This window comes from uncultured Veillonella sp. (assembly GCF_963522475.1).
In the GTDB taxonomy this organism is placed as follows: Bacteria; Bacillota; Negativicutes; order Veillonellales; family Veillonellaceae; genus Veillonella.
On record NZ_CAUQYW010000005.1, the window covers coordinates 1 to 57,671 of the forward strand.

A 57,671-nucleotide genomic window follows, 5' to 3' on the forward strand; every position below is an offset into this window, starting at 1 on the left:
AGCAATAGCAATAGCAATAGCAATAGCAATAGATAATCTCTTACTAATTATTACTATGTAATTACTATATATAGTGGATTTTTAATTAAATAACATAATTGGTATACTAAATTTGGAATGAGTTATGTGAATTTATTAATGACAAATTGAGAACAATTTTGTATAATGTAAATACAATTTACAATCCACGGTGAAAGCGTAGTCTACGGGCTACGCTTTTACTGTATTTAAGAACTTTTGTATAAAAGGATAGACTATGGAACAAACACCTAAAGCAAATCGCGTGCATATCGGCTTTTTCGGTCGTTGTAACGCTGGTAAGTCTACATTGATTAATATGTTAACAGATCAGCCTGTATCTCTTGTATCTGAGGTGGCAGGGACAACGACAGACCCAGTGAGTAAATCTATGGAGATTTTGCCCCTAGGGCCTGTAGTGATAACTGATACGGCAGGTATAGACGATACAACTGAATTAGGTACATTGCGGATGGAGAAGACAGAAGAGGTAGTGAAAAAGATTAACCTCGCTGTTTATGTACTTCGTACTGATGAAGATCCAACAGCTGATGATATGCATTGGTTAGGGCTTTTAAAACAAAATAATGTGCCTATTGCATTATTCATCAATGAAATTAATGCAGAAAATGACATCGAAAATAATAAAGAGAACAGTATAGAAAATAAAAGAGATACATCTACTTATGTTGATATTCATAAGGGCTTGTCTGAGTTAGCCACAGTGATTGGCTTCGCTAATTTTACATCTAAAGCTAAACGCTTAGAATTACTTGATCTATTAGGCGGTTTAACACCTCTTGATGTAGAAGGAGACCAAACTCTTTTACAAGGATTGGTAGAAGAGGGGGATACCATAATCCTTGTATGTCCTATTGATAGTGCTGCTCCAAAAGGGCGCCTTATTTTGCCACAAGTACAAACGATTCGAGAAATTCTTGATTATAAAGGTTTAGCGCTAGTGTGCCAAACAGAAGAGTTACCTGCTATGATTAACTCTCTTAAGAAACCACCCAAAATGGTTATATGTGACTCTCAGGCTTTTGATCGCGTTGATGAGTTAACACCTGATACAATTCCGTTGACGTCTTTTTCTATTTTGATGGCACGTTTTAAGGGAAAACTACAAGACTTAGTGGCTGGTATAGAGGCGATTAAGAATTTAAAATCAGGCTCTAAGGTGCTTATCAGTGAAGGTTGTACACATCGTCGTCAATGTGATGATATTGGAACTGTAAAAATTCCTAATCTTCTTAAGAAACAAGGGCATACAGATTTACAGCTAGAATTCACTAGTGGGGGAGCCTTCCCAAAAGATGTATCTCAGTATGATTTAATTATTCATTGTGGTGCTTGTATGCTTACGCGCCGTGAGGTATTACGACGCATTGAATGCGCTGTTGTACAAGGCACACCAATCGTAAATTACGGTGTACTCATAGCGGCTCTACATGGTATACTAGAACGGGCAATAAGCCCATTTCTTAGCGAATTAAAGGGGTAGTTATTAAATTAAATTGCATACAGTCATTTAACTTTCACAATAAGAATGGTATAATTAAGTGTTGAAGTTTGAATGATTGTATAGAAAGGAATATACATGTTCGAATCGATTCAACCGTGGATTGGTATAGCCACCATCGTTCTTGTCATTGCGTTGTTAGTGTATTGTGTAATTTTGCACATTCGCTTAGGAAGCCTTAAAAAGAAATACGATTTCTTTATGCAAGGGGAGAATGGTGCGAGCCTAGAACGTAAATTATCTGTAGAGGTTAGCGAAATTCGCGATGCTGCGAAGGGTCTTGAAACTATGATGACCGAGCAAGCGGCAATCCGTAATATTCAAAGCAATACGATACAAAAAATTGGCTTTATTAAATATAATGCCTTTGAAAATATCGGTAATGATTTGTCCTTTGCCCTTACATTGCTTGATGGTAACAATAACGGTATCTGTATCTCTAGTATTTACGGTCGCAATGAATCCCGTATTTTTAGTAAACCCATTGTGAAAGGTAAAAGTCTCGTCAGTCTTTCACAAGAAGAATTAGAGAGTTTAAACGAAGCGTTGGGCGAGCGCACCAATGAGGAAGCGTTAACAAGCGCCATCGTTTCTAAATAAGGAAGGTTTGTATTGAAAGTACCGGCATTTATTTCAGACAAAGTTGAAAGAAATGGTGACAACTGCATATTGACATTAACAACTAAGCAGGCGAAGGTTGCGGCTATTGTAGGCTTAATCATAATTATCGCTGCATTGGTTCTCGGCATTTGGGGCATCGTGCGCCAAGCTGAGGTTGTGCAATTACGTCAACAGACACAATTACAATCTGAACAGCTGAAATTGTTACAACAAAAGACAGATGTTTTAGATAAGAAAATTCAAAACTTAAATCAAATTAGCGAAGAAAACAAGCAAATGCTGAAGGGCGCTGAATCTGGCACACCATCTCAAGGTGGCGGGGACGGTAGCGACCCAAAGCAGCCAGCCGCTGATGAAAGCGAAGTAAAGACGCTAACAGCGGCACAATTATCAGCTCGTCTGTCCAAAATGGACAAGGACGCACAAAAATTGCTAGTTAGTTTCTATACAATGCGTAATATCCTTCGTGATGGTGGGGCGCAAGACCTTATGGCTATGCAATCCATTAACTTCTCTGCTGGCTCTGGTGGTGTTACGAATAACACTACACCAAGTATCTGGCCAAGTAAGGGCGTTATTACATCTCCATTCGGTAGTCGTGTGGACCCTGTTACAGGCGCTATTGGTGCCTTCCATGAAGGGGTAGATATTGCGGATGATTATGGCACACCAATTGTGGCGACTGCTGCAGGTGTTGTAACCTTTGCTGGTTATACAGAGGGCGGTTATGGTAACCTTGTTGAAATCGACCACGGCAACGGCTTTGTAACGCGTTATGGCCATAATAGTGCTGTATTGGTGACTGTAGGGATGAGCGTAAAACAAGGCCAGACTATAGCCTTGATGGGGAGTACTGGTAAAAGTACTGGCGCCCATGTTCACTATGAGGTACGTCTCAATGGTTCTCCTACAGATCCTATGATCTTCTTACCAATTAGTAACTAAAAAGATAAAATCAATACGATTTATGTAAAATCAATTATGATATACGCAATATAAAATAGAATATATGTAACATAAAACATAATTCATAGGAAAAAGAACTTGTTATTCGTGCAAATGTACTCATAGCAAGTTCTTTTTCTTTTCTTTTGTATATATATATTGTAAAATAAAAGTATATGAATGGAGGTATATCTATGAAAGCCTATGTACAAGTTTATACCGGCGAAGGCAAGGGCAAAACGACCGCTGCTATTGGTCTAGCTATCCGTGCTATCGGTGCTGGCAAGAAAGTCCTCTTTTTGCAATTTATGAAATCTAAAGTATATAGTGAACATACTATTTTACCTACCTTACAGAATTTAACCTTAGAAACTGTGGGCAAGCCTTTCTTTATCATCAAAGAAGGGATGAAGAGCAAGGATGAACTCGCTAAATGGGGGGATGAAGTGGTTGTCTTTGAGTCTGGTAATCCGCCAAAGGACTATGTAGCGCTCATTGAAAAAGGTTACGAACGTGCACTGGCTGCTATTAGCAGTGGTGAGTACGATCTCGTTGTTCTTGATGAATACAACATGGCACTCTTCTTTGAACTCATTACATGGGATAAAACAAAAGCTTTGCTCGATGCTCGTAATCCGGAAACGGAACTTGTATTTACGGGCCGTGGGGCTCCTCAAGAATTAATCGATGAGGCAGACCTTGTAACGGAAATGAAAGAGGTTAAACATTACTACCTTCAAGGTGTAATGGCTCGAAAAGGTATTGAAAACTAATCATAGGTACACCTAAGGAGGTGATGTGGTTGAGTACAGTGGCTATTGTGGCCATCATTATTGTGGCCATCATTGCAGCACTCATCTTGATTATCCTACTGACACCAATCACATATAGCATCGAAATCAATGGACGTTCGCCTTATCGTGGTGAGGTGCGCGTTAAATGGCTGTGGCGTGTATTTTCATTGCATCTAGCGTATTTGCAGGACAAACCATTTTTTAAGGAATTATACATTTTGGGTATGCTTAAGATTGGACCTGTAAAAGACTATGAAGATTGGCTTGAAAATCGTGTAGACGAAGAATACCAAAAAGTTGTGGACGAAGACGATGATATGTCGCAAGCAGAAGCTTTTGCGAAGGCGATGCAAGGAGGAGGACAAGGCCCTTCTGCAAGCTCGAGCGGTACTAGCTTTGATGGTTTAAAGAGTTCAAAACATTCTGACGCTACCTTTAGTGATGAAGAAGCGCCAGGAGCAGGAACTTCTCAAAATCCAAATGAGCGTATTGAACGCCCTGAACAAGCTTCTAAGGATATGGATGCTCAGGCTCGTGCTGATCGGTATGATTCGATTCAGCAAGATCCAACATCCCATATTAAAAGCGATGACGAAACAGTGAGCCGCGTTACTTTCAACAGTGACGGTTCTATCAAGGAAAAGGTATTTACGAAGGTGAAAGACCTCAAAACGACGGTTAAACATCGTTTTGAAAAACCAGATCCAAACGATCCGGTGGCATCATTCAAGTCTAAAATTCCTACATTCTGGTTCATGAAACATGTACAAAATACAGAATTATGGCACCAGCTATTCCTTGTTTCGAAGCGATGCTATGACCACTCTAAACCACGCGATGTGGCCATAGAAGGTCGATTCGGGATCGGTGACCCATATCGTATGGGGATTATCGCATCTATGCTGTATAGCATTTGGCCTGAACAAGCTGAGAACATCGAGCTCGATTATGTAAATTGGGCTGGTGAAGGTAGTGCTCATATTAAAGGGCGCATCATTTTAGCTGTCATGGCGTGGCATGGTACAAGATTCTTGCTATCTAAACCAATGCGTTCCCTATTGGGTGAGAGCGCTCGCGTCTTCTGGGTTAAACGGAAGGAAGCTAAGCAGTTAGAAAAGCTGAAAGCCGAACAAGGTCAAACAGCGTAAGGATATATTAAGTCAACTAAGTAAATGAGCTGTATTAAGACAATATATAAGGTCTATAGATAATGTATATGTCATATAGAAGTAAATACATAGTATAAAAACCTAAGTATTGAACGTACAGCAATGATACTTTCATAAAAAGCGGAGGTACTGTGATGGAGAACAGTAATGTAAAAGAGAATTTGGAAGTCCTATTCGAGAAATTCAAAAATATGATTAAGGTAGAAACTGTAGTCGGCGAAGCTGTGCAAATCGGCGATACTACACTTGTTCCATTCGTAGACGTAACATTTGGTTTCGGCACTGGTACAAACCATAACACTGCTAACAAAAACCACGAATGTGGTGGCGGTGGCGGCGGTGCCAAAATGGAACCAAGTGCTATCCTCGTTATTAAAGGCGAACGCATCGAGTTGTTCAACATTAAAGGCAACCCTTACAGCAGTAGCTTCGATCGTCTTATCGGTTTGGTACCTGACCTCGTGTCTAAATTGAAATCCGATAAATACATTTATTTGAACGATGAACAATAATTCGGTAACGAATTATAAATAATAGGTGAAAGCCGTGATACCCACATGTGTGCTCTGAATGTGTCCGTAACGACTGCAATTTTAGCTTCAGGGCATGCCTGTGGGTATTATTTTAACTTCTATAGACTTTCATAAGCATTTCATAGGGCTTTATTATGCTATGTAACATAGTCTTGTGAAAGTTAGCGAGATTTGTTATAGTAAAAATAGTACACTATTGGATTGTATAGTGACACTTTTATTTCGAGGAGGATTTCAGATGAAATTATCTAAAAAATTAACTACCCTAGCTATCGTTGGTGCTATGTCTGCTACTGCTGCAGTAGCAAGTGCTGCTAACATTGGCTTAGTGAATATGAGCCAAGTAGTAAATAGCTACCCTGGCTATGGTGCATTAGATATGAAAATGCAACAAGTAGACGCTCAATATCGTCCACAAATTGAGAAAAAAGTACAAGAAATTGAAAAAATTCAAGATCAAACTCAAGCAGAAGCTGAATTCAATAAATCTGTAGCTCCATTGCTTCAAAAAGAAAACGAAGAAATCAATAAAATTGCTCAACCTATGATGCAAGCAATTCATAATGCAGTTGAAAACATTCGTGTTGAGAAAAAAATGGATGTAATATTGGATGATCCATACACAATCCGTGCTGCTGACGCTAACAGCAAAATCGAAAACATTACTAACGAAGTAATTAGCCGTCTTAAAAAATAATATATAAAAATGGCCCTCTAGTTGAACTATCAACTAGAGGGCTTTTTTATGTTTAGTATTGGTATTTATTCTGGTTTATGAATAAGGTTTACTACGAATTCGCTGTCTTCAACAAGAGTTGCTTGGATGTAGTTGTCGCCGTTGAATTCTAATACTTGGCCTGGTACAAGTACATGTTCTTCAGTTTCGTTAAGGAAGACTTGTACTTTACCTTTTACTACTGTAAAGATGACATTTGCTTCTGGGTGATTGTGTTTTTCAACTTGTTCACCAGCTTTGCCGCCTTTTTTTACGATTACATAGTTAGGACCTTGGAATAATAAACCTAATTCTTGATTAACTGTGCCTGCCATAATAGACCTCCTAATTCTAGCTTTTTATGTTTTGAAAGCTGACGCTATCACTTAATTAAATTAACTTGTGTAATTACCTTATATTTATATTATAAATGATATTGCTTATCAATGCTGTGCCTGTAGCTACAGTTTTACAAAATATATATAAAATTTTAGACATGAAAAAACGAACGTAAAATTTTACGTTCGCTTTTTGCTTTTTATTCGTTTATAGTTCCTAAACAAACGAAATGTTATGTATTTATTATTTATTTTTCTTGATTGTATATAAACGTGTGCCGTTTTCTTCAGTCGTTACAAGTTCAAAGTTTGGATCTACCGCTTTTACAAAGGCTTCGAACCATGTTTGGTACGCAAGTGCCATGAACTTAGGATCAACGCCTGCTGTACGCCAGTAGCCTGCTTGTAATCTGTGATCGCCAACCCATGTGAATTCGTCAGGGCTTTCAGAAACAACTTGGTCACCACCATCGCAAGGCATGCCATTTACGTAGAAGTTTTGCAACGCATTGTAAATCGCTGGTGCAGTGTGTTCCTCAAGATTGTCTTGCGCCACAACGCCACATGCTTGGCCTTGTACAGCAAACGCATCAAGAATAGCTGTTACTACGTTCACCGCTTCGTCGCCGGAGTTAGTGTCGAGCAAATCTTTGATGAAAGCTGCTTCGCGAACAGATGCGATGTTAATTTGGTTGGACAACCAGCCATGGATATTACCATGATCGATGATGTTTTCTAATGGAATACTTGGATTGATTGGCTCGCCGTAAGTATCTACGGAGATGGAGTGCAATTCCTCTGCCAAATCATCAACAACCTTAGTTGTTTTCTCTAAAATCAAGTTTTCACGCTCAACGAGCAATTGAATTTTACGATATAACCAGTAATGGATGTGACCTAAGAATGCGGACATATTAAGCTCCTTTTCGTGCTGTTTCTAATTTTTGAACTAAATCGTATACATTAACACCGTGAATTTCTGCAGCTTGCCATAATGGTTCAGCCGTAGAAGATGGGCAACCAAGGCAACCCATACCGATGCTTTGTAACACAGGTACAACATTTGGATATGTATCTACGATATCGCGAATGATTGTATCTGGTGTAATAGGGGCGCCTTCTTCGAGGCGTGGTGCTTCTGGTTCAGGATCGTTACCATGACCAGGCAAGAACACAGCTGGTTCGTCGGATTTGCTTTCAGCTGGAGCACCTTCAAGGTCGCCTAATACAGCCGCTTTGAAAGCCTCTAAACCAATGCGGTCAATGAATTCGCCCATGCGCTCGATTTGTGCATTCTCTTTATAGTATGCAATGATACGATCTACTAATGCAAGAGCTTCTTTTTCAGTTGTTACTTCAGCGATGAGGTCGCCGATGCGTGGATGAGCACCGCCGCTACCGCCAGCGTAAACATTCCAACCCTCTACAGTACCGATAATGCCAACGTCTTTCATGCGGCTTTCAGTACAAGAGTTAAGACAACCGGACACGCCGATTTTCATTTTGCTTGGCATTTCTTGAGATAAATATTTGCGCTCAATTTGCATGCCAAGATGTACGCTATCTTGTTTAGCACGTTTACAGAATGTAGTACCTGGGCAGATTTTTACGCTGCGCACGCGATTAGATACAGTGTACGCTGGCTCCATGCCGAGCATTTCCCAAGCTTTATCTACGTCTTCTGCTTTCAAATTCGTAATCATAATGCGTTGACTGCCAGTCAATTTAAGAACGGCGCCGAACTCATTAGCTACGTCGATATATTTTTGTAATTGTTCTGGTTGAATGAAACCTGCAGGAACGCGAGGTGTAATTGCATAACGGCGTTGACCGTTTTTAATGCGTTGTAAATTTGCTGCAATTTGTGCCATGTTAGATCCTTTCCCGAGCCCTCTCTGCGGAGAATAGTGGCTTAAACTACTTAGTTAATCTATATAATTCTTTGTATATAATTTATACACGCCATTGGGTTTTGTGAAAGCTTCGCACGTATACGAACAGCGTGATGAGATCAACTAGGCGATGCCTCATCAAAACCCGGCGTAACGATCAGTACGGGTATTAAATACTGACCCGATGTTCTTAGTATAAACTATTTTAACACGTAATAATGTAACCTAAGCTACAAAAATGAAAAATTTCAATATTAATTATTAATACTATCTATGATTATATACGATAATGTTTTCACGTGAAACATTTAGGTCACTTATCGTATAATAAATGTATAGAATATGATTGATATAGGAGATATGATGAAGGTCCTTTACGATACAATTTTGAAAGCAACATATATAAGCCGTCCGAACCGTTTTGTGGTGACCTTAGATTTGAATGGTGAAAGTGTGCTCGCTCATTTGCCAAATCCTGGTCGCATGTGGGAGCTATTGTTTACGGGTGTAACGATGTACATTGTGCCTCATGATAAACCGGATGCAAAAACGAAATATCGTGTGGTCGGCATCGAGCGCGATGGCGTCGTGATTATGCTCGACACTAACTACAGTAATGATGTAGCACAGTATTTGATTGAAAATAAACTTGTCCCTGGCTGGGAAGAGTGGCGCGTTGTACGACGAGAGTATACGGTTAAACTACACGGTACATCATCTCGCTTTGACTTGTTTCTCACCAATGATAAAGGCGATGAGTTCCTGTTAGAGGTTAAGTCTTGTACGTTATTCTCTAAAACGGGAGCTATGTTCCCTGATGCCATTACAGAGCGAGGGCGTAAGCATTTACTACATTTGAAAGAACTACAAAACGAAGGCTACCATACAGGGGTTCTATTCCTCGTACAATGGGATAGAGCGCAGTGGTTCTTACCGGACTACCATACAGATTTAGAATTTGCTAAAACCTTCAAAGAGGTGGCACCGTCTTTAGATTGGAAAGCTGTTGCAGTGGCGTGGGATGAGACTTTTACTATGCCGACCGTAACACGTGAATGCTCCTATCCTAGTAGAATTCTTGACACAGAAGCTTACGATAGTGGCGTGTATGTGATGGTCATGCATCTCGACCATGATCTAGACCTTGAGATCGGATCTAAAGGAATGATGCATTTCAAGGCAGGTTACTATATGTACGTAGGCTCTGCGAAGGCGAATTTAACGAAGCGCATTGAGCGCCATAAGAGAAAACGGAAGAAAATGCACTGGCATCTAGACTACTTCCGCGGTCACTGCGAAATGATTGCAGGTCTACCGATTCGAACTAGCTGGGCTGATGCGGAATGTGCTCTCGCTGATGCGGTACGTGGTGTTGCTGAATGGGACGTACCTAAATTTGGATGCTCCGACTGTAACTGTAATAGCCACTTATTTGGGATGACGGAAAATCCGATACACAATAAAGAATTCATGGACGTAGTGGAACTTTACAGAATGAATATGCTAGATGAGATGGTTGAATGTTAGTTGCTATTATGGATGGGGCCCAGTTACATTCGTGTAGCGTTTGTTAAAAAAGACAGTCCCTTATTTCTTCGCTCCATAGTGACCTAAGTCGCTCATTCATAAGGGACTGTCTTTTTTATAACATCACATATGAATAAGTCCCATCCATAATAGCTTTAATCTATAAACCATATGCATTAGCATATTCATTCTAAAGCTATTAAATGGAGAGAAAGGGGAGTTGTGTATGACGTTGTTTAGGTGTGTGTTGTTGGTTGTCGTTGGTATTTGTAGTGTTGTATTAGGCGGTTGTTCTTTTGTGTGGACTACGGAGAACGGTGATCCGGCCACGCCAGAGGATATCAAGGCTAGTGTGGAGAAGGAGTTTTCTGTTGTGCATCCTAGTCTTGTTCTCCAGTCTTCTGTAGTGGAACAGGAGAAGCCTTTCCAGCGAAATGTGTATGTTTTTTATGATGAAAGCAATGGTTTTTCTTTTACTATAAATTCTGTGATGCATAGTCCAACTTTGCCTGCACCTGGTGGTGAACGTGATAATAATGCTGATTTTGCTTATTCTCAGGCGTATCTAGTTCATTTGAATTCTTCTTTGGTGGAGAGTGCTAAGCGGTATAGCATGCGGATGGCCACTCATGAGGAGGCGTTGGAGTTAGCTAAATCTAAAGCGACACGTGTAGCAGGAACTAATAAGATACCTTTATTTACATACGATGAGATTGTTTTTGTCGATAAATCTGTAAAGGGTGAAGATGTTCTTTCCTTTATGAAATCTATATATAGCCAATATAAACCGCAAGATAATCCAGCACTGTTACACACTGAAAGAAGCATAGGCTTTTACTATTTGCCAAATGGGGAAGAGGATAAAACAAAAGCTAAGTACTTGATAGGCTTTAGATTTATGGGAAAAAATGACTGGAAAGAAACCATGCTAACAGGCATTGGCAGTACTGCTAACGATACAACTGGTGTGGAACGAGACTTTGTTAACATTTTAGATCATATGGTACGTCAGTCTATTTGATTTGACTGGTAAGATGATAAAACGATTGTTTAGGGATTGCAATCCTAGAATTTTATATAGTTGAAGTAAATAAGGATTGTAATCCTAAAATATGATATAATTTAAAGGGATAAGGATTGTAATCCCTGTTTTGGTTAAAAGTAAGATGGATTAGGATTACTATCCTAATTTATGTTTCTACTCGTTGCAATAATAGTGAATATTGTTGAGATAAGGAGGTTATAATGCCTTTAATTCAACGCGAGCAATATTTAGAGTTTTTAAGGCGTCATAAAGATCAAGATGTAATCAAAGTCGTTTCAGGTGTGCGTCGATGCGGCAAATCTACATTATTTGAGTTGTTTAAACAAGAATTATTAGCTAGTGGTGTGAAAGCCAATCAAATCATTTCTATTAATTTTGAAGATTTAAAGTTTGAATCGCTACAGGAGTATCATGCCCTCCATGAGTATATAGTAGAACGATTGATTTCAGAGACTCCCATGTATGTATTTTTAGATGAAGTGCAGCATGTACCACAATTTGAGAAGGTCGTAGGGAGTTTATTTATCAAACCTAATGTGGATATTTATATTACAGGTTCAAATGCATATTTTATGTCTTCTGACATTGCTACATTGTTAACTGGAAGATATGTACAAATAGAGATGTTACCTCTTTCTTTTAAAGAATTTCATAGTGCATATAGTCAGCAAAACTTGTTAGATATGGATATATACAATTTGTATATCGAGCATAGTTCCTTCCCTAGGCTTGTACATGTTGAAGATGATGAAAGTATTGATGAATATTTAGAAAGTATTCTTAATACGGTTGTTCTGAAAGATATTGTGACGAGATTAAAAATTACAGATGTGCCTTTATTATTGGATATTATTAAATATTTATTAGCTAATATAGGGAGTTTGATTAATCCAACGAAAATTGCGAATACGCTCACTAGTTATGGTCGCAAAACGGATAATAAGACGGTTGAGAAATATTTACAAGGTCTCAAAGATGGTCTTTTAATCTATGAAGTTGACCGATTTGATGTAAAGGGAAAAGCGTTATTGCAGCGAAATGCTAAATATTATGTTGTAGATAGTGCATTCCGTAAGTTTTTATTAAGCCGTACAGATTCAGATCGCGGTCATATACTCGAGAATATTGTATATTTGGAATTAATTAGACGTGGTTACCGTGTTTATGTAGGGTATCTACAAAATGGTGAAATAGATTTTGTAGCTAAAAAGCCACATCGTTTAGAATATTATCAAGTAAGCTATACCGTAATGGAGGATACTACGTTACGACGTGAATTATCACCATTAGAGCAACTTGATGATAACTATCCTAAATATTTACTTACAATGGATGTGTTACATAAAACAGATAATCATAATGGTATAGAGCAAAAGAATGTTTTAGATTGGCTACTAGAGTAGGTAAAGTAGCTTTCACAAAAATGCCTATAATATTAGCGTTTAGCCCTTAAAAATGCTATAATTATATGATAATTCTATTATAGTGTTAGTAAAATGAGGTGAGATTGTGGCAGACCAACAATGGTCCCACGGGAATATTCATCCCGTTCAGATTGATAAAGAAATGAAGAACGCCTATATCGATTATGCGATGTCCGTAATCGTAATGCGTGCTCTTCCTGATGTGCGTGATGGCTTGAAACCAGTACATCGTCGTATTTTGTACGCGATGCACGAAACAGGCATGACGCCAAATAAACCGTACAAGAAATCCGCTCGTATCGTCGGTGACGTACTCGGTAAATATCATCCACATGGTGATAGTTCTGTTTACGACGCTACTGTACGTTTGGCGCAAGATTTCAATACGCGCTACCTCTTGGTAGACGGCCACGGTAACTTTGGTTCCATCGACGGCGATAGTGCCGCTGCGATGCGTTATACCGAAGTACGTATGGCAAAAATTACGCAAGAAATGCTCGCTGATATCGACAAGGAAACTGTTGATTTCATGCCGAACTATGATGAAAGCTTGCAAGAACCTACTGTATTGCCAGCGAAGATTCCAAATCTTCTCATCAATGGTTCCAGCGGTATCGCCGTAGGGATGGCGACAAATATTCCACCGCACAACCTTAACGAGGTATGTAATGGCCTTACCATGCTCATCGATAATCCGGATGTAACTGTGGACGAATTGATGACACAAATCAAAGGCCCAGACTTCCCGACTGGGGCGCTCATTTTGGGCCGGGAAGGCATTAAAAAAGCGTACTCCACAGGTCGTGGTAGCGTAAAAATGCGCGCTCGTGCAACCATTGAAGAAATGGCGAAGGGCAAGCATAAAATCGTAGTGACTGAGATTCCATACCAAGTTAACAAGGCTCGCGTTATCGAAACGATTGCGAACTTGAGCCGTGACAAGGTTATTGATGGCATCACAGCACTTCGCGATGAATCTGACCGTCAAGGTATGCGCATCGTTATCGAATTGCGCGCTGACGTGCAACCAGATATCGTTCTTAACAAACTATATAAACACACTCAACTTCAAGAATCTTTCGGCGTGATTATGTTGGCCCTCGTAGATGGTCATCCTCGCGTATTGAATTTGAAAGAAGTATTGGGTTACTACTTAGATCACCGTCTTAATGTAATCGTACGTCGTACTCAATTCGAGCTTAACAAAGCTGAAGCGCGTGCTCACATCTTGGAAGGCTTGTTGATCGCCCTCGACCACATCGATGAAGTTATCGCTACAATCCGCAGTTCTCAAACTGACGAAAACGCACGTAACGCATTGATGCAAAAATTCGGGCTTTCAGAAAAACAAGCAGTAGCCATCCTCGACATGCGTTTACGCCGTTTAACAGGTTTGGAACGTGAGAAAATCGAAGAGGAATACAAAGAATTGTTGGCATTGATCGAAGACTTGAAAGCTATCTTGGCTAGTGAAGCACGTCAACGTCAAATCATCAAAGACGAACTCGAAGATATGAAGAAGAAATACGGCGACCCTCGTCGTTCTGAAATCACTATCGATACGTCCGACCTTGATGTAGAAGACCTTATCGCTGACGAAGAGATGGTTATTACCTTGACTAAACAAGGTTACATCAAACGGATGAATGCCAACGTATATCGCAACCAACATAAAGGTGGCGCTGGCGTTATCGGCATGAAGACGAAGGAAGACGATTATGTAACACAAATTATGCATGTTCGTACGCATAATACATTGTTGTTCTTCACGTCTACTGGTCGTACATACCGCCTCAAAGCATATGAAGTGCCAGAAGCAGGTTCCCGCAACTCTCGCGGTACCGCTATGGTTAATGTATTGCCACTAGCTGTAGGCGAATCTGTTACGACTATGATCGACCTTGAACGCATTCAAGAAGATGTAAACTTATTCATGGTAACTGAGTTCGGCGTTGTAAAACGCACAGCTATCGAAGAATATCGCAACATCCGTCGTTCTGGTCTCAATGCTATTAATCTCGACGAAGGGGATCACTTGATTTCCGTAAGCGTAACGACTGGTAACCAAGATATCTTAATTGGTACTAAATCAGGTATTGCTATCCGCTTCAACGAAAACGATGCACGCCTTATGAAACGTGCGGCTCACGGTGTACGGGGCATTAAACTCAATGCTGGCGACGTAGTGGTAGGCGCTGGTGTTCTTAATTCTGATGAAAGCGAAGCACAAGTGTTCACTATTTCCGAAGAAGGTTTTGGTAAACGCAATGATGCAGAAGCTTACACATTGCAAAAACGCGGTGGTAAAGGCTCTAAAAACTTCAAAATTACGAACAAAACTGGTGATGTAGTAGCCGTAGAAGTTGTTCACAATGATGATGAAGTTATGCTTATCTCTGAACAAGGCAAAATTATCCGCTTCAATATGAACGATATCGCTGTGAAGAAAGGTAAAGCTATTTCTGGTGTGAAAACACAAAACCTTGACGAAGGTGATAAAGTAGCTAGCATTGCTGTGATTCCAAGTGCTGAAATCGACGATGAAGAAGTAGAATAATTTGTTTTACTAGTATATGTAAGAATCTATAGGCGGCCATCCTAGATGGTCGCTTCTAGCGTTAAGGAGTTTAGAAATGAAAAAATGGTTAGCTGCTATGTTTGCAGCAGGGGTTTTATTCTTAGGTGGCTTTGGTCAAGCAAGTGCTGCCGATTGGTACTATATCGATGCCGATTCTGATGATGCAGCATGGTTCATCGATAACTCTTCTGTATATAAAACAGATGATGCGGCCACTGTACTTGTTAAAATTAACAATGTAGAAGGTTTCACATACATCTACACAGTACGTATTGACCGTAAAGAAAAAACTTGGACAGAACTTGATACAACAGTATACAGTGCTGCAGGCGTAGCATTGTTGTCCAGTAAAGAAGCACAAAAACCTACAAAAATTGAAGATGATACCATGGGGGCGGAAGTTATGAAGGCCCTATGGGGTAAATAATCCAACAATTTAATAGAAGCTGATATTCGCTCTGTCTATTTAGATATTCAGAACGTATAGTAGCCCCGAACTATCCTGAAAGCCTCCATAGTGACCTAAGTCATTTTCAGAACAGTTCGGGGCTTTCTATTTTCTTACTAATCTTAAAGGGCGAATATCAGCCTTCAAATCTATTGGATTATTTAAAGCCCATAGGGGTCTTGCTAGACGTTCCTAGAGGAATAAGCTAAGTCGTTTTCATAGCAGTGTTGGGTCTTTTCTTTACTAAATTACCTTAGTATTAGTATTGGTATCCCTTAACCGCTAATATTCTTTTATTCCATAGGGCTCTGCATACCACCCTCTGGATTAGATTGTATTAACTATTATGATGGGAAAATTTAAATACTTCTTTTAAACTTATAATAACCAGAATTAGTGTAATTCCCCATCCAATTCGAGTGGCTAATAATAAATCATTTGACCAGATATTTAAGCAAGTTGCACCAATAGCTGAACCAATTGAAATCGCAACATTTTGCAGCATTCGTTGCAAAGCTCCTGTACTTCCTTGTATTTCCATAGGACTGGCTTGCATGATACTGGTAATATTAGCAGGTTGAAAGTATCCTCCACCAATACCGTAAATAAATAATCCTAATGTTAAAAGTTGATAAGGCCAGTTAGGATTAATCAGTAAAAGAAAGATCAAGGATATGATAATAATACTTAGACCAATATGGCTGAATAGTTTATTTTTATTGCCGTCATTGATTTTACTGGATATTCTTGAAAAAAGAACCAGTCCTGCAGGAGCTCCTAGAACAAGAAATCCAGTTTGCCCTATTTCTAGATGATATGATTGTTCAAAAATGAAGGGGGGAAGTAAAAATATCATTGCGGAGGCAAAGCCGAAGGCAACTGTTTGAAAAAGGTAAGAAATTATTTGAGGATTATTTTTTAGTCCTTTGATGTCGATAAGTGCGTGTTTGTTATTAAGTTGTACATAGTAAAATATAATTCCGAGTAACAAGCTAGATAATATCAGGATTATACCAATTACGAATAGACGTGATTGGTTCAATAAAGATAATCCTAATAAGAGAGAAACAAGCATTAGCGCGTTTATGGTAATTCCAAGAATATCTAATTTCCGTCTGTTGATTTTCTCGGAGAGTTTATTGAGAAGAAAACTATTACATGCAATTCCGAGAATTACAAAAGGAATATTTATCCAGAAAATAAGTTGCCAGAAACTTAAGGAAAGTATGATTCCGCCCAAAGAGGGTCCTAGGATGGGTCCTAGACCAATCATAATTCCTAGGATACCAATAGAGCTGTTTTTATGATTTTCAGAAACTAAAGTTGTAATTAGTGCTATAGAAGTAGCTTGTAAAGCAGCAGCTCCTATGCCTTGAAAAATTCGTCCAATAATCAACAAATTGATATTGTCAACCAATCCACAAAATAAAGAACTCAGACCTAAAAGCACGAATCCTAAATAAGAAATTTTTAACTTTCCAAATCTATCGCTTAATACGCCTAAAGGTAGAATAGAGATAGCTAAAGCTAAAGTATAACCGGTTATTGTGAATGCTACAATATCAGTTGAAGTTTGAAATTGATCTTTAAAAAAGGGTAATGCTATATTGATGATTCCTGTATCAAGAGTGGATAATAACATTCCCATACCTGCAACAATTGTTATGAGTAAATCTTGCAATTGTTTATTCATAAAGATTTCTCCTTTTCTTTAAAACTATTAAGTATAATATAATAAGTTTAAAGTCTATAATCAAACGATTCAAAAAATATCGAATCGTTTAGGAGGATGTTTATGGCTATTAGAATTCGGTTTAGCGATTATGCTTTGAAAACAAATGAAACGTTGACACAAAGAATACAATTTGTGTACTCCCCTCTAAACGAACTTTTTAGAAGTCTACATGTTCTTCTAAATCCTCGTCATCACGGAACTAATATTGATTGGGTGATTAAGATACAAGATAAACTTACTGTAGAATTTTATGAAAATCTTCATTACTTCCAACTTTTTTATGAACTGGGGGTCTCTCCTGTTTTACTTTGTAATTTTCGTTATCATATGACAACGATTGAGGAGGAAATACAAAATTTAAAGGAATTTCTTGTTAATTATCCGACTATTCAATTAATTGAGTATTTGGAGAGAATAATAGATGATAGAGAAAATGCCTTTATTCCAACATTAGCAAAAGGACTAGAATGGAAAGATTTTTCTTTGAATGAAAATGATCAATTGCTTAAAGATTTGAGGCAAAATGCTATAAGTGTTTACAGGAGACTTTTTTCTTTTATTGATTGGTATAGAAAATCAATTTTTGATGATATTTGGAAAGAAAAATCAATTGAGCAAAAACTTTTAATTGAAATACAAAAGCAATCATCATTTTTGAGGGAAAAAGGTTTTATAGAGATGTTTAATCATTTACAAATTGATCGAATCCATTGGGAAAAAGGCGCTTTAGCTATTATTAAACCTTTTGATCAAGAGGTTTATTTAAAGGACAGTGACTCCATTATGTTGTTACCAAGTTATTTTATTTGGCCGCATCTGTTTGTTGAATCTTTTAATCAAGGAATTGCTATTACTTATGATATTGCGGAGCAACCAAGTTATTATAACTCCACACCGGAGGGATTAGTTACTATTTTTAAAGCCTTGAGCGATTCAGTGCGGCTGCAAATTATGAATTATGTTTTGGAAAAACCAAGTACGACACAATCTTTAGCGCAAATTTTATTAATGACTGAATCAAGCGTATCGAGACACTTACAAATTTTAAAAGACGCAAAGTTATTGAAAGCAAGAAAAGTGAAGAAGTTTGTTCTATATGAACCGACAGAGTTAGTTACTCAACTTATGCCGAATTTCTATCGTTTCTTTCGAAATTGAGAGAAGATGAATTACTATGTTGATATCATTAATATGTCCCTTCACAGAGACAAATAGTTTTAAAAACTGATTTGAATAGATTGATGGAAGATTTTTATAAGTAGATTTCTATCGATTTAATTCTGGAGTGATTGTATGTTTCGGAAATACTTTGATGCCGGTTGATAGAGATAAATATTAGCCCTTAAATACGTTGGATTACTAAAGCCCCTAGACCTCTGCACACCGTCCTTAATAGATTTATATTAATTATGCAGTTTATAGAGTTTTTGTTAGTATTATGCAATTATGGTGTTATAATGAAGGCGTAGGGAATTTATATATGTAGATTGCATAGTTATTTGAATTTATAGTCAGGAGAGAATAGTTATGAAGAAATGGTTTGCTTGTTTAGCAGTAGCAGGTTTATTGTTTAGTGCTGGTGTGGGTGTGTCTCATGCTGAAAGTTGGTATCCATTAGAAACGGACCAAACTGGCCGTACTGGTTACATCGATAATGATTCTGTTAATAAAAATGATGCTCAGGCTACATTGCGCTTAAAGATTGTAGATCCAAATGGAGAACATTCTATTTATACGATGACATTTAACCGTGCTGATAAAACAGTACAACTCATTGATGTTACCGCCTATAATCCACAAGGCTATATGATTGGCTCTGAAACATTGGCAAATACAAAAATACAAATACAAGAAGGAAGTAATCTAGATCACGTGTATCACTTGATTTGGTAAACTTCCTCTTCAGTTATGAACGGGTGGATATATCTCTTCGGCCTCCATAGTGACCTAAGTCGTCCTTAGAGATATATCCACCCGTTTTCTCATCTCCTAATAAGGAAATATATCCAAAACGGCGTTTGGGAGTAGTTACCTAAGTAGGTCTCAAAGAGATAGAACCCTTTCTGCACATATGATAAAATTTACTCAAAACTGCGTAGGGAGATAGTGACCTAAGTCGTCCTTAGAGATATATCCACCCGTTTTCTCATTTCCTAATGAGGAAATATATCCAAAATGGCGTTTGAAAGTAGTTACCTAAGTAGGTCTCAGAGAGATAGAACCCTTTCTGCACGTATGATTAAATGTATCTAAATTAAATATTCCCTTATTTTATGGTATAATTTAAGGGAATATTTTTACTTATAAGGGATTAGAACAGAGTGGAGGTGTGTGCATGCGACGTTTTGAGTATGGTCGGATTCAGTCTTTGTCGTGGGATATGGATATTTTAAGTCTTATCGCAGGGATTTACCGGGCGAATGGCAAGGAGGAGGTTTTGCTTTCACAGAGTCCTGCCATATTAGATTCTCTTGTAGAGGTGGCAAAGGTTCAGAGTACAGAGGCTTCGAATGCGATTGAAGGGATTGTGACGACGAGTACACGTCTTCGGCAGTTGGTAGCTGATAAGACTACGCCACGAAATCGGGATGAGCAGGAGATTATAGGGTATCGTGATGCCTTAAATGTCATCCATGAAAGTTGTGACTCCATATCTTTGTGTCGCAATCATATTTTACAGTTACACAAGATTTTGTATAATTACCAGTTCAATGCTCGTGGTGGACAGTTAAAGAGTGTACAGAATTATATTAGTGCTACCTATTCCGATGGACGGACAGAGGTGTTATTTACTCCCCTGGTGCCCTATGAGACAGCAGAGGCCCTCGACCAGATTTGTGCTGAGTATAATCGCGTTGTAGGCAATAGAGAGGTGGAGCCACTCCTAGCTATTCCTATTTTTATACATGATTTCCTATGTATTCACCCATTCAATGAGGGAAATGGTCGTATGAGCCGTTTACTTACGACATTATTGTTGTATCGTAGCGGCTTTATGGTAGGCAAATATGTATCATTAGAGGCCAAGATTGCAAGAAATAAAGATATGTATTACGCTGCTTTACGCGAGTCTAGTGATACTTGGTATGATGAAAGTTCCTGCCCTATACCATTTATTCGCTATTGGTTACAAATGTTATTAGCTGCGTATCATGACTTTGAGGACCGCAGTTCTATACTGACAAATAGTGGTTCAGCAATGGATCAGGTAAAAGTAGCTATCGATAGTTATTTAGGAGCTTTTACCAAGCAAGATATTAGAGACTGGTGTCCTAATCTCAGCGATAGTTCTATTGAAGGGGCTGTACGCGCTCTTGTGAAGGATGGTTATATTCAACGTAAAGGCGGAGGCCGTTCTACCTATTATGTGAAGCTTTAATAATTGAGTACGTTTGTCTTTCATAAAATATTTAGCTTCATCGAATATACTAGATTTCATATTCTTGTATTTAATTCGAGAGGTATTAATATGAAAAAAACATTGGCAGCTGTTTTAGCAGCAGGCGCTTTATTTATTGGTGGCATTGGTAGTGTTGATGCGGCAAATTGGTATACTGTTGGTACTGATAGCAATGGTATCACTTGGTCCATCGATAATGATTCTGTTAAAAAAGATGATAAAAAAGCTGTTTTGGATATCAAAGCTATGGATTACGAAGGTTACCATTACATCGTAACTGAAGAGTTCAATCACAAAAAACGAGAAGTAAAAGATGTTAAGGTTACTCTTTACAATCCAAAAGGTGAAGTAGTAAAACAAGAACAACCTAACAAAAGTACTCGTAAGGTTGAACAAGGTACTCCTGCATATGCTGTGTACACACTTATTTGGGGTGATAAATAATCTGATCCTCCGAGGATTATGATTTTTGGTGAAAGCCTACATGCGCACGTTCTCATTAGAGGGCGTGCCTTTTTATTTTATTTTAATTCCCCGAAAAGTAGTGAATTATTTGCTTATTCGTGGTACAATGAGACTAATATTACGCAAAAGTGTGACATTTCTACATAGTATAAACTTTCACTATAGCGTATACTAAAGATAAGATGTAGAAGTACGCCTTGAGCGCAGTGTTCTGTTATTTGGCTTATTTCTCCAAAAGGTTTGATAGTTCTAGTTTGTTAGAGGAGGTCCTCATGTCTCAATACGAATTTATCGATAAACGTGTGCCGATTGCGCTCGACAATCCATCCATTTATCACGACATTTCTAAGTGTAAAAACTGTACGTTATGCCGTCGCGCTTGTGCGGACGTAATGAGCGTACTTGACTACTATGATCTTGATGCCAACGGCGATGTGCCAGTGTGTATCCACTGTGGTCAATGTGCGGCTGCATGTCCATTCGACTCCATGCATGCTAAATCTGAGCTTGAAAAGGTGAAAGCAGCTCTTGCAGATCCTGAAAAAATCGTAGTAATCCAAACAGCTCCAGCTGTTCGTGTAGCTATCGGTGAAGGCTTCGGTTATGAACCAGGTACATTCCTTGAAGGTAAAATGGTTGGTGCTTTACGTGCATTAGGTGCAGATTATGTAGTAGACACTAACTTTGGTGCAGACTTAACAATTATGGAAGAAGCATCTGAGCTTGTAGAACGCCTAAAAAATGGTGGTCAAATTCCTCAGTTCACAAGCTGCTGCCCGGCATGGGTACGCTTTGCGGAAACCTACTTCCCTGAATTGATTCCTAATTTGTCTTCCACGCGTTCTTGTATCGCTATGGAAGCAGCTATGATTAAAACATACTTCGCTGAGAAAAAAGGCATTAATCCTAGCAACATCGTGTCCGTATCTGTAAACCCTTGTACTGCTAAAAAAGCAGAAACGAAACGGGAAGAAGAAAATGCAGCGGCTCGTTACCATAATGATGAATCCATTGGTATGGATACAGATATTTCCATTACAACTCGTGAGTTCATCCGTTGGATTCAAGAGGAAAACCTCGACTTCAATGCCATTGAAGAATCTCAATTCGATGACTTAATCGGTATGGAAACTGGTGCATCTATCATCTTCGGTAACACTGGCGGTGTTATGGAAGCGGCTATGCGTACAGCATACAAGCTCATCACTGATAAAGAGCCACCTCCACACGCATTGACTCACCTTGAGGAAGTTCGCGGTATGCAAGGTGTAAAAGAAGCGACTGTTCAATTGGGCGATGATGTAACATTGTCTGTTGCAGTCGTTCATGGCGGTAAAAATACACGTGATTTCCTTAATGCATTGAAAGACAGCGGCAAACATTACGACTTCATCGAAGTTATGGCTTGCCCAGGTGGCTGTATTGGTGGCGGCGGTCAACCGCGCACTAAATTGCCTCAAGCAGTTAAAACTAAGGAAGCTCGTATCGGTGGTCTTTACGAAGCGGATGAAAATTACAAATGGGTTGCTTCCTATGAAAACCCAGAAATCCAAGCATTGTACAAAGATTTCTTGGGTGAACCATTGGGCCATAAGGCACACGAACTCTTGCATACCCATTACACAGATCGCAGCGCAGTTCTTGGTGATCGCAAGGACGTAACACCTGAAACTTGTCCAACATCTCCTAAATATAAGGGCTAATCATACTAAACAAAAATAAATCCTACGGGTCATGAGTGACGTGATGCTTGTGTAGACTTTGACTACTATGAGCGTCACCTTACATGCGATTCGTAGGATTTTTATTTCTACTTTTCAACTTTACGATGATAAATTGATATAGAATTTATCTTTTACCATGAGGAAAAGATGAATTATATAGTGTATAATATATAAAAAGGTGATATGTAAGAGAGTACTGCAAGGAGTTTTGAGGAGAGATGAACTTGTTATTCTGGCGTGTCCTATGTGGCATAGCCTTGGTAGTCGCTGTTATCGGTGCTGCTGGATGCCAACATGAGAGTCAGGCAGAGCAGGAAGAGGTACGCACTATATCGTATCGGGCCGTTATGCAATCAGATAAGCCTGTTCCAGAAAAGGTGAATACCTGGCTTGGAGCTATGTCTCAAGAGGATAAGATAGGCCAGCTGATGATGATTAGCCTTCATGGTAACACGGTGGGACAGTCCCAAAGGGACGTAATCCGTAAATATCGTGTGAGCGGCGTTATGCTTACAAACGGAAATCTACATAATAAAGATCAAGTGAAAGCTTTCACAAAAGACATCATGCAAACGGCCACAACTGCTAGCATGATAACGCCATATATAGGGATTAATAGGGATAAGGTATTGCGTTCGAATGAAAGTTTCTTGCGCTTGCCAGAGCCAAATCGATGGGGCCAATTGCCGATGGAACGAATTGTCAATTTAGTCACTCGTTCAGCTATTGAAATGCGAGATATGGGTTTTAATCTCATTATGGGACCTAATGCAAATCTTGGGGTACCGAATGTGTCCTATACATCTGATCCTACTTGGGCAGGACATATGGACCTTGCCATGGCGGAGCGCTATCAAATCAATCAGATATGGTTTGGCTATAACTACTTTCCAACGGTGAGCCTTGGTGATGCGTCTTTTGGAACGGCTAATGAGGCGAAAGCATATCTCAATAATACGGATGTAGCCGTATTCAAACGTCTCATTTCACAGACGACGGCGAATACATATATGCTTATTATGAGTCATGTGCAAATCCCTGCTATCGATAATACACACCTGGCGAGTACCTCTAAAGCAATCATTACGGATTGGCTACGACATGATCTTGGATATAATGGAGTGGTCATGACCGACCGTATCGATATAGGCGCTTTGCAAGCGAACCAAAAGATAGGGGACTTTGCTGTGTCTTCCATTGTGGCCGGTAGTGACCTTGTCCTCGTTGATGCAGATACTGTTCATATCGATGAAGTACATCGTGCATTAACACAAGCGGTAGCGAATGGAACCATTACAAATGATCGACTCAATGATGCGGTTAAGCATATTCTGTTGATGAAGATGCAAACCCAAATACAACAATAAAGACGTGCTATACTATAGAGTAAGCACGTCTTTTTTATATGCTATATTTTGCATAGTAATTTAGTTATAGTATTAGCAGAAATATAGTAAGTATAAGGCTTTTTGTCATTAGATGCGTAAAAAGTAAACCATTAAATAAGCATATTTTATGCGTAAAAATTTTAACATAATAAAAAGTCATGTTAATAATATGAAAATAAGTTTAAAATTGTTTTAAATTTATGATATAATAATCTCCATAGAATGTTGGAGGTGAGAGTATATGAATTTTGTGGGACGTGCTGAGATTATTGAGAGTATCCAGTCCCGTGTTGCGATGGGTCAAATGAGTTTGTGTGTTGTATACGGCCCACATCGTAGTGGCAAATCGTATGTGGCTTCCCAGCTCGTACGACGTCATAAGGCGTTATACTTGGCGGGGCGCATAGCTAATGAAGCCATTCATGTAGCTGATATGAACCGAGCGCTTGAGGCACGTTTTGTTCCTACCGATGGGCAGGACAAATTTGAACCCATTGCTAGCTTGCAAGAGGCTTTTAAGGGTCTTTTTGAAGATAGTGTGAAAACGCCTCAGACAGTGGTGATTGATGATTACCCATCCTTGGTGGAGGCTGTACCACAGTTTCCCATTTATTTGAGTGATTTGTTAGAGGCCTACAAAGAAACAAGCCATTTGAATATTATTTTGATGGCGAATGGGTTAGAACAACTCGATGGTCGTATTATTGGTGAGCGTAGTTTAATAGGTCCTTATGTATCAGAATACTTCGAGGTGAAACCGTTCTCTTTGGTTGATATGAAATCCTTGGGGCTTCACTATCCTAAAGATGACTTGCGTACTGTATTTGCCGTAACAGGTGGTTTGCCTGCGTATGTACATTACTTTGATAATGGTGAAAGCATTGATACGAATATCATTAATTTGTTCTTCTCTGTATCAGGGGCTCTCTTTGAAGAAACGCAGCATATCTTACATCGAGATATGAAAAATATAACGGGTGCTAATGCCATCTTATCTGGCCTAGCTACCTTGGAGCGTCCATACTATGTAGAGTTATTACAAGCTAGTCAAATTAAAAGCGGTACCTTTACATCTCGCTTAAATGACTTAATGTCCATGGGCCTTGTAGGGCGAATCCAAGCGAATAGCCGTGGTCCTGCGAAGTACGCTGATTACCACTTTACAAATAGCATGTTCCATTTCTGGTATCGCTATGTGTATAAATACTGGGGCGACATTGTTCGTGGCAATGGTGCAGACGTGTACCATACCTATGTAAAACCACAATTGAAAGACTTTGTGGAAGCCTCCTGTATTGCTATGTAAGTAGACAATTTACTTTTCTTAAGAAAAGACACCGCATTTCAAGTGTGGTGTCTTTTTGTATTGATTATTTCGCTATACTATTTTTATTTTCCGCAATTACCGATTAAGATGTATAGTTCTGTCCTTTCAGAGATAGAAATTAATAGTAGATTGTAACAAAATATGACGAAATTTTAAGGAATTGCTAATTTGTCAAAATCCCCTTTCTACGCTATTGTGTAGATAAGCGCTATGCCATGGCAGGAAAGGGGATTTATGTTATACAAAAACGAAGAACCGTTAGTACAACGAACCTGTATTAAAACTGCAAGCTTACAATCTGAGGTATTCTCGAAGAAAGAGTTAATGTCTGATACATCACAATCTGAGAAAATCTCTTCCAAGAAAGTACCTGCTAAGGAAGGTCTATCTAAAAAGATATCTTCTACGGAACCAACGTACAAGGTGCCGGAAGAGTTAACATTACAGACTCTAATTTGCGGGCATCAGGTATTAACATCCTTATCAGATAAGAGCCTCGTGTCTATCTGTCAAAATCCAAATATGCGGATTCAGACTGTAGGATATCAGCCGTGGTCCGTTGATGAGCTGCGCCATGATGCGGCTCAAATCGAACTCTGTCGTAGGTATCGACCACTTATATTGCATTATACGAATCGCACAGGCAATCGTGAGTTCCGTGAAGATTTAGAGAGCTATCTGTGGGCTATACTATTAGAATCCATTTATAGCTTTGATCTAAAAGGCTCCGTACCGTTTCCAGGCTTTGTAAAAGCTGGTGTTAGATATGGTTACATGCGGTATTGGAAGCGAGAGCGTTTGCGCAATCATCGTGAGATTCATATACCAGACCGCATCACCGATGATGGAGAGGTAACGATTGGTATGGATATCTTCTCATCTGGAGAAAATATAGCAGATATGATCATGACTGCTGATGAAGAACAACGACTACGTGCTCGCCTTGTATGGGCCCTGGGTAGATTATCTCAAGATCAACAAGACCTACTGCGCCGTGTATACGGTGAATGTAAAAGCCTTGTATCCGTTAGTGAAGAATTGAACTGCAGTCGTCAAGCTATCCAACGACGTCATGAACGGGCCATTCGGAAGTTGCGTAGGTATTTGACTACAGATTTTAATAAGATACAAGTGCATTAGACCCATTTTTTAGCCTATTGATCTAGGTCTATCTATAATGTATAGAATACATTGCCTCTAAGGGGAGATAGTGTCATGTACATGTGTTAATCTAATTTAATTTCTTATTTATATTCTTGATTTTGTATAATTAGATTAATCACGATTAACAGATATACATAAAATATGCAATTCTCAATGCAAATGAGAAAATAATGACTTATATAGGTATATATTAGTTTTACAAGATCATAAAGTCTTTAATTTTATATAAATTTCTATAGTTTTGTGTATATATTTACAAAATATACAATGTGATATACAATTAAACCAACGGCAGATTAAAGCATGCGAATCTGCTTTCACAGAACACGTGTTCATTGTATTGTTGAAAGGAATATTCCTAAATTCAGTGGAGAGAATTCCTATGATGACAAATAATGAAGTACCAGAAACAATGGCCAAGTGGCTATCTAAAGGAGAGAATTTGGATTTAATTTATACGAATCCAAAGAATCATATTGTTTGTTTTATTCCTATCTATGAACCTGGCGGCGGAGATAGTACGATGTGCTATTTTGTAGATGGCCGTCAAGAATTGGTACATCTACCAATCCGCACTATTTTGCGGGAGTTGGCTCTGCAGGAAGGTCTACGGCCCAATTACATTATGACCAGCGATGGTCGACGTAGTAACTATACGGCACCTAAGACCTATGGTCCACACCTAACCTTTTGCCATATTAAATGTCGGCGCCCTATCGGTAAGGACGTGGTATATGGACTGTTTAACGTAGCCATACCTTATAAATACATCGTTACAGATGGTCCAGATCCAGATACGAGCTACATTCACGTGGGTGACTTTAAACCAATCTTGGTATACCAAGCCCCACGCCACGTAAAACACAAACTGAATGAAGCTGTGCTATATTTACATTAAATAATCCCCCATTGGGGTCAGATATGCACTATCTTATTTTTATAGGTAGTACATTTTTTGTTAAATGAGCTTTATTTCTTATCTTCTTTAATCATGCATCTTAGTTATTTTTAAATTTTTCATGAATGTGTTATTGTTATATTTATAATGAGTTAGTTGCACAGCGTGCTATTCAGAGGTGTTATGTGTAATCAAACACATTAGGTATATTGTTATTAGTTTTAATAGAATAGTGAAATGTATTAGCCCATTTGTGCTAGTGCGTTTCTTTGGATGTGAATATGGTTCAATCAATAGAGCGTGGTATTGAGATACTCAAGTTGTTAGAGGCGGGCCCGCTTGGTGTGACTGAGTTGGCTAATGCGACGGCGTTGCCGAAGACAACGGTTCATCGGTTGCTCAAGACCTTTGAGGCTCATCATTGGGTTGAGTTCAATGGAGCCAAGAAGTATCAGTTGTCGTGGGGCATTTTGCCCATGGCAAAGTCCTTTCTTATGTCTTTGGATGTGCGTGCTATTGCGCAGCCGTATATGGTGGCCATTCGTAATCAGTTGCAGCAATCCGTGAATTTGTTCTTGGCGCAGGGCGATTATCGCATCTGTATCGAGCGTGTTGCGGCGGACAAGCCATTGCGTCACGACATTAAGATCGGCACGGTGTACCCTATCTTTAAAGGGGCGGCAGGCAAGATTTTCGGTGCCTATATGGCGGACTTCAAGGATACTGATATGAGTGCTGCTGAAAGCGCCCAAATTCGTCATGATGGATTTGTGGTAACACGAGGTAATCGAGTGCCTGATGCGGCATCCATCGCAGTGCCTATCTTCTCCTTTGGTAATAAGCTTGAGGCGGTGATGACCATCTCTGGTCCTATAGGGGACTACCCAGAAGAGCGTGTCAAAGAGTATCTAGCTGTCATGATAGCATTAGGTCAAGCTATTTCTAAACAGATGGGAGCGATTTTATAAATTTATTTTTTACCTATTAAATGGAATAGTATTCCATTATACGGAACAATTATTAGTGCATTAATAGACAAATAAATAGAAAGATAGATAAATAAAAACAGGTTATTAGCTACAGGTTTTATAAGGCTTGTATAGGTAAGTATATAAATTTATGTTTTTATAGTGTGTATGTTGGAGGTAGAAATGAGTCAGCTTTTACAAGAAATCGAATCATTAAGACAGCCCATGAAGGAGTTGAACGATTTCATTTTCGATCATCCAGAGATTGGAAACGAAGAGTTCCAAGCCCATGAGTTGTTGACGAATTTGTTGGAGAAGGAAGGGTTCACCGTAGACCGCGAGGTGAGTGGCCTAAAAACTGCTTTTAGAGCAGTGTACCACGTAAACGGTGGCGGTCCAAAGATCGGTTTGCTTTGCGAGTACGATGCGCTTGAGGGCTTGGGCCATGCGTGTGGTCACAATTTACAAGGTCCATCCATTTGTACAGCGGCAATTGCTTTGAAACGTACGTTACAAGCGCCTTGCACGTTAGTTGTGTACGGTACGCCAGCAGAGGAAACGGCTAGTGGCAAGCTCGTTATGGCTCGTGAGGGCGTGTTTGATGATTTAGATCTTGCTTTCATGATGCACGGTAGCGATACGACGACAGTAGACGGAAAGTCCTTGGCGCTCAATCTCGTGAATATCAAGTTCCACGGCAAGTCTGCTCATGCGGCGATTGCCCCAGAGAAGGGCATCAGCGCCTTAGATGCGGTGTTGTTATTCTTTAACGGCATGGAGTACTTGCGTGAACACGTGCCTACAGAGGTTCGCATGCACGGTATCATCACTGATGGTGGCAAGGCAGCGAATATCGTGCCAGACTATGCATGCACTCAATGGTATATTCGATCTTCCAGTCGGATTCGTCTCGATGAGATTGTGGACCGCGTGAAAAATGTAGCTCACGGTGCAGCTTTACAGGTTGGTGCTACCATGGAATGGGAAGAGGTTAAGGCGTACGACAACAAAGTCAATGTACAAACCTTGAATGATATACTTTTAAAAAATGCAGAAAAAGTAGGAGCCCCAGAGATTTCTGAGCCTCGTAAGGTGACGGGATCCACTGATTTCTCTAGTGTTACGTTCCGCGTGCCAGGTGCGTGCTTGCGCGTGAAATTCGTAGGCAAGGGCGTAACTAGTCATTCTCAGGAATGGTTAGATAATGGTAAAAGCCAGCTCGCTGAGGACGCTATCATGTATGGCGCGAAGGGCATTGCTTTATCTGTTGAAGAAATCCTTGAAACACCAGGCTTATTAGAGAAAATTAAAGAAGATTTCAAACAGGCAAAGGAAAACTTCTAAGTATTGTGTTGTAAATGGAGGGAACATGTATGAATTTGTTAGTTTGTTTATTAGTCATTGCCATAACGGGGACATTGGTTATTAAGAAATTTAAAGCGCAAACTGTATTGTTGTTGGGTGGTCTTATTATGATGTTCGCAGCATACTTGTTAGGATACACAACATCATTCGTAGAAGAGAAGAAGGCCACAGGGGTTCTTTTCTTTGATGCTTTTGAATTCATTAATATTACAACTGCTAAAGATGCGGCAAATCTTGGTCTCATGATCATGACTTGTACTGGTTTTGCGAAGTATATGGACCACATTGGTGCCAGCTCTCGCCTCGTTGTAACAGCTATTAAACCGCTTGGTAAAATGAAATCTGCGTACCTAGTAATGGCGCTCACATTTATTCTAAATATGTTCATGTCCCTAGTTATCCCAAGTGCATCTGGTCTTGCAATGCTCATGATGGTAACTATCTTCCCAATTCTTGTGCGTTTAGGCGTTAGCCCTGTAGGTGCTGCAGCAGCTGTTGCTACAGGTCACTTGCTCGACATCGGTCCTGCATCTGCTACTACATTACTTGTATCTAAAACAGTAAACATGCCTGTTCATGAATACTTTGTTGGGTATCAGTTGAAAGTCTACATTATCTGTGGGTTAATGACTGCTATTGCTCATTTCGTATGGCAAAAATATTTAGATAAAAAGTCTGGTCATGTTCCTGCAGAATACGTAGAGGCTCATAAATCTGATGATCTTGAAGTAGGTCCATTACCATATATTTTCTTACCATTGTTACCATTAATCTTTATTCTTGGCTTCAGCGATTATGCTATTCAAGGCGTTAAGATGAACGTAAACCTTGCGATGTTCCTTAGTTTATTTATCGCTATGGGTTGTGAGCTTATCCGTCATCGTGACTTCCGTAAAATGGCGGCCAGCATCCAAACCTTCTTTAAAGGCATGGGTGACCAATTTGCTAATACTGTAACACTAATCGTTGCAGGTGAAACATTTGCTTTTGGGTTGACTTCTCTTGGTATTGTAAAAGAATTTGTTACTGCAATCCAAGGCCTTGCTATTTCTGCTGATGTAGTAGGTGTTATTGTATCTACAATTATTACTGGTTTGAGTATTGTAATGGGCTCTGGTGTTGCATCTATGTTCGCTTTTGCTCCACTAGTTCCTAACTTTGCAGCTGATTTAGGTGGTAATGCCACAACAATTCTTCTCGGTATGCAAAACGCAGCTAGCGTAGGCCGTCTACTCAGCCCAATCAGTGCTGTTATGATCGCCGTAGCAGGTATCGCAAATATCTCTAGTTTTGACCTTGTAAAACGTACAAGCGTACCTGTTATCGTTACTTTCATTACAAGTACAATTGCGATTTTGCTTATTCACTAATTCTACACAGGATTTTGTTGGTATATATCGATTAACTTGCTAGTGGAATTACAAACAAGTTATTACTAATAAAATATGTAAATTACTAAAGGCTCTACCTTCTTTTGAGGTAGAGTCTTTTGTAATTATAAAATGAATTTAAAATGAAGTTTTCGTTGACTGGCCGGCTTTCACTATTTATAATGAATATGAATTAATATAGATGATTTTCAGTAGATTTATAAATACAAGTGTGAATTGTATTTAAGGGGTAAGAGAGCGTATTATGAAGGTGTATAAAGCTTTATTAATAGGTAGTGTGTTAGGGACAATTAGTATGCCAACAGTGATGGCGGATATGTATAATAATGTCGATTTAGGGACAGATAATATCGTTGTGGCTAATACATCTGCTAATGTAGCGGTAGGTAATATGAATACTACGGATATTTGGGGGATTGCCGTAGGCTCCAATAATAACGCTAGACTTGGTACCATTATCGTTGGCCGTGATAATACGGGGAATGACAATCAAGTTATTCTAGGCTCGAATAATACAGCTACAGCTCCGAGACATAGACAATCGAGCGGTACGGGTAACTTTGTGGCAGGCGATCATAATGTAGTAGAAGGTGATTCATCCATTGTTATTGGTCGCTATAATAGAGCTATATCCGAAGATGCGCTTCAGCCCATAACAGTTATTGGCAATACTTCGACTGCTAAAAGCAATGGTATCGTCATTGGTTCTAATTCAGAGGCAGATGCTGGTAATATTGCGATTGGCAATTATGTACATGCTATTGGTAGACCTTCTAGGGTAGATCCTAATAATATATTTAAGTTCTTACATTCTGATGCTAAACGAGAGTCCGATAGTTTGGTTTCTTTTGGTGCCAGACAGTTGACAGGTGTACAGCCAGGTGCTATGACTGAAACCTCTATGGATGCTGTAAATGGGGCTCAATTATATAGTGTAGCCAAAGAGGCGATGCGTCATTCGACGGTGGCTGCTGAAGATTATACCTATGATATTATTGTCACTGAAGGTAAGAATGCAGATGGCTCGACTAAGTACAAACTTAAGATGGCCGATAATTATGTAACCTCTAAGATCCCTACGGTTAATAGTAGCTTTAATATTACGGTGAATAAATATAGAGAGTTTAATGCGTTAAAAGATCATTATTATGTGTCCTTGAATTCGGATTTGGAGAACTTAAACTCTGCTCAGTTTTTCGAACATGAGTACCCATATAGTGAGCCTGTAGAAAATTCGAATGTATCTGAAATTAATAGTAACGAAGTGCGATTTGATAATAGTCGAGCTAAATTAGGCTCCTCCTTAACAGCACAGAGCGTTCAATTTAATGCTGAGAATAGTATATCATCCTTAGATAGTACGTTTTTAACTTTCAAAAATACTATTAATGGTAATACGAGTACCTTTGGTCCGAGTGGCTTTTTTAGTGAAACAAAGGATGGCAAGCGAATCGAGTTTTCCTCTGAGTACATTAACGCAGGGAACCAACAAATCCATAATGTGGCTAAAGGGGTAGAGGATACAGATGCGGTAAATGTGGCACAGTTGAAAGATGTGGAACGGAAGATTACCAATATTGATTCCAATGTTATTAATCAAGCTCAGGCGTATACGGATGGACAAGTTGCTAAAGTGGGGGCTGGTGCAGCGGCGTTAGCTGGATTACATCCACTAGACTATAATCCAAACGATAAGTGGAGCTTTGGCGTTGGGTTTGGTAATTATAAAAATGCGCAAGCAACTGCGTTAGGCGCCTTTTATCAACCTAATGACCACACGATGTTTAACATTGCTACAACCCTTGGGGATAATCGTAATATGGTGAGCTTAGGGGCTAATGTGAAAGTAGGCTATCAAGACCCAACACTTAAAACGAGCCGTTTTGAAATGGCAAAACAAATCAAAGATTTAAAAGCAGACAATGACGCATTACGCGCTGAAGTGAATGAAATTAAAGCAGCGTTGAAAAAATTACAGTAACTATATAATTTATAATCGCATATTTTATTTAGGAGGAGTCATCATGAATAAGAAGTTGTTAGTATTAGCTGGGATTATGTCTGTGTTGAGCGTTAATGTGATGGCAGACGCAGATATGAGAACTACTGTAACTGGTCTTAATAATATCGTAGTAGATGAAACTGCAAACGAGAATGGCCAAAAGGATTATACTGTTGGATTGAATGAAGATATTAGTGGTCTTCGCTCTATTGATGTGGCCGATGATCCAGATGTAAGAGATAAATATGTTGAAATTAATGGTAGTGAAATCAAAGTATCTCATATGGATGGAGTCAAATATTCTAGCTTAACATTAGATGGATTAGTTGTTGAAAGCGATACAGATCAGATTAATAGAACAACGTATGGCCCTAATGGTATTATTATTGAAAAAGCTGATGGGGATAATACTACTGAATCTATCATTTCTTTAACAGACAACGGTCTCAATAATGGTAATCATAAGATCGTGAATGTGTCCAAGGGTGAAGTTTCCAAGACGTCTACTGACGCTATTAACGGTAGTCAGTTGCACGAAGTAAAAACACAGGTAGACAATAATACGAATCGCATTTCTACGCTCGAAAATAACACGTCTAACATTGGTGATAAGGTGCTCAATAATGCCAAGTCCTATACGGATAAACAGGTCTCCAAGGTAGGTGCTGCCTCTGCAGCATTAGCGGGCCTCCACTATTTGGACTATAATCCAAACGATAAATGGTCCTTTGCGACAAGCGTAGGTCACTATAAACACTCCACTGCTGGTGCTATCGGTGCGTCCTATCAGCCGAACGAAAACTCCATGGTTCACGCTGGTGTCACCGTTGGTGGTGAAAGCATGTTTACCATTGGTGCTTCTTTCAAAGTGGGCGAACAAGACCCGACACTTAAAACAAGCCGTTTTGAAATGGCAAAACAAATCAAAGACCTACAAGCGGACAATGCCTCCCTACGGGCAGATAACAAAGAACTACGCGCTGAAGTGAATGAAATTAAAGCAGCGTTACAAAAATTACAATAAGCATAAATAGGCACGTTTTCGTTGATATAGTATACTTATACTAATGAGAGAACGTGCCTATTATTGTTTGAGAGGTGTTGTATGAAACTAAAAAGTACTTTGTTGAGCTTGGCTGTGGCAGTAGCTTTCACTATGCCTATTGATGCAGCGCAATATACTGTTCCTGAAGGACAGCCGCCTGTACCAGGGGCTGACACTAGTATTCCAGATACTGCATATCAGAACTATCGTTACGGTGAAGCTCTGAATGCTAATGCGAGTGAAATCATTTTAGCACGCAAGCACATATATGAAATGTTAGATAAGCAGGTTCAAGAGAATAAAAGGAATGTAGAAGACGCAGAACGTTGGAAAAAAGCACATGATAAATCTATGGAGATATCTTCTCATGAATCTACGGTTATCTTGCTGCACGAAGGTGAGCATCGGGCTAAAATGACCGTGCCTATTGGTGTTACTGGAAGTTTTTATAAGGAATCTCATAAGAAGGATGGGATAGCTTCTTTTGCCGGTGAAAACAGTGCTATTACTGGGCTTGTTAGTTCTAGTGAAAGCTTTGTAGATGATGCAGCTTATAAATCGGCTAAACAAAAGGGTGCGTTTAATTATCCTGGTATTACGAAAGGGTATTGGAGTATAACAGATAAATATTATGGTGAGAATACGCCTTTAATGTTGGTTGCTGTTACATTTGATAAACAACCAAACCACAATTATGTGGCAGTTCTTGGCCATAAAAATCACCCAATTACCAATCAGGTAGAGCGTGCAATGGCTAATTTTGTAATACCATCACTACAGCCAATAGATGATGTAGATCGTACAAGTGATGCCGTTACATGGGGGGATGTAACATATCGCTTGCCTAAGGGAATGCAGTTACAATCAGAAATGAAAGAGAGGCCACATGCAGAAGGTCGTGTATATGTAGGGCCAGACATGCAGCTGGTTGTAACAAGAGGTCCTATACTGAGAAAAGATCATCCAATGGTTGCATATCATAAACGTGTTTTTAAAGATCTTATCTATAGATCCTCTAAATTATTGTTACAAAATGTACCAATCCAATCTGCGATGGTGTTGAATAATGGTATTCCTACATATATCATGGATCAATACAACCCTGGTAAGCTATCACGTATACTCCATTTGATACAAGATGATGAATACTCCTATGTTATGGTATTGACATATAAAGATGGTAAAATTAAATACAATCATCTAAAGTTGCGTAATATGATGGAATATTTAGACTTTAAAAATGCTAACCAGTTAAGAAGCAAGATAGAAAAGAAGTTAAAGAAATAAGAAAAAGACCGTACCTTGGGGTGCGGTCTTTTCAGTGTTTATCTATATATTTCTATTATTCGTTCCTTATTGTATCGTATATTAGTTCGCTATATAATAACATTAGGATAGTTAGACGAGGTTGGGCCTCTCTTCGTCATCGAAGGGAGGGATAAGCCTATGAGTGATTATGAAATAATCATGCTCTTATTACAGGTAATAACTGTCGTTATTGCCTTTGGAGCATTAATAGCGCTTATTTGTCTCACAAAAGACAAATAGCCCTTCATTTCCACTAACCTGGAGATTAGTATAAAACGAAAAGGCCATTTCTCAAAATTTTATGTTTTCCGAGATGAGCCTGACGTTGTGACTCGTCTGACTATCTTTCTTATATTATAGGGACAAAGTTGTATATCGTCAAATTGTGATAAATGAGTACCATTGTAGCAGATTTATGTAGATAATTGAGCTTATATATGATGTATAATAAGTATAGTTTATATCATAGTTTACGAGGCTTTAGGAGAGATATATGTTAAAGCGATTTTTCATAATAATGGTGTTGATGCTAGCTTTCACCATGCCTAGTCAAGCAATTTCAATACAGGAGCTCAAGTCATCACCGCAGTTTAAGGTGATTGCTGAGGTAATGCCTGATGTTCCCAATGCTAATGAGCATACTACATGGTATTTAGATACGAGTTCTATTGAGGTGTTAGAGTACGCGCCGCCTATGTATAAGATTAAGGCCACTGTGTACAATGCGTATCAGTCGCCGTGGAAACATGTCATTTTTAGTGATGCCTGGACTGTGTCCTATGATACTCGTTTGTCGCTAGCGAGCCAGGTATATCGTGCAAAACAAGTGGGCACTTCGTTAACGACGGTTATTGATGCGGCAAAAACGAAAACAGGTATGACGGGCACTGAGGAACCATTGGGTAAATTTTCATTTGATGGACAATCGCTGCCGGTTCAGGTGAAAGCCTCAACTCGTGCTATTGTGCGCACGGCGCCGAATACAACGCGCTACGATATAGCAGATACATTATTCTATGAAGCGTATCGTATGCATTTTGAAGATGTGGTAGTAAAATGAGGCCGATGATGAAAATACTATATATAGCAATAGCATTGGCACTGTCTTGTGTGGTGCCTGCGCACAGTATGTCTATGCAGGAGTTACAAAATACTAGCCGTTTTGAAATGCTTCGTGGCTTTGGTGAAAGCGGCAATGGTGATGGCACCTATATAGATAAGGATTCCATCAAGGCCTCTAACGGACCAAATGGTTCCAAGCAAATCGGTGTCATGCAGTATGTGCTCATGCCTGCTGGTGACATGATTCAGGAAAAGCAAGTCCTGTACACCTTTGATACAAAGCAGTCTCTTGCTAATTTAATTAAGAAATTGGATGCTCATCAATTAGGATCGTATAAAGAGCTGTGGCTGTTTAAACAAAAGCACTCAGGCGTAACATCTAGTGTTGTTGATTTCAAAGAGTATCATATAGATGGGAATCGCTATGATACACAAAGTGAAGCAAGAGATAGACGAATGGCAACGGCCCCTGTAGACTTTGGCTTTGCAGGATACCTCTTGGCTAATCAACTGTATGAACGGATGTATGGCGTACAATTTGATGATGTAGTGGGGAGATAAGAAAAACTCCTATTGGTTTGACCGATAGGAGTTTTCTATTTATCTCTATATTTCTATTATTCTATCCTTATTGTATCGTATATTAGTTCGTTCTATAATAGACTTAGGATAGTTAGACGAGGTTGGGCCTCTCTTCGTTTTGAAGGGAGGGATAAGCCTATGAGTGATTATGAATTAATCATGCTCCTCTTACAAGTTCTGGCGGTTGTCATTGCTTTTGGAGCCTTAGTAGCCCTTATTTGTCTTACAAAAAGCAAATAGCCCTCCGTTACCGCATGGTAGCTAAGTAAACAGAAAGGCCATTTCCTAATTTTTTACTGATTTAGAGATGAGCCTGACGTCACTACTCGTCTGACTATCTTCTTATATTATAGGGATAAAGATATATATCGTCAAATAGAGATAAATCTTATAAATATCAATTGAAAGTAAATCCTACATCCTAAATTATAAAATTATTAATAATAGGCACGGCCTTGTTTGCATAGTATAATTATGCTAATAAGGCCGTGCTTATTGTATTGAGAGATATAGTTTCATTAGTTTTAGAGAGAGGTTGTTATGATTCGACGTATTTTGTTACTAGCTCTTGTATTGCTGGCTTTCACAATGCCCACAGAGGCAATTACCTATCAGGAGTTGAAAACATCGCCACAGTTTAAGCTTGTGTATTCTCAATCGATGAATGGGCACATGGAGAGTGGTGGCTTGTATATCTATTTGAATACTTATTCTATTGAGACCCTTCGCTATGCACCGCCGCAGTATTCTTTGCGTAGTACCTATTATATTGTGATGGATACATCCTACCAATCTACGATTGAAGAGAAACAACTTACTGTGGATTATGATACAAACTATTCTCTAGCTACCTTAGTCCATTCGTCTCGTATGATGAATCCTAGCCCGTCTGCGTTGGCTCTGATTGAGGCTAGTGAAAGTAAATCTGGCTTGGCTATGACAGAGGTGGATGTGGCAAAGTATGCATTTGATGGGGCGACAAAGCCAATGCATTATGTAAATGATACACGTAAGTTCCCACTTAATCGTAATAACACTATTATGTATGATATAGCTGATGCCATGTTTATGTCCGTGTATCAGCAGCATTTTGATGATATTGTTGTGCAGTGAGGTGGATGATGAAACGCATATATTTACTTTCACTATGGTTATTAGCCTGTCTAGTATTACCTTTACAAGGTCAAGCCGTATCACAAGCTGAGCTATCAAACTCGGAACGATTTGAACACATCGATTCGAGTGCTGACTCTGGACGAGGGGATGGAAAATATTTAGACCTTACGTCGATTAAGTCTGTAACGGCGCCGAATGGCCATCGTCGTATCGAAGCTGTCATCTATGTTTCCATGCCTGCGGCTAATATGATTCAAGGTCTTTCGGTACAATATGATTATCAAATAGATCGCTCCTTGCGCCATTTGATTAATGCTCATGATAAAAGTATAAAACAAGGTAATAAGATGCCATATATCTCTATTTGGCGTGCAAAACAAGAAAACTCAGGTATTACGGGAACCATTAATGATGGAGGTACCTATAATAATGATGGACAGATTCGCCAACAACGTGTATATGCAGAAAACCTAAAAGCTATGATTCTACCTGCAGAATTTGGTGATGAAAAATATAAATTGCCTAATTTAATCTATCAAAAGGCTTATGCTATAGCCTATGATGATGAGCCGTGATAGCTTATGGATAGTACTAGAATAGTTAAAGCAGTGGATAGACTTAGATGGATTATTAAACTTGTTTTTGGACTCTTGTTAAAACTTATACTTTTGCTTGTTTGGGGGCTCTCTCTTTGGGGCTTTTGTAATCTGCTGTACGATCGATATGTATTAGAAGCATATCCATTAAGGGATTATCTTCTAGTATTGATAGTTACCTTTGGGAATATTTGTATTTTGCCGTGGCTTATTTTATGGTATAAAAAGATTTATCCTGCGTTTGATAAACCGAAAATGTATTATAGAGTAAAAGCTTGGTACATTTCTCTAAAAGAGCAATCTTTAGTGGGATTATTTATCTTTTATAGTATAGATTTTGTTATAAAGCTAGGGCTATTAATATATGGCATTATTATTGTCTTAGCTATTGTCATTTTTGTGTCTCTTACTTGGCTCCGGTTCTGAGTATTAGTGGAGCACTTGTGGCGCTTATTTGTCTAGAAATAGCAAAATAGCCCTTCGTTTCTTCGGAAATTAGATAAAACGAAAAGGCCATTTCTACATATTATTAGTTTGTGAGATGAGCCTGACGTCACTACTCGTCTGACTATCTATCTATATTATAGGGATAAAGATATATATCGTCAAATGGAGATAAACCTTATAAATATCAATTAGAAGCAAATCATATGTACTAAATTATAAAATTATTAATAATAGGCACGACCTTGTTTGCATAGTATACTTATGCTAATAAGGTTGTGTTTATTTATTTTGTAAAAGTTTAGAAAGATGAGAGGATATATATTATATCGATTTTTAATAACGCTAGGGCTTATGCTAGCTTTCACTATCCCAGCCCAAGCAATTACGATTGAGGAGCTTACGTCTCAGCCGCAGTTTAAGCAGGTATCTCAGTTTGTGTCAGATATTCCTAATGTAGACGATCGTGGTGCGTCCTATATTGACGTGAATACGGTGAAAGTGATCGGCCTGTCAATCGAGGTGCCTTTCTGCGCAGACCTGTTGTGAAAGATTCTCTAAATAAAGAGTTTTACGATATTGCTGATGCAGTGTATTATGAAGTGTATAAGGAACATTTTGATGAGGTTATTGTTAAGTAAATTCTATGTTTGGAGGTCATTATGAAAGCATTTGAAACAAAGGATTATAAAGCTTTTTCTATGTTTGAGGATCGTTGGGCTCTTGTTACAGCTGGTACACCTGAGGATTTTAATACTTGTACGGTTAGTTGGGGCAGTATGGGCAACATGTGGGGCATGGTTGGTAACGATATATCTACAGTGACTGTGTACATTCATCCCGCTCGCTATACACAAGAATTCATGGCGAAATACGATACCTTTACAGTTAGTTTCTTCCCTGAAAGTCATCGCAAAGTACTTGGTTATTTAGGATCTCATTCTGGTCGCAACGAAGATAAGGTGGCTAATTCTGGGCTAACACCAGTAGCGGCAGGGAATGGCGTGACTTTCAAAGAAGCAGATTTAACATTTGTATGTAAAAAATTATATGAACATCAATTTGATGAAGCTCATTTGGCGGATAGCGTAAAGGAATATTATGCAGCCAATCCATCCGTGTACACCCAAGCTGGTAAGGATCGCTGGGAACCGCATTATATGTATATCGGCGAAGTAGTTGAGGCTATAGAGGGCTAGTTTGTTCACGTAACAAATGAGGATGTGCATTCAATCTTCAATTCTTTGGCGTACTGTGAATGCTGTATCTGGGAATAGAACATGCTCTTTCAGTTTAAAGTTAGGGTTATTAGTAGAATCAAAAAACTCAATCATATTCCGTAATTTTTGAACTTCCTCAGCATGTAAAAAACTTGGGTAAAAGATGATATAGGTAAAGCTATAGGTCCCATCATAGGATTGAAAGGTTAGGATGTGATCATCCTTATGAGGTGTATAGATGTGTGTGGATAGTCCAGGAATATTATTATTCCATATAACGGTATAATTAATATAATCTGATGTTGGTTGGTAATAGTAAATATCCCAGAACGTATCTAAATTAATTTTAAAATTGTAATGACCGTTTACAACAAGATCGCGCGCATATGGGTTTTTAGGAATATTATTAGTAGAAACAAAGAATGTTATGTTCCCCTTTTTGTAGTATCTAATATCTTGGTACTCGGTGCCCTTTTCTTCACCTTCGTATATGGCGTCTTTTGGTACGCGGTATTGTACACCGTTTAAGTTTTCTATGCGTGAATATTGATTTAATTCATTTAGGTTTTGTACAGAGGGAAGCACATAATTAGCTAATAATTTATCTGTAGGAACTTTGTTCAGAACGGGGGTGTTATCATAATAGACAAACCCTGCGTGATATAAGGGATGGCGCATGTTATAGCCCTTAAATTTAAAATTGATTGTGTCGGTGGTAAGAGTTGTTTTTTTACCGTTTTCAAGGTGTGGCATCTTCATGCTATCCCAAGTGCTGTAGGTAACAGTAGGATATGAAAATACAGTGCCCTTTATATCAGAAATGTGTTTTGCTGGATTATGTTTTGCCATGTCCTGAAAGAAATCACGAACATTTTTGTCAGTTAGTTTTCCATAAGCTATTTTTGTGTTACGCCAGTCATAGTCTTTGTAATTAGCATAGTCAATTTCTAAATTAAGACTTCCATTATCGGTAAACACTCGATAGTCCTCAATGGTTCGACTTGGACTTTTGTAACGCCCTATATTATAATCACTTTTTATGCCCGCTATGGGGAATGAAAGCCGAATTTGGTTGTATTTGTCATGAACGGAAATGACCGTATTATGGTAATGTTGACCGCGATATATAGCGGCAGCTTTAGCGTACTCCATTTCGCTTTTGTTAATACCTTCAGTTTTGTCCGTTGCTTTCAGTGTTTCCACATAGTTTGCTACATCCTTTTCAATATCAGGATTCGTGGTTTTGTAATTTATGTAGGCATCCTTTGGAATCTTCGAATCTGCACCAGGAATATTAACATCGATGGCTCCTACTGATGATAAGATAGTGCTCATCATGAAAACACCTGCTAATAGTGGTAGTTTGGTCATGGTAGTATCTCCCGTTTATACTCTCATATCTATTGATATTGTAGTAATCCATAGGCTAAGTTGTTCAGTATAATTATATAATTAAATGACTATATTTTTAAGTTGTATGTGGAATACAAAAAAGGCAGCTCCAAGGGCTGCCTCTTTTGCATATATTTTTTCAAAAGGAGAAAGTGAGACGGTATTTACTACCTGTATTTATAATAACATAGAGTATGGGCATAAAATGCCACATAGTATTGATACAAATTCTTAGTTCTGTATTTTGGTTTTTATATTATATTGGATGCTGTATTTTCTAAAAGATTTATCAAAATAAGTCATAAATTTGATGAAAAATAAGCATATATGAACCATTAGTGAGGAATAGCTTATATAGTGGGTTCTTTTGTTTATAGCTACTATAAATTGTATATTTTGATGAAATTTTATGAATTTTAACCCCACAAAATGTGTAAAATCTGATATAATAATAGTATAAAAAACGACTACGCGAATGCGTAGTTTTCTTATTTTGTATTTGGTATAGGTAGTCCCATGAGTGTAGTGAAGCCCTTGTTAGTGCTATTAGAACCGTATATCGTATATAAAGCCTATTTATGGGCCCTCCGCTTTATGGCACATCCATTGACTTGGGAAGGCGAGGTGGATTTGTTCTCCTTGACCTTAACGGTGCTACTCGTTCTTGATGCAGTGGCTTTACCACTAGTTATTTTGTATTGCCCTGGCTTGAATCCTGGCAAGTCCATTCCCGATTGGATTCGTCGTTTAGGTACGCCAATTTATATCGTCCATAATTGGCTAGATGGTAAGGTAGGCGGCGGTACGTCTACACCGGTTGTATGGCTCCGTAGAACTTTACATTCGCTTCTATTATTTATCTATTATCTCGTGCCGTTTTACGTAGGCGGTCATCTCGTGATGGGCCTTGTTGTGGCGCTCATGTATGACGTCCTCGTATGGGCTCATGGTGGTGTGTGATGGCGACTTGTGAATGGCCGACAACTCCTTTGTATCAGGCGTACCACGATTATGAGTGGGGCAGACCGATTCATGATGATTGTCTTCAATTTGAACATCTTTGTCTTGAAAGTCTCCAATGTGGTCTTAGTTGGCTTACAATTTTGAATAAACGAGATATCATACGAGATTGCTTTGATCATTTTGACATTGATGCGGTTGCTTCTTATGGTGAAAGCGACGTAGAACGAATCATGCAAACTGAGGGGATGTTGAAGTCTCGACCTAAAATTGAAGCGATTATTAATAATGCGTTGGCCTTTAAAAGGATTCAATCGGAATTTGGTTCATTTTGTAACTATATCTGGGCTTTCACAGATTATAAAACGATTATTTATGAAAATCATCCAGAAGGGGATGTGCCGGCAAAAAATGGTTTATCTACTCGAATTAGCAAGGATTTAAAGCGGCGAGGTTTTAAGTTTGTAGGTCCTGTTACTATCTACTCTCATCTGCAAGCGAGTGGTCTCGTCAATGATCACGGGAGGGACTGTCCTTGCTTTGATGAGATTAATAAAGCCACAGTGACTGTACGATTACCTGTGGATGATGAGGGTTAACAATAGCTTTTGGGCATGGAGTATGTTACAAATTTGAATTTGTATTAAACCCTACTCTAAGGTGTACACTATAGATGGTGGGAAGATAGCGGCCCATCATATGTCGGCCCGCTTTATATACAAACACATATATTCTCTCTCTCCAAGGCGGGTCTCTCATATACTTCTCTCAAAGCTATAAAAATAACATTAAGCCTCTATCCTTAAATGGATAGGGGCTTTTTGCTATATAAATTGATTTATTTCGATGTAGTTGGTATACTGATGATACATTAAGCTATTACTTTCACAATTTAGAAAGGAAAATATATGATTGGTTTGGGTACGGCCATTAATATTGGTCTTATTATAGCTGGCAGTTTGTGCGGTATCGCATTTGGTCGGTTTATGAAAGAAAACTTGAAACAGACACTTATGGTGGTGAGTGGTATTATCGTACTTCTCCTTGGAATGAGTGGGGCCATGCAATATATGCTAGTCATCGTAAATGGCTCTCTGCAAACTACGGGACCATTGTTGATGATTATCAGCATGGTTGTAGGCGCTATTATTGGTGAGATTATTGATTTGAACCGTTGGATTACTGTCTTTGGTGATTGGGTAAAAGCGAAAACTGGCAATACTGGTGATCCACAGTTCACACATGCTTTTATTACGGCATCCCTTACGTTTACCGTAGGAGCTATGGGTGTTCTTGGTTCTATTCAAGATGGTCTGACCGGGAATTACCAAACCTTGCTGTTAAAAGGTATCCTCGATGGTATTATCGTTATGGTTATGACCTCCTCCATGGGGAAGGGGGCGTTGTTCTCCTTTATTCCTGTAGGCATTACGCAATGGATTATTACAGCTATGGCACACATTGCGGCACCACTAATGACACCGAGCGCTATCGATAATCTGTCCTATGTTGGATCTATTCTGATTTTCTGTGTTGGTATCGATCTCATTTGGCCTGGTAAAGTACGTATCGCCAACCTATTGCCGGCTATCTTTGTGGCCATGGGCTTAACATTCTTGCTGTAAATCCATTCCCTGCTGATTGATAATTTTCGATATATTTGGTACACTTAATTTATAAATATATAGTTATAACATTAAGTATTACTATAAGGAGACGCTATGTTATTCGTTGAATATCCTAAATGCACAACATGCAAAAAAGCAAAGAAATTTTTAGATGATCATAATATTACATACACAGATCGTGACATTAAGGCTGAAAATCCTACAGCTGAAGAAATTGCTGTGTGGTATCCACAGTCTGGTAAAGATTTGAAAGCATTCTTTAATACGTCTGGTATGATTTACCGTGAACAACAACTAAAGGATAAATTGCCAAATCTTAGTGAAGAAGAAAAGCTAGCTCTATTAGCATCTAATGGTATGCTTGTAAAACGTCCTATCTTAGTACTTGAAGATAAAGTTCTGGTTGGCTTTAAAGAAGCAGAATGGATTGAGGCGTTGAAACTCTAATATCAGTCTTGTTGCTACCATAGTCTTGCATAGTAAAAGCCCCTAGTAACCATGTGTTACTAGGGGCTTTTTACGTTCATACAGCAGTTTGCTGTTGATTAGTTTTTAGCTTGGGATTTATCACCAAGTGTGAGAAGTAGGAATACGATAGCGAGGATACATGCACCAACAAGAGCCACGAAGCCGCCATCCCAACCATAAAGGTCAACCATGAGACCCATGAAGGCACCAGCACCTGCGGAACCGATGAGGTAACCAAGAAGGCCTGTAAGACCAGTAGCACCACCTGTTGCTACACGTGGTACCATGTCGGCTGCTTGGAGGCCAATCATCATAACTGGACCGTAGATGAGGAAGCCGATAGCAATAAGTGCTAGATTATCTACGAGGATATTGCCTGCTGGGTTGAACCAGTATACAAGAATCGCCAAGATAACGAATAGCATGAAGCAGATCGTAGCTGGAGCACGACGGCCGCGGAATACGCGGTCACTTAAGTAACCACTTACGAGCATGCCTGGAATACCAGCCCATTCGTATAAGAAGTATGCCCAACGGGAACCTTCTTTAGTGAAGCCTTTTACAGCTGTTAAGTAGGTTGGAGCCCAGCTTACTACGCCATAACGGATGAAGTATACAAAGATATTCGCAATTGCAAGGTACCATAAGTATTTGTTATGCAATATATATTTGTAGAAGATCTCTTTAAAGGTAGTTTGATTTTCATCACTTACTTCAGCTGCTACTGGTTCTTGTTTATATTCCTCAATAGGTGGTAAACCACAGGATTGAGGTGTGTCTTTTAACAATACAAAGGTTACAATGGCTAAAACGATAGAAATAATCGCAGGGAAGAAGAAAATACTATGCCATGTACCGAATAAATAGATACCTAAAGTAGCAAGTGGTGCAATGATGCCGCCACCGAGGTTATGGGATACGTTCCACCAGGACCACCAAGCACCGCGTTCGGAACGGGAGAACCAAGTTACCATATTTTTCGCATATGGAGGATACCCCATACCTTGGAACCAACCATTTAAGAATGCAAGAACGCACATGATAGGAATACTGCTTAAAACACCAGGTAAGGTACCGAATAATAACATAACTAAAGCACTGAGCAATAGACCTACTGTGGAGAAGAATTTTGGGTTAGAGCGGTCAGACGCATTACCCATAACAAATTTACTTATACCGTAAGCTACAGATAAGAGGGTCATGACAATACCAAGATCCGCTTTTGTGTAACCGTACTCAGCAATCATGTACGGAACAGCCAAACTAAAGTTTTGACGGATCAAATAGAATGTAGCATAACCAATAAATGTACCTGCAAAGACTTCTTTACGAAGGCGTTTGTAGGTGGAATCGATTTGCCCCTCTGGTAATCGTTCAATGTGAGGAGCTGGAGAGAAAATCGACATCATCACACATCCTTTCTATAAAATGCCATTCTAATCATACCATGTATGACTAAAAGTCGACTATATTTTATTTTTAAGTATGATAAATAGTTATTTTGCAGCACCATTATGGGTGTTTGGCATAGGTTGAGTGTTATTAAAAAATCTACTGTAAGGCGGCAGTCTCTTTGTGGTGGCAAACTCTGCACTCCTTTTGTGGTGAGCTTACAAATCTAATCACGTAGTAGAGGATGATCATTTCGTTCTTGTAAAAGCAGCACGCAAACGCGTATTTGAAGGGTAAATGAAATAGCGCTATCTATTCCGAAAGATACTCAATTAGAGTATTTGGATAGATAGCGCTTTTATATTGCTTTGTTTACTATATATTACGTATATTGATTTGTTACGAATTGCGTAGCGATACTAGGTCTATATTATGGCATAGGTTATCTTCTAGTATGGATTAATCAATATATGTTATAGGATAGCCTTTTGGTTCGATTTCGCGGCGGTTAAGACCATTTGGTAAGTCTGGATAACCAAATGCAAGGCTAGCATAGACTTTTTCATCTTCGCCGAGGCCGAGTTCACGCATTTTAGCTTGAATGCGTTTGTTATCCTGTAGGTGGCGGATTTGGTTCACCCAGCAGCTACCAAGGTCGAGTTCGTTGCAAGCGAGCATCATATTTTGCATAGCACAAGACACATCGGCGAAGTTGTTTGCATAGCTTGCTTTACTAGCTAGTACAATGAGAACTGGGGCGTTATAGTTGAATACAAACTTGCCTTCACCGGACATTTTAATGATGTTTACCATGTAAGGCAATGTATTCTCAGTAATCGGCATTTTTCCGTATTCTTCCTGAACGAGTGTTACTAACTCGTTGAGAACATCTTGGTTCGTAATTACCATGAAGTGTGTTAATTGTGTATTGCCACCAGATGGGGCGCGGCGACCAGCATCGAGCACTTGATTGATGAGCTCTCGAGATAATTGATCAGCTTTAAATTTACGTGTACTATGACGAGTTTTGATACATTCTAATGTATTCATAGTAACCTCCTGTTAGATATAAAATGTAATGCAAAATGTAGCTAGTGTTTTCTTTATTATACTACATCAATTGTTGAATATAATGATTAGTATTATGTTGAATATGTAATATATAAGCTTTCACAAGTATATATACTATATATCTTTAAATATATTTAAGGCATCATGATAGCTTGCTCTAAGTATAACCATATTGACAAAAATAGATATTTGACACATAATATTAATTGCATAAAATTATATTTGTAACATTATTGATTGAAATACATTTGACTATTTAGTTTAAAAGTCTCTATAGATATGTATATAAAAGGAGAAAAATATGAATTTACATGGTATCGCTAAAGGCAAGTCTTTTGAAAAGACTATTGAAATGTTAAAGAATGCAGAATTTAATGGTGCTAATCAATATTTTACTATGTATTTTTTAGCTAAAGAACTAGGTTTTAATGAAATTGCAGAAGCTATTTATAAAAATGCTGCGGAAGATGCAGCTCATGGTGGTGTGTATAGTCATTTATTAGGCGAAGGCCCTGCTACAAAGGAAGACTTTATTAAGACGGTGATTAACTTCTATAAAGCTGAAGCATCTGCAGATACAATTCTTGCTAAGTTAGCTAATGAAGTTCGAGAATCTAATGAAGAGGGTGCTGATAGAATTGCGGAATTAATTGAACATTCTATTCCAGAAGAATTAGAGCATGCAAGACGTCTTGAATCAGCGTTAACATCAAGTGGTGTTGAAGTCTGATATAAAAATTATTAATAGGACTACTGTTTATGGTGCAATTTTAGTCCATTAATTCTATAGAAATGGCTAGGTTTTTAACAAAAAAGAAAAAATACATTAATTAATTGACAAATTAAAAAAAATATGGACAAAGTAGGGTTTTTACGTTGACTGTTTACCGTAGAATTGTGTACAATTAATTATAGATTATTGTGTGCATATGGAGGTAGAATATGGCGAAAACTGGCGTACTCGAAGGTTACAAACATAAAGAAGACGTACCTGATGCGGAATACATGAAACTAGAAAACCAATTGAGCTTCCCACTTTATGTAGTGGCGAAGGAAATTGTTAATGCATATCGCGGTCATTTGGATCCTTTAAATTTGACATATACTCAATACATTGTAATGATGGCATTATGGGAATATGGTGATTTGTCTGTTAAAGAATTAGGCCAAGTCTTACGCCTTGATTCTGGTACATTAACACCACTGTTAAAGAAATTAGAAGCAAAAGCATTCTTGAAGCGTAAGCGTAGTCGTCAAGATGAACGTGTCGTTATGGTCACTCTTACTGAGACAGGTAAAGAATTGCGTGACGAAGCAGTTCATGTACCACGTCGCTTGGCTGAAGCGGCAGGCCCAATCTTTGATGTTGAAGAAACTCGTCAAATGCGTATATTGCTTAACAAATTGTTAGAGGCAATCGATAACGCAAATGCTAGAAAAGCAGAAAATAGTAAGCGCTAATGTAGCTTACTATAGTAAGATTTCATATGCATACATTCTGTAATTTAATATATCTAATATTTTCATAAAATGTGATATACTATACATATAACGTATTGTGCTGAGGTCATGTGAGAGTATGACCTGTTTGTAAATGCTATAATGGCAAAAAAGGAGAGCATTATGAATAAAAACTTATTAGGTGCATTTGTATTAGCTGGTACATTATTAGTTGGTGGTGTTGCTAATGCAGCGAACTGGAATGGCTTAGCTAACTATCCAGAGGTTCCAAACAGTGCTAATGGTGCAGAAACTTATTTCTTTGATAAAGCATCCCAATTCAGTGGTATTGATGGTAGCCGTAACTATGTATTCGGCATCAATGTAGTGAACATGCATAATAACCAATATGGTACAGCTACATTATTCAAATACCTTGTTCATCCAAGTTTGCATACTGTATATCGTTTTGCTCCAGATGGTCAAGCTTACCAAATCACTCCTGGTTCTAATGAATACAACATGTTCTTGGCTGCTTGGAAAGAAGTATACGGCACTAACTTCTCTTTTCCAGCGTTATAATTTGATGGCTCATGCCGTAATAATTACATAACTATTGCTGGTGAAAGCTCTTGTGGGCTTTCACCAGTGCTGTTTATGGAGGTTTTTATGTCTAAATCTGAATTTGCCCAAGCTTATACAGAGCGTATGTTCCCTGATATTGCAGCTCCAGCAGGTTATATCGACCCTGAGTTTGAGGTATTATTTGATAATTTCGCATTCGATGAAGTGATTACCGAAGAGGGGCGAAATGTGCCTGCAAAGGATCGTTTCTTGGCTATTCTTGCAACATTAGTAGGTGCCACTGCTGTTGATGAATATGCGTTAATGTTACCACCAGCACTTAACTTTGGCTTGATTCCCGATGAAGTGATAGAGCTTCTTTATCAAGCTGTTCCATACTTAGGGATTGGTCGTGTGCGCCCATTTTTCAAGGTCACAAATAAGATTTTTGATTATCGTGGGGCAATTGTGTCAGATCCATCTCGCAGTACAATTACTAGTGAATCTCGTTTTGAAAAGGGATTAGAAAAACAGGTCGAAATTTTTGGAGAGTCCATTCGTCATTCTTACCAAGAAGGACCTGAAGATACACGTCATATTAAAAAGTGGCTTGCTAATATGTTTGGTGATTACTATACTCGTAAAGGTCTAAGCGTCGCTCATCGTGAAATGATTACCTTCTGCTTCTTGGCGGCTCAAGGTGGCTGTGAACCTCAACTTAAAGTTCATGTAGAAGGTAACTTGAACGTAGGCAATAGTAAACAATATTTGATCAACATCGCATCCCAATGCGTGCCGTATATAGGCTATCCGCGTACCTTGAATGCCCTTCGTTGTATTCAAGATGGCTTTGCCGCATGGGAAGCAAAACAATAAAGGAGTTACATAACTCATAAAGGAGTTCTATGTTTGATTTTAATCCAATTCAGATTTTAGCTAGTGTTCCTGCTATTATCATTATTTTTTCTATCTATGGCTATGCAGAGGCTAAGGTGGCAACGTGGCTCGGAGATCCGACACCACGTATGGCGGGAAGGCTTACATTGTCTCCCTTTGCACATCTTGATTTAATTGGGACTCTCTGTATAATTCTTGTTGGATTCGGATGGCCGAAGGGAATGGCAATTAATCCATCCTATTTTAAAGACCCACGTCGTGATATGACTTTGCTTGCCTTTTCTGGTCCGGTAGCGGGTTTGATTACAGGCTTCATATTTACCTTTATATATCTATTACTAGGTAATTTTAACCTTATTACGTCTCAAGGTCTTGATATGGTTCTGCAATATATCATTTTGTATAGTATCGGTATTTCTCTATTCTGTTTGATTCCATTCCCACCATTACCAGGATTTAATATCATATTGCCATGGCTACCAGTAGAATGGCAGATTAAATACTATCAATTAGGGATGGTTAACCTAATATTCTTTATCATCCTTATTAATACACCGATTATTTCTATGATTATACGCCCATTGCAAGAAACGATTTTCAAAATCTATTTTGCCATCATTGGTACAATACTATAAATAGGATAGTAGCCATCCCTCGTAGATATATGCTGATGGATATACTGAATATTTTTATATAAAATAAATACTAAAAACCTCTGTCGTATGGGATACTCTTATACGGTAGAGGTTTTTGATTAATCAGTATTAATATATTTATATTAAAAACTATCGATATAGTTTTTAGAATGTGATATACTAAGTACAGAAATCGTAAATTTTCGATATATTAATATTACAGTGTATTATTAGATACTATCGATAGAGTAAATTGATCTACTACATCGATATGTGAATCAATACCCTAAATCGATACATTAAATTGATATAGTATATAGATATTCAAGTGAATAGAAGAGGAACTACATATGGATTTTGAAGAAAACCAAGTGCCAGAGGCGATTCTGGACAAGCTTACAAAGGTGTGTACATGTCGTAGCATTACACGTAAAACAATTAAGGAAGCTATTTTAAATGGTGCTCATACATTTCCTGAGGTAAAAGAAGCAACTCGTGCCGGTACAGGTGCTTGTGGTGGTAAAGGCTGTGGGCCTCGTATCGTAAAGCTTTTAGCAGAAATGAAAGAGCAAGGTAAAATTTAAGAGTAAGCAAAATTTAAGACTAAACAAAAGTTAAGCGTAAGTTTGAGCGTAACTCATATAAAGACTATTACTTCGAGCCGATACGGTATATATTCGTAGGTTTTGAGTAATAGTCTTTTTTTCGTACTCATGATTTACTAGATGTATTGGCGTTGTTGGGGCGGTCTTTATTTTTTGATATACTATATATAATACTTTTAATACATTATGGGAGGTATATATGTTTCGACGTATTGTAGCAGCGACGATGATTGGCGCATTGGCGCTCACAACGGGGTGCGGTTTACATAATCCATTTACTTCAAAGGCGGAGCCTGTAACCTATGAATCTGTAGCACAGAGTGAGCTTTCACCAGAGGAAAAGGTAGATAAATTAGTAGCTAATATGTCCGATGCAGATAAGGTAGGCCAATTGTTGATGATTGGCATTCATGGCAAGACCTTGAATGATGATGCTAAATTTATGCTCAACGAGTACCGTGTGGGTGGCATTATTTTATTTGATCGAAATATGGAGTCCAAGGATCAAGTTAAATCGCTTATTACGGATATTAATAAAACTGGTAAAAGCGCTGGCCTTACGCCATTATTCATCGGCATTGATCAAGAAGGCGGTGCCGTAGCGCGCATGGAGGATCAGTTGATTAAGGTGCCTCCTGCAGAAGAGGTTGGCAAGGAATCTGTTGAACAAGCAGCATCCTTGGCAAAACAGGTGGGTACTGAGCTAAAAGACTTAGGCTTTAATATTAACTTTGCCCCTGTTGCTGACTTAGGTTTAACCTATGGACGTTCTTTTAGTACGAACCCTGATGAGGTTGTACGCTATGCTAGCGCTGTAGGTAAGGCCTATGAAGAAGCGGGATTGTGGTATTCTTACAAACATTTCCCGGGAATTGGTAAAACGGATGTCGATTTACATGCTGATACAAGTGTTGTGCCAGTATCTAAAGAGACTTTGTTGAATGAAGATACAAAGGTATTTGTAGATCTTATTAAGCAGTCTAAACCGAATACATATGCAATTATGGTATCCCATGCGATGTACCCTCAAATCGATCCTGATCATCCATCTAGCTTATCTAAAGCAATCATTACAGATTGGTTGCGTAAGGATATGGGATATAATGGCGTTGTTGTAACTGACGATATGGACATGGGCGCTCTTGCAAAACATTACACATTTGGTGATATGGCTGTTCAATCTATTTTGGCTGGTAGTGATATCTTACTTGTGTGTCATGAGTACGAACATATGCAAGAGGCTTATAATGGACTTATGAAAGCGGTAAAAGACGGTCGTATCTCTAAAGAGAGATTAGATGAATCTGTTAAACGAATCTTGCTTATGAAAATGAACAGAGGTATATAAAATTAGCCACCTCATATTAGAGGTGGCTAGCTTTGTATTCCTTTCTTGAAAATGGTGGTTTACATAAGTATACTAATGATATGAATACATAATTTGTGTGATATTAAATGTAATGTCAATGCTAAGGAGGAATGTTATGAGGCTATGGAAATTTAATAAGCGCAGTTCTACTTTAGCAGATATGTCCATGAATCGTATGCTTTTGACAGAGCTCATTGGTAAGGGCGCTCTTGTGGGTGTTATTGCAGGTTTTTGTGGCGCTACCTATCGTTATTTGATCCTTGAATCTGAACATATTCGTTGGCGTTTGATGGACGGTATTACTCTGGAATGGGCCATAGGATGGCTTGTAGCAATGGTCATCTTTGCCTTTATCGTAGATCGATTGCTCGCGTGGGCTCCATTATCTGGTGGCTCTGGTATTCCTCAAATCGAAGGGGAGATGCTGGGACTCTTTGATATGAAACCGTATCGAACGCTTGCCTCTAAGATGATTGGTGGTGTATTAACTGGTTTTGCAGGCTTTTCTGTAGGTCGTGAAGGCCCAGCTGTACAAATTGGTGGCTCTGCAGGTAAAATCGTATCCTATTGGATGAATTCAGGCTTACGAGAACAAAGAATTTTAACCTCTGCTGGTGCAGGGGCTGGCTTAACGGCTGCATTTAGTGCACCGGTTTCGGGAGCGATGTTCGTCTTTGAAGAGGTACATAAAAGTTTTTATCCCTATCTCGTTGTGCCAACCTTTGTGGCCACATTAATTTCTAACTATATTACGGTTAGTATTTTTGGCCTTGAACCTGCTCTTGGGTTTTCAGTAACTTCAGGGGTACCTCTTGAGTATTTCCCAGTACTTCTCATGGTTGGTGTTATTATGGGCCTTTGCGGAGTACTTTTCTGTCGCATGATCTTTGCATTCAAGAAATTCTTTGAATGGCTCAAATGCTCTCGATTCTTGAAATTGGCTCTTACCTTTGTCACTGTTGCTGTCATCGGCTATGACTCGCAACTCCTTTTGGGTGGGGGAAATGATCTTGTAGGACAGCTAGCTTTTCAATCGCATGGGGTAATACTTTTAGGCGGTATTGTTCTAGGTAAGATTTTACTTACCACCTTCTGTTATGGCAGTGGTGCGCAAGGCGGTATATTTTTACCTATGCTCGTTATTGGGGCCTCTGCAGGTGCCTTCTGTGAAAGCTTGCTTTCATCTGTTGGCATTATTTCCCCTGATTTTGTACCACAATTCGTTATTTGTGCTATGGGTGGTATGTTAGCAGCAGCTATGCGGACCCCAATTTTGGCGATTTTACTCGTTCTTGAAATGACGAATAGTTTCTCTAACATTTATGCCATCGGTACTGTTACCATCGTGGCGTACCTTGTGGCAGAGCTTTTAAAAGAACCACCGATTTACGATTCCTTATTACAAGCCATGAGTGGTCAGAACAATTTAGAATCTGTACAAACCTTCTTCCAAACTAAGGTACCTGTCGTGGCAAATTATACAGACGTACAATTACAAGACTTGGCTTTGCCAGATGGGACACTCATCGTAAGTATTCGCCGTAATGGAACATATATTGTACCGCTTGGTGATGTAAAACTTGAATCAGGTGATGAGTTGCAAGTTTCCTGTGAACGAGGTCGATTGAAGGCGGCTAAGGAATTTTTCCAATCTAAGTAAAGGGAGGCCTTATTATGCTAGATAATATAATAGTATTCTATATATTCTTTACTATAGTTGGTTTTTTAGCAGCTATGCTTGGCACCATTATCGGTGCAGGTGGTGGCCTTGTCTTTGTGCCTCTATTTATGTATTGGTTTCCTGAGTGGTCTCCGTCTATGATTGTAGGGACATCGCTATTTTCTGTTATGTGTAATGCTATTTCTGGTTCTATTGCCTATATTAAACAGAAAAAGGTGTTGATTAGTGCAGCTATTGTCTTTAGTTTAGCTACCTTGCCAGGGGCTATCTTAGGGGCTCAAATGTCGGGGTGGTTCTCTGGTAAAGGCTTTATGTTTGCTTTTGGATGCTTTATGCTCTGTGCTTCTGGTTTGATTGGGTTTAAGAATTTCCGCAAAGGGGAACGAAAGGAAGAAAGCCTTACTCTTGATCAGCTAACGTATAGCAAGCCTATCGGTATTAGCATTAGCTTTTTTGTAGGTTTTATCTCCAGTATCTTTGGTATTGGTGGTGGCCTTATCCATGTGCCGGCTTTGATTTATCTCATGGGCTTCCCTACCCATATGGCTACAGCTACAAGCCAATCCATCCTTGCTGTATCTACAATGATAGGCGTTATAACGCATTTATTGGAAAATCATATCGTATTTAGTATTGCTATTCCTACTAGTATTGGCGCTATCTTTGGGGCTCAAGTAGGGGCGCGAATTGCTAAACGGTTGAAAGCAAAATCTATCCTTGCCCTTATGAGCGTTGCAGTCTTTGCACTAGCTGTACGTCTTATTCTTAAATCTGGTATTATTGGATAATATAAGTCCTCTAGTGGTTACTCGATAGAGTTATATCACTAGAGGGCTTTTTATATGTAAGAAAATGATAGGTAGAGGGGTCATCTAAAAAGGTATGATTAAAAGTCATACTTAAATATAAATGAGAACGAGAAAATTGAAATAAATAAATTATACCAATTTTATGCATAATTTTTGTAAACTATTTCCTATAGAATAATATGCAGTGTAACTTACGTTTTATCGATGATTTAGCTCTACTTGATTATATAGTTGTGGATATACTTAGAAAATAAAATAGTTTTATTTTATCATGTGAAAAAATGGGTACATGATAATGCCATTGAGATGCACTTTCAACTAAATAAATAAAAAGCAGAGGAATATCGAGATTTGTTAGGAGGCATATAATTTATGCATAATTATAGTAGTGAGAATGAGAACGGCGTATACTAAGAGTAAAACAAATTCCTTAAAAGAGGATAGGAGGCAATACAAGTGAGTACGCTTATAAAAGATTATGAACGTTTTGCCAAGGAGGCAAAAGAGATTTGTAAAGATCGCGTGTATACAGATCATTTACGTCGTTATGCATATGGTGTTGACGCATCCTGCTATAGTTATTTACCAAAAGTGGTTGTAAAGGCTGAGGATGAACGTGAAGTAAGACGCCTTATTCGTTTGTGCCATCAATGTGGTACACCATTCACATTCCGTGCGGCTGGTTCTTCTTTGTCTGGTCAATGTTCCAGTGAAGATGTTCTCATCGTATGTAATGATGGCTTCAAAAAAATGGAAGTTATCGACGATGGGAAGGCTTTAAAATGTGAATGTGGTGTTATCGGTTCCGATGCGAATGATTTATTGAAACCATATAACCGCAAAATCGGTCCAGATCCTGCTACACTTGCCACAGCATTAGTAGGCGGTATTTTGAACAATAACTCCTCTGGTATGTGCTGTGGTACGGCTCAAAACTCCTATAAAACAATCCGTTCTATTCGCGTTGTATTACTAGATGGTACTGTTCTTGATACATCTGATAAAAAGAGCATTGAGCAATTCCTAAAAGAAAAACCTCAAATGGTTGAAGATATCTTACAATTGCGTAAAGAAATCTTGGCTGATGAAGAATTGACTCATTTGATTCATCATAAATACAAAATCAAAAATACTACAGGTTATGGCTTGAACTCTCTCGTTGATTTTGAAGATATTATCGACATCATCAATCACTTGTTCATCGGTTCTGAAGGTACGTTGGGTTTCGTATCTGAAATCGTGTACAACACAGTTGAAGATGTACCTCATAAAGGTTGCGGCCTTATGTTCTTCCGCACATTAAACGATGCATCTCTTGCAGTTGTAGCGTTGGCTAATATGGGCCGTGAAAAGGTTGTGGCTGCTGAAATGATGGACTATCAATCCCTAAAAGCAGTTCAAACTCTTGAAAATGTACCTGATTTCGTTCGCGAAGTACCAGAAGGTACAAGTGCAATCTTGTTCCAAACTGAAAGCTATTCCAAAGAAACTGTAGATGAAAACTTAGCTTTCATTAAAGAACAATTAAAAGATATTCCAACAGCAATTCCAAGTCTTTATTCTCAAGATCCTAAAGAATACGATTCCTGGTGGGCAATTCGTAAAGGTATCTTGCCGATCGTTGGTGGTCAACGTAGAAAAGGTACAACAGTTATCACAGAAGACGTTTGCTTCCAAATCGAAGACTTCACTAAAGGCATCGAAATGCTTACTGAATTATTCCACAAATACGATTTCGTAGACGGTGGTGTAATCTTCGGTCATGCTTTGTCTGGTAACGTTCACTTTAACATTACACCTGACTTTAATGATCCTAAAGATACTAAGAACTTCGGTGATTTGGTTAAAGAAATGTCCGAACGTGTATCTGGTTTCGGTGGCTCTTTGAAAGCTGAACATGGTACAGGTCGTATGGTGGCACCATTTGTTGAAATGGAATGGGGTCGTAAAGCGTACGAAATTAACCGTCGCATTAAAGCTATCTTTGACCC

Annotated in this window: 53 protein-coding genes and 1 pseudogene (1 of these 54 running past the window's edge); 47 read left to right on the forward strand and 7 right to left on the reverse strand. The window is 38.8% G+C overall.

The features are described from left to right. The first annotated feature begins 256 nt into the window (after positions 1–256). The 7 genes from hydF (at position 257) to RWP19_RS04050 (ending at position 6,299) form a co-directional block, all read left to right on the forward strand. Positions 257–1,522, forward strand: coding sequence for a [FeFe] hydrogenase H-cluster maturation GTPase HydF (gene hydF, locus RWP19_RS04020; protein WP_314356561.1), 1,266 nt, complete (start codon positions 257–259; stop codon positions 1,520–1,522). 96 nt (positions 1,523–1,618) lie between these two features. Continuing rightward, positions 1,619–2,140 carry a DUF4446 family protein gene (locus tag RWP19_RS04025; protein WP_314356562.1) on the forward strand — a complete coding sequence of 174 codons (522 nt, stop codon included), beginning with the start codon at positions 1,619–1,621 and terminating at the stop codon, positions 2,138–2,140. A 12-nt stretch (positions 2,141–2,152) separates the two neighbouring features. Continuing rightward, a complete protein-coding gene (locus RWP19_RS04030; RefSeq protein WP_314356563.1) occupies positions 2,153–3,106 on the forward strand; it encodes a M23 family metallopeptidase in 954 nt (317 codons plus the stop codon). 194 nt (positions 3,107–3,300) lie between these two features. Further along, the gene (locus RWP19_RS04035) at positions 3,301–3,879 is read left to right on the forward strand and encodes a cob(I)yrinic acid a,c-diamide adenosyltransferase (protein WP_295209359.1); all 579 of its coding nucleotides are present in this window, start codon (positions 3,301–3,303) and stop codon (positions 3,877–3,879) included. Positions 3,880–3,908: 29 nt separating this feature from the next. Next, the gene (locus tag RWP19_RS04040; RefSeq protein ID WP_314356657.1) at positions 3,909–5,048 is read left to right on the forward strand and encodes a hypothetical protein; all 1,140 of its coding nucleotides are present in this window, start codon (positions 3,909–3,911) and stop codon (positions 5,046–5,048) included. A 155-nt stretch (positions 5,049–5,203) separates the two neighbouring features. After that, positions 5,204–5,581, forward strand: a complete 378-nt coding sequence (locus RWP19_RS04045) for a GerW family sporulation protein (RefSeq protein WP_005384862.1) — start codon at positions 5,204–5,206, stop codon at positions 5,579–5,581. A 259-nt stretch (positions 5,582–5,840) separates the two neighbouring features. After that, a complete protein-coding gene (locus RWP19_RS04050) occupies positions 5,841–6,299 on the forward strand; it encodes an OmpH family outer membrane protein (RefSeq protein WP_314356564.1) in 459 nt (152 codons plus the stop codon). Between the two features lie 65 nt (positions 6,300–6,364). Here RWP19_RS04050 and RWP19_RS04055 read toward each other — a convergent pair whose 3' ends face one another. From RWP19_RS04055 to RWP19_RS04065, 3 genes are all read right to left on the reverse strand, one after another. Beyond that, a complete protein-coding gene (locus tag RWP19_RS04055) occupies positions 6,365–6,652 on the reverse strand; it encodes a cupin domain-containing protein (protein ID WP_009351598.1) in 288 nt (95 codons plus the stop codon). A 247-nt stretch (positions 6,653–6,899) separates the two neighbouring features. Next, positions 6,900–7,568 (reverse strand): hypothetical protein, encoded by a 669-nt coding sequence (locus tag RWP19_RS04060; protein ID WP_314356565.1) that lies wholly within the window; start codon positions 7,566–7,568, stop codon positions 6,900–6,902. Between the two features lies 1 nt (position 7,569). After that, positions 7,570–8,526, reverse strand: coding sequence for a DUF1858 domain-containing protein (locus tag RWP19_RS04065; protein WP_060924850.1), 957 nt, complete (start codon positions 8,524–8,526; stop codon positions 7,570–7,572). A 384-nt stretch (positions 8,527–8,910) separates the two neighbouring features. Here RWP19_RS04065 and sfsA point away from each other — a divergent pair, with 384 nt between their 5' ends. The 5 genes from sfsA to RWP19_RS04090 all read left to right on the forward strand — a co-directional run bounded on the left by sfsA (position 8,911) and on the right by RWP19_RS04090 (position 15,548). Continuing rightward, positions 8,911–10,074, forward strand: coding sequence for a DNA/RNA nuclease SfsA (sfsA, locus tag RWP19_RS04070; RefSeq protein WP_314356658.1), 1,164 nt, complete (start codon positions 8,911–8,913; stop codon positions 10,072–10,074). Between the two features lie 226 nt (positions 10,075–10,300). Further along, on the forward strand, positions 10,301–11,095 hold the full coding sequence (locus tag RWP19_RS04075; RefSeq protein WP_314356566.1) for a hypothetical protein: 795 nt from the start codon (positions 10,301–10,303) through the stop codon (positions 11,093–11,095). A 224-nt stretch (positions 11,096–11,319) separates the two neighbouring features. Then, positions 11,320–12,522 (forward strand): ATP-binding protein, encoded by a 1,203-nt coding sequence (locus RWP19_RS04080; protein WP_314356567.1) that lies wholly within the window; start codon positions 11,320–11,322, stop codon positions 12,520–12,522. A 106-nt stretch (positions 12,523–12,628) separates the two neighbouring features. Further along, positions 12,629–15,100, forward strand: coding sequence for a DNA gyrase subunit A (gene gyrA / locus RWP19_RS04085; protein ID WP_314356568.1), 2,472 nt, complete (start codon positions 12,629–12,631; stop codon positions 15,098–15,100). Between the two features lie 76 nt (positions 15,101–15,176). Further along, positions 15,177–15,548 (forward strand): hypothetical protein, encoded by a 372-nt coding sequence (locus tag RWP19_RS04090; RefSeq protein WP_295210977.1) that lies wholly within the window; start codon positions 15,177–15,179, stop codon positions 15,546–15,548. Between the two features lie 358 nt (positions 15,549–15,906). On the opposite strand, the gene RWP19_RS04095 is transcribed toward RWP19_RS04090, so the two are convergent. Beyond that, positions 15,907–17,262 (reverse strand): MFS transporter, encoded by a 1,356-nt coding sequence (locus tag RWP19_RS04095; protein ID WP_314356569.1) that lies wholly within the window; start codon positions 17,260–17,262, stop codon positions 15,907–15,909. A gap of 102 nt (positions 17,263–17,364) precedes the next feature. On the opposite strand from RWP19_RS04095, the gene RWP19_RS04100 reads away from it, so the two are divergent. From RWP19_RS04100 to RWP19_RS04200, 21 genes and pseudogenes are all read left to right on the forward strand, one after another. Continuing rightward, positions 17,365–18,462 carry a DUF5937 family protein gene (locus RWP19_RS04100; RefSeq protein ID WP_314356570.1) on the forward strand — a complete coding sequence of 366 codons (1,098 nt, stop codon included), beginning with the start codon at positions 17,365–17,367 and terminating at the stop codon, positions 18,460–18,462. 369 nt (positions 18,463–18,831) lie between these two features. Further along, the gene (locus RWP19_RS04105) at positions 18,832–19,197 is read left to right on the forward strand and encodes a hypothetical protein (RefSeq protein ID WP_314356571.1); all 366 of its coding nucleotides are present in this window, start codon (positions 18,832–18,834) and stop codon (positions 19,195–19,197) included. Positions 19,198–19,639: 442 nt separating this feature from the next. Beyond that, positions 19,640–20,683, forward strand: coding sequence for a Fic family protein (locus RWP19_RS04110; RefSeq protein WP_314356572.1), 1,044 nt, complete (start codon positions 19,640–19,642; stop codon positions 20,681–20,683). Positions 20,684–20,773: 90 nt separating this feature from the next. Beyond that, positions 20,774–21,148 (forward strand): hypothetical protein, encoded by a 375-nt coding sequence (locus RWP19_RS04115; protein ID WP_295213443.1) that lies wholly within the window; start codon positions 20,774–20,776, stop codon positions 21,146–21,148. 293 nt (positions 21,149–21,441) lie between these two features. After that, entirely contained in the window at positions 21,442–22,872 is a 1,431-nt protein-coding gene (locus tag RWP19_RS04120; RefSeq protein ID WP_314356573.1) for a [FeFe] hydrogenase, group A, read from the forward strand. A gap of 239 nt (positions 22,873–23,111) precedes the next feature. Then, positions 23,112–24,260 carry a glycoside hydrolase family 3 N-terminal domain-containing protein gene (locus RWP19_RS04125; protein ID WP_314356574.1) on the forward strand — a complete coding sequence of 383 codons (1,149 nt, stop codon included), beginning with the start codon at positions 23,112–23,114 and terminating at the stop codon, positions 24,258–24,260. A gap of 262 nt (positions 24,261–24,522) precedes the next feature. Continuing rightward, complete coding sequence (locus RWP19_RS04130) at positions 24,523–25,587, forward strand: ATP-binding protein (RefSeq protein WP_314356575.1); 1,065 nt, start codon at positions 24,523–24,525, stop codon at positions 25,585–25,587. Positions 25,588–25,842: 255 nt separating this feature from the next. Next, positions 25,843–26,748 (forward strand): sigma-70 family RNA polymerase sigma factor, encoded by a 906-nt coding sequence (locus RWP19_RS04135; protein ID WP_314356576.1) that lies wholly within the window; start codon positions 25,843–25,845, stop codon positions 26,746–26,748. A 406-nt stretch (positions 26,749–27,154) separates the two neighbouring features. Beyond that, complete coding sequence (locus tag RWP19_RS04140) at positions 27,155–27,670, forward strand: hypothetical protein (protein WP_314356577.1); 516 nt, start codon at positions 27,155–27,157, stop codon at positions 27,668–27,670. A gap of 281 nt (positions 27,671–27,951) precedes the next feature. Continuing rightward, positions 27,952–28,095, forward strand: a pseudogene (locus RWP19_RS04145) (helix-turn-helix domain-containing protein); the annotation flags it as partial. A 51-nt stretch (positions 28,096–28,146) separates the two neighbouring features. Further along, entirely contained in the window at positions 28,147–28,638 is a 492-nt protein-coding gene (locus RWP19_RS04150) for an IclR family transcriptional regulator C-terminal domain-containing protein (RefSeq protein WP_314356659.1), read from the forward strand. 183 nt (positions 28,639–28,821) lie between these two features. Continuing rightward, a complete protein-coding gene (locus RWP19_RS04155; protein WP_314356578.1) occupies positions 28,822–29,982 on the forward strand; it encodes a M20 family metallopeptidase in 1,161 nt (386 codons plus the stop codon). Between the two features lie 29 nt (positions 29,983–30,011). Further along, on the forward strand, positions 30,012–31,373 hold the full coding sequence (gene dcuC, locus RWP19_RS04160; RefSeq protein ID WP_314356579.1) for a C4-dicarboxylate transporter DcuC: 1,362 nt from the start codon (positions 30,012–30,014) through the stop codon (positions 31,371–31,373). 265 nt (positions 31,374–31,638) lie between these two features. After that, a complete protein-coding gene (locus tag RWP19_RS04165; protein WP_314356580.1) occupies positions 31,639–33,375 on the forward strand; it encodes a YadA-like family protein in 1,737 nt (578 codons plus the stop codon). 43 nt (positions 33,376–33,418) lie between these two features. Continuing rightward, positions 33,419–34,420, forward strand: coding sequence for a YadA-like family protein (locus tag RWP19_RS04170; protein ID WP_295257855.1), 1,002 nt, complete (start codon positions 33,419–33,421; stop codon positions 34,418–34,420). An 81-nt stretch (positions 34,421–34,501) separates the two neighbouring features. Beyond that, positions 34,502–35,728 carry a hypothetical protein gene (locus tag RWP19_RS04175; RefSeq protein ID WP_314356581.1) on the forward strand — a complete coding sequence of 409 codons (1,227 nt, stop codon included), beginning with the start codon at positions 34,502–34,504 and terminating at the stop codon, positions 35,726–35,728. 514 nt (positions 35,729–36,242) lie between these two features. After that, complete coding sequence (locus RWP19_RS04180; protein ID WP_314356582.1) at positions 36,243–36,809, forward strand: hypothetical protein; 567 nt, start codon at positions 36,243–36,245, stop codon at positions 36,807–36,809. Between the two features lie 5 nt (positions 36,810–36,814). Further along, positions 36,815–37,372, forward strand: a complete 558-nt coding sequence (locus RWP19_RS04185; protein WP_314356583.1) for a hypothetical protein — start codon at positions 36,815–36,817, stop codon at positions 37,370–37,372. A gap of 561 nt (positions 37,373–37,933) precedes the next feature. Then, positions 37,934–38,506: a hypothetical protein gene (locus tag RWP19_RS04190; protein ID WP_314356584.1), complete on the forward strand. Its 573-nt coding sequence runs from the start codon at positions 37,934–37,936 to the stop codon at positions 38,504–38,506. 8 nt (positions 38,507–38,514) lie between these two features. After that, on the forward strand, positions 38,515–39,084 hold the full coding sequence (locus RWP19_RS04195; protein WP_314356660.1) for a hypothetical protein: 570 nt from the start codon (positions 38,515–38,517) through the stop codon (positions 39,082–39,084). A 1,127-nt stretch (positions 39,085–40,211) separates the two neighbouring features. After that, positions 40,212–40,748, forward strand: a complete 537-nt coding sequence (locus tag RWP19_RS04200; protein WP_314356585.1) for a flavin reductase — start codon at positions 40,212–40,214, stop codon at positions 40,746–40,748. 30 nt (positions 40,749–40,778) lie between these two features. Here the strand turns inward: RWP19_RS04200 and RWP19_RS04205 are convergent, their stop codons facing one another. Continuing rightward, positions 40,779–42,140, reverse strand: coding sequence for a hypothetical protein (locus tag RWP19_RS04205; RefSeq protein ID WP_314356586.1), 1,362 nt, complete (start codon positions 42,138–42,140; stop codon positions 40,779–40,781). 537 nt (positions 42,141–42,677) lie between these two features. Between RWP19_RS04205 and RWP19_RS04210 the strand changes: the two genes are divergently transcribed. The 4 genes from RWP19_RS04210 to RWP19_RS04225 all read left to right on the forward strand — a co-directional run bounded on the left by RWP19_RS04210 (position 42,678) and on the right by RWP19_RS04225 (position 45,196). Beyond that, the gene (locus RWP19_RS04210; RefSeq protein WP_314356587.1) at positions 42,678–43,121 is read left to right on the forward strand and encodes a hypothetical protein; all 444 of its coding nucleotides are present in this window, start codon (positions 42,678–42,680) and stop codon (positions 43,119–43,121) included. Next, positions 43,121–43,720, forward strand: a complete 600-nt coding sequence (locus RWP19_RS04215; protein ID WP_314356588.1) for a DNA-3-methyladenine glycosylase I — start codon at positions 43,121–43,123, stop codon at positions 43,718–43,720. The genes RWP19_RS04210 and RWP19_RS04215 overlap by 1 nt, the downstream gene beginning before the upstream one ends. Before the next feature lie 309 nt (positions 43,721–44,029). Further along, entirely contained in the window at positions 44,030–44,746 is a 717-nt protein-coding gene (locus tag RWP19_RS04220; RefSeq protein WP_295209219.1) for a DUF554 domain-containing protein, read from the forward strand. A 96-nt stretch (positions 44,747–44,842) separates the two neighbouring features. Then, complete coding sequence (locus RWP19_RS04225; protein WP_314356589.1) at positions 44,843–45,196, forward strand: Spx/MgsR family RNA polymerase-binding regulatory protein; 354 nt, start codon at positions 44,843–44,845, stop codon at positions 45,194–45,196. Positions 45,197–45,294: 98 nt separating this feature from the next. Here the strand turns inward: RWP19_RS04225 and pgtP are convergent, their stop codons facing one another. Both pgtP and RWP19_RS04235 read right to left on the reverse strand, forming a co-directional pair. Next, positions 45,295–46,623 (reverse strand): phosphoglycerate transporter protein PgtP, encoded by a 1,329-nt coding sequence (gene pgtP / locus RWP19_RS04230; protein ID WP_314356661.1) that lies wholly within the window; start codon positions 46,621–46,623, stop codon positions 45,295–45,297. 445 nt (positions 46,624–47,068) lie between these two features. Further along, positions 47,069–47,659, reverse strand: a complete 591-nt coding sequence (locus tag RWP19_RS04235; protein WP_314356590.1) for a nitroreductase — start codon at positions 47,657–47,659, stop codon at positions 47,069–47,071. A 322-nt stretch (positions 47,660–47,981) separates the two neighbouring features. Here RWP19_RS04235 and RWP19_RS04240 point away from each other — a divergent pair, with 322 nt between their 5' ends. The 10 genes from RWP19_RS04240 to RWP19_RS04285 all read left to right on the forward strand — a co-directional run. After that, positions 47,982–48,410, forward strand: coding sequence for a hypothetical protein (locus RWP19_RS04240; RefSeq protein WP_314356591.1), 429 nt, complete (start codon positions 47,982–47,984; stop codon positions 48,408–48,410). Positions 48,411–48,622: 212 nt separating this feature from the next. Next, positions 48,623–49,141 carry a MarR family transcriptional regulator gene (locus RWP19_RS04245; RefSeq protein WP_314356592.1) on the forward strand — a complete coding sequence of 173 codons (519 nt, stop codon included), beginning with the start codon at positions 48,623–48,625 and terminating at the stop codon, positions 49,139–49,141. Between the two features lie 162 nt (positions 49,142–49,303). Further along, entirely contained in the window at positions 49,304–49,702 is a 399-nt protein-coding gene (locus tag RWP19_RS04250) for a hypothetical protein (RefSeq protein WP_295209200.1), read from the forward strand. Positions 49,703–49,789: 87 nt separating this feature from the next. Then, the gene (locus tag RWP19_RS04255; protein ID WP_314356593.1) at positions 49,790–50,560 is read left to right on the forward strand and encodes a carboxymuconolactone decarboxylase family protein; all 771 of its coding nucleotides are present in this window, start codon (positions 49,790–49,792) and stop codon (positions 50,558–50,560) included. A gap of 29 nt (positions 50,561–50,589) precedes the next feature. Next, complete coding sequence (locus RWP19_RS04260; protein ID WP_295257823.1) at positions 50,590–51,216, forward strand: site-2 protease family protein; 627 nt, start codon at positions 50,590–50,592, stop codon at positions 51,214–51,216. A 350-nt stretch (positions 51,217–51,566) separates the two neighbouring features. Further along, positions 51,567–51,800, forward strand: a complete 234-nt coding sequence (locus tag RWP19_RS04265) for a (2Fe-2S)-binding protein (protein ID WP_024047871.1) — start codon at positions 51,567–51,569, stop codon at positions 51,798–51,800. A gap of 220 nt (positions 51,801–52,020) precedes the next feature. Then, positions 52,021–53,169, forward strand: a complete 1,149-nt coding sequence (locus tag RWP19_RS04270) for a glycoside hydrolase family 3 protein (RefSeq protein ID WP_314356594.1) — start codon at positions 52,021–52,023, stop codon at positions 53,167–53,169. Between the two features lie 136 nt (positions 53,170–53,305). Then, positions 53,306–54,850, forward strand: coding sequence for a ClC family H(+)/Cl(-) exchange transporter (locus tag RWP19_RS04275; RefSeq protein WP_314356595.1), 1,545 nt, complete (start codon positions 53,306–53,308; stop codon positions 54,848–54,850). A gap of 14 nt (positions 54,851–54,864) precedes the next feature. Beyond that, complete coding sequence (locus tag RWP19_RS04280; RefSeq protein ID WP_314356596.1) at positions 54,865–55,659, forward strand: sulfite exporter TauE/SafE family protein; 795 nt, start codon at positions 54,865–54,867, stop codon at positions 55,657–55,659. Between the two features lie 477 nt (positions 55,660–56,136). Further along, a protein-coding gene (locus RWP19_RS04285; protein WP_295209188.1) for an FAD-binding and (Fe-S)-binding domain-containing protein crosses the window boundary here: on the forward strand, positions 56,137–57,671 show its 5' portion. Its footprint extends 1,288 nt past the window's final position; only the first 1,535 of its 2,823 coding nucleotides appear in the window; it begins with the start codon at positions 56,137–56,139; the stop codon falls past the right edge of the window.

Bases quoted from the DNA above. Each gene is read 5' to 3' on its own strand.
- hydF (WP_314356561.1), top strand. From the start codon at position 257: ATGGAACAAACACCTAAAGCAAATCGCGTGCATATCGGCTTTTTCGGT.
- RWP19_RS04025 (WP_314356562.1), top strand. From the start codon at position 1,619: ATGTTCGAATCGATTCAACCGTGGATTGGTATAGCCACCATCGTTCTT.
- RWP19_RS04035 (WP_295209359.1), top strand. From the start codon at position 3,301: ATGAAAGCCTATGTACAAGTTTATACCGGCGAAGGCAAGGGCAAAACG.
- RWP19_RS04045 (WP_005384862.1), top strand. From the start codon at position 5,204: ATGGAGAACAGTAATGTAAAAGAGAATTTGGAAGTCCTATTCGAGAAA.
- RWP19_RS04050 (WP_314356564.1), top strand. From the start codon at position 5,841: ATGAAATTATCTAAAAAATTAACTACCCTAGCTATCGTTGGTGCTATG.
- RWP19_RS04055 (WP_009351598.1), bottom strand. From the start codon at position 6,652: ATGGCAGGCACAGTTAATCAAGAATTAGGTTTATTATTCCAAGGTCCT.
- RWP19_RS04060 (WP_314356565.1), bottom strand. From the start codon at position 7,568: ATGTCCGCATTCTTAGGTCACATCCATTACTGGTTATATCGTAAAATT.
- RWP19_RS04065 (WP_060924850.1), bottom strand. From the start codon at position 8,526: ATGGCACAAATTGCAGCAAATTTACAACGCATTAAAAACGGTCAACGC.
- sfsA (WP_314356658.1), top strand. From the start codon at position 8,911: ATGAAGGTCCTTTACGATACAATTTTGAAAGCAACATATATAAGCCGT.
- RWP19_RS04075 (WP_314356566.1), top strand. From the start codon at position 10,301: ATGACGTTGTTTAGGTGTGTGTTGTTGGTTGTCGTTGGTATTTGTAGT.
- RWP19_RS04080 (WP_314356567.1), top strand. From the start codon at position 11,320: ATGCCTTTAATTCAACGCGAGCAATATTTAGAGTTTTTAAGGCGTCAT.
- RWP19_RS04090 (WP_295210977.1), top strand. From the start codon at position 15,177: ATGAAAAAATGGTTAGCTGCTATGTTTGCAGCAGGGGTTTTATTCTTA.
- RWP19_RS04095 (WP_314356569.1), bottom strand. From the start codon at position 17,262: ATGAATAAACAATTGCAAGATTTACTCATAACAATTGTTGCAGGTATG.
- RWP19_RS04100 (WP_314356570.1), top strand. From the start codon at position 17,365: ATGGCTATTAGAATTCGGTTTAGCGATTATGCTTTGAAAACAAATGAA.
- RWP19_RS04105 (WP_314356571.1), top strand. From the start codon at position 18,832: ATGAAGAAATGGTTTGCTTGTTTAGCAGTAGCAGGTTTATTGTTTAGT.
- RWP19_RS04110 (WP_314356572.1), top strand. From the start codon at position 19,640: ATGCGACGTTTTGAGTATGGTCGGATTCAGTCTTTGTCGTGGGATATG.
- RWP19_RS04115 (WP_295213443.1), top strand. From the start codon at position 20,774: ATGAAAAAAACATTGGCAGCTGTTTTAGCAGCAGGCGCTTTATTTATT.
- RWP19_RS04120 (WP_314356573.1), top strand. From the start codon at position 21,442: ATGTCTCAATACGAATTTATCGATAAACGTGTGCCGATTGCGCTCGAC.
- RWP19_RS04125 (WP_314356574.1), top strand. From the start codon at position 23,112: ATGAACTTGTTATTCTGGCGTGTCCTATGTGGCATAGCCTTGGTAGTC.
- RWP19_RS04130 (WP_314356575.1), top strand. From the start codon at position 24,523: ATGAATTTTGTGGGACGTGCTGAGATTATTGAGAGTATCCAGTCCCGT.
- RWP19_RS04135 (WP_314356576.1), top strand. From the start codon at position 25,843: ATGTTATACAAAAACGAAGAACCGTTAGTACAACGAACCTGTATTAAA.
- RWP19_RS04140 (WP_314356577.1), top strand. From the start codon at position 27,155: ATGATGACAAATAATGAAGTACCAGAAACAATGGCCAAGTGGCTATCT.
- RWP19_RS04150 (WP_314356659.1), top strand. From the start codon at position 28,147: ATGGCAAAGTCCTTTCTTATGTCTTTGGATGTGCGTGCTATTGCGCAG.
- RWP19_RS04155 (WP_314356578.1), top strand. From the start codon at position 28,822: ATGAGTCAGCTTTTACAAGAAATCGAATCATTAAGACAGCCCATGAAG.
- dcuC (WP_314356579.1), top strand. From the start codon at position 30,012: ATGAATTTGTTAGTTTGTTTATTAGTCATTGCCATAACGGGGACATTG.
- RWP19_RS04165 (WP_314356580.1), top strand. From the start codon at position 31,639: ATGAAGGTGTATAAAGCTTTATTAATAGGTAGTGTGTTAGGGACAATT.
- RWP19_RS04170 (WP_295257855.1), top strand. From the start codon at position 33,419: ATGAATAAGAAGTTGTTAGTATTAGCTGGGATTATGTCTGTGTTGAGC.
- RWP19_RS04175 (WP_314356581.1), top strand. From the start codon at position 34,502: ATGAAACTAAAAAGTACTTTGTTGAGCTTGGCTGTGGCAGTAGCTTTC.
- RWP19_RS04180 (WP_314356582.1), top strand. From the start codon at position 36,243: ATGTTAAAGCGATTTTTCATAATAATGGTGTTGATGCTAGCTTTCACC.
- RWP19_RS04185 (WP_314356583.1), top strand. From the start codon at position 36,815: ATGATGAAAATACTATATATAGCAATAGCATTGGCACTGTCTTGTGTG.
- RWP19_RS04190 (WP_314356584.1), top strand. From the start codon at position 37,934: ATGATTCGACGTATTTTGTTACTAGCTCTTGTATTGCTGGCTTTCACA.
- RWP19_RS04195 (WP_314356660.1), top strand. From the start codon at position 38,515: ATGAAACGCATATATTTACTTTCACTATGGTTATTAGCCTGTCTAGTA.
- RWP19_RS04200 (WP_314356585.1), top strand. From the start codon at position 40,212: ATGAAAGCATTTGAAACAAAGGATTATAAAGCTTTTTCTATGTTTGAG.
- RWP19_RS04205 (WP_314356586.1), bottom strand. From the start codon at position 42,140: ATGACCAAACTACCACTATTAGCAGGTGTTTTCATGATGAGCACTATC.
- RWP19_RS04210 (WP_314356587.1), top strand. From the start codon at position 42,678: ATGAGTGTAGTGAAGCCCTTGTTAGTGCTATTAGAACCGTATATCGTA.
- RWP19_RS04215 (WP_314356588.1), top strand. From the start codon at position 43,121: ATGGCGACTTGTGAATGGCCGACAACTCCTTTGTATCAGGCGTACCAC.
- RWP19_RS04220 (WP_295209219.1), top strand. From the start codon at position 44,030: ATGATTGGTTTGGGTACGGCCATTAATATTGGTCTTATTATAGCTGGC.
- RWP19_RS04225 (WP_314356589.1), top strand. From the start codon at position 44,843: ATGTTATTCGTTGAATATCCTAAATGCACAACATGCAAAAAAGCAAAG.
- pgtP (WP_314356661.1), bottom strand. From the start codon at position 46,623: ATGTCGATTTTCTCTCCAGCTCCTCACATTGAACGATTACCAGAGGGG.
- RWP19_RS04235 (WP_314356590.1), bottom strand. From the start codon at position 47,659: ATGAATACATTAGAATGTATCAAAACTCGTCATAGTACACGTAAATTT.
- RWP19_RS04240 (WP_314356591.1), top strand. From the start codon at position 47,982: ATGAATTTACATGGTATCGCTAAAGGCAAGTCTTTTGAAAAGACTATT.
- RWP19_RS04245 (WP_314356592.1), top strand. From the start codon at position 48,623: ATGGCGAAAACTGGCGTACTCGAAGGTTACAAACATAAAGAAGACGTA.
- RWP19_RS04250 (WP_295209200.1), top strand. From the start codon at position 49,304: ATGAATAAAAACTTATTAGGTGCATTTGTATTAGCTGGTACATTATTA.
- RWP19_RS04255 (WP_314356593.1), top strand. From the start codon at position 49,790: ATGTCTAAATCTGAATTTGCCCAAGCTTATACAGAGCGTATGTTCCCT.
- RWP19_RS04260 (WP_295257823.1), top strand. From the start codon at position 50,590: ATGTTTGATTTTAATCCAATTCAGATTTTAGCTAGTGTTCCTGCTATT.
- RWP19_RS04265 (WP_024047871.1), top strand. From the start codon at position 51,567: ATGGATTTTGAAGAAAACCAAGTGCCAGAGGCGATTCTGGACAAGCTT.
- RWP19_RS04270 (WP_314356594.1), top strand. From the start codon at position 52,021: ATGTTTCGACGTATTGTAGCAGCGACGATGATTGGCGCATTGGCGCTC.
- RWP19_RS04275 (WP_314356595.1), top strand. From the start codon at position 53,306: ATGAGGCTATGGAAATTTAATAAGCGCAGTTCTACTTTAGCAGATATG.
- RWP19_RS04280 (WP_314356596.1), top strand. From the start codon at position 54,865: ATGCTAGATAATATAATAGTATTCTATATATTCTTTACTATAGTTGGT.